Genomic DNA, 49,552 nt, shown 5'->3' on the forward strand with positions numbered 1-49,552 from the left:
TCGCCTTCGCCCTGGCCCTGCAGAACCTGATGTGGGGCGTCACCCAGCCGATTGCCGGCGCGCTGGCCGACAAATTCGGCCCCATCCGCATCATGCTGGTCGGCGTGGCGCTCTACGTGGCCGGCCTGGTCGTGATGGCGATGGCCACCAGCGGCACGGCGTTCGCCTCCGGGGCGGGGGTGATGATCGGCATTGCCCAGGCGGGCACCACCTACAGCGTGGTCTACGGCGTGATCGGCCGGGTGGCCAGCGCCGAGAAGCGCATCTGGGCGATGGGCATCGCGGCGGCGGCCGGCTCGTTCGGCCAGTTCCTGATGATTCCGATCGAACAGTCGCTGATTTCCTTCGTCGGCTGGCAAAACGCGCTGTTTACCATGGCCGTGATGGCCTGTTTCATGCTCCCGCTGGTGTTCGCGCTGCGCGAGCCGAAGGTGGCGGCGACCACGGGCGGGCATCACCAGACCATTGGCGAGGCCACGCGCGAGGCCTTCGGCAATCGCAACTTCCAGTTGCTGACGCTCGGCTATTTCGTGTGCGGCTTCCAGGTGGTGTTCATCGGCGTGCATCTGACGCCGTACCTGAAGGATCGTGGCTTCACCGATCCCAAGATCGCCACAGTGGCACTGGCGCTGATCGGCCTGTTCAACGTGTTCGGCACCTACACCGCCGGGGCGATGGGCCAGCGCATGCCCAAGCGCTACCTGCTCTCGTTCATCTACCTGGCGCGCTCGTTCGTGATTGCCGGCTATCTGCTGCTGCCGCTGACGGCGGCCAGCACGTGGGTGTTCGCGGCGCTGATGGGGCTGCTGTGGCTGTCCACCGTGCCGTTGACCAACGGCATCATCGCCCAGGTGTTCGGGGTGAAGTACCTGTCGATGCTGAGCGGGGTGGTGTTCTTCTCGCACCAGATCGGCAGCTTCCTGGGCGCGTGGCTGGGCGGGTTCCTGTTCGACCGGACCGGCAGCTACGACCTCGTGTGGTTCATCGCCATCGGGCTGGGGGTGGTGGCGGCGCTGGTCAACCTGCCGATCCGCGAGCAGGCGCTGACGCGCCCGCAGCCGATAGCGGTCTGAGCCATGGACGCCGCACGCCACCATCCCTGGCTCAAGGCCAAGCTGTTAAAGACGGTGGGCCTGCTGGCGCTGGCCGGTGTGCTGACGCTTGGCTTCCTGGCCTACCTGCGGCCGGCGTTCATGGTCGACCTCACCAATATGGTGCTGGCGTGGTGCGGGTAAGCGGCTAGCTTACTGCGCCTCGCCCTTGGTCTTTGCCTCGAGCACTTCCCAGCGCTCGAGCGCCTCCAGCAGTTCCATCTCGATCTCGTCGTGCCGGCTGGCCAACTGGGCCGCGCGGGCGGGGTCGTTCGCGTAGAGCGCGCCGTCCGCCAGCTGGCCGGCCAGCGTCTTCTGCTCCGCTTCCAGCGCGTTGATGCGCTCGGGCAGGCCATCCAGCTCGCGCTGTTCCTTATAGGAGAGCTTGACCGTGCGATTGGCGCCGCGCGCCTCGCGCGTGTTCTGCGTCTTCAGCGCCTCGGCGGGCTTCGCCTCGGCCGGCTTGGCGGCCTGGATGGCCCCGGCCCGGGCCGACTGCGCTTCCCAGTCCGAATACCCGCCGACCGACTCGCGCCACTGCCCCTCGCCCTCGGCGGCGATGGTCGAGGTGACCACGTTGTCCAGGAAGGCCCGGTCGTGGGAGACCAGGAACACCGTGCCGCTGTAGTCCTGGAGCAGTTCCTCCAGCAGTTCGAGCGTGTCGATGTCGAGGTCGTTGGTCGGCTCGTCCAGCACCAGCACATTGGCCGGCCGGGCGAACAGGCGCGCCAGCAGCAGCCGGTTGCGCTCGCCGCCCGAGAGCGACTTGACCGGCGACCGCGCGCGCTCCGGCGCGAACAGGAAATCGCCCAGGTAGCTCATCACGTGCTTGCGCTGGCCGTTGACCTCCACCCAGTCGCTGCCCGGACTGATGGTGTCCGCCAGCGACTTCTCCAGGTCCAGCGCCGTGCGCATCTGGTCGAAATACGCCACCTGAAGGTTGCTGCCGTTGCGCACCGTGCCGCTGTCCGGCGCCAGTTCGCCCAGGATCAGGCGCAGCAGCGTGGTCTTGCCCACGCCGTTCGGGCCGATCACGCCGACCTTGTCGCCACGCATGATGGTGCCGGTGAAGTCACGGACCACCGGCTTGTCGCCGTAGGACTTCGACACATTGGTCAGTTCGGCCACGATCTTGCCGGAGCGGTCCGCCTGCGACACTTCCAGCCTCACATTGCCCTGCACCTCGCGCCGCGCCGCGCGCTCGGTACGCATGGTCACCAGCCGCTGGATACGCGCCACACTGCGCGTGCGGCGCGCTTCCACGCCTTTGCGGATCCACACTTCCTCCTGCGCCAGCAGCTTGTCGAACTTGGCCTGCTCCACCGCCTCGGCGGCCAGCAGTTCGGCCTTGCGGGCCTGATAGGCCGCGAAGTTGCCCGGGAAGGACACCAGCCGGCCCCGGTCCAGTTCGACGATGCGGGTGGCCACGCGGTCCAGGAAGGCGCGATCGTGGGTAATCAGCAGCACGCTGCCCCGGAAGCCAATCAACAGGTCTTCGAGCCAGCGGATGGCGGTGACGTCGAGGTGGTTGGTCGGTTCGTCGAGCAACAGGATGTCCGGCTCGGCCACCAGCCCCTGCGCCAGCGCCACGCGCTTCTGCAGGCCGCCGGACAGCGAATCCACGCGCACGTGCGGGTCCAGGTCGAGGCGGGCCAGCGTAGTTTCCACGCGGGTGCGCAGCGTCCAGGCGTCGGCGGCGTCCAGTTCGGCCTGCACGCGATGCAACTCGGCCAGCGTGGCCTCGTCGTGATGGGTGTCGAGCTTGGCCAGCGCCGCCTCGTAGCGGGCCAGCAGGTCGTGGGCGGCGCCCATGCCCAGGCTCACTGCATCGAACACGGTCAGCCCGGGCGCGAATTGTGGCTCCTGCGCAACATATGCAGTGGTGACGCCGCTCTGGCGGGCAATCAGGCCGTCGTCCGGGGCGGACATGCCGGCCACGATCCGCAGCAGCGACGACTTGCCCGTGCCATTGCGGCCGATCAGGCCAACGCGTTCGCCGGCTTCCAGCGAGAAATCGGTGTGGTCGAGCAGTGCCACGTGCCCGAAGGCAAGTTGGGCATCGGAAATGGAGAACAGGGCCATGGTGGGGAGACTGGAAACAGGCCCGAATTGTAGTCGACCCCAGGGGCCGGGGCCGCACGGCCCAAAAAGAAGCGTCCCAAAAAGAAGGGCCCGTTAGCAAACGGGCCCAAGAGTCTCTCCTCGGTGCCCTGCTCGCAAGGCACGTTTGAAGAATATCGATTCGGGGGCCGGGCAATAAGTCGGACAACTCCTTAAGGGAAAGCCCCCGTCAACCGCGCGCGAGGCCAAGCGTTGCAGCCCGAGCACGACTACTAGCGCGGCGGTTGTGCGTCGGGCGCCTGCCGTGGAACAATCCGACACACTCAGCGCAATCGGATTAATCCGAAAAGAAGCACAACAAGGCGGTAACAACAAGGCAGTACAGAGCCGGACCCATCCGGCCAACGGGGTTTTCCGGGTTTTCTTTCCAGACAATTTTCGGACGGGTGTCATTCATGACCAATACGGGCCTGCCGCGCCGTGCCTCCTTCAGGAGCACGGCGCTTGTTGTATGTTTCCTCGCCACGCTGCTTGCCTTGCCGGCCCTGCCGGCGTGGGCGGCGTCACCCAACTCGGTGGTGTTGCGCATCCAGCAGACCGGGGCCATCCGCATCGCCCACCGCGAAAGCTCGGTGCCCTTCTCGTTCGTGGCGGACGGCAAACCCATGGGCTACGCCGTGGATCTCTGCCTGAAGGTGGCGGAGGCGCTGCGCACCCAGCTCAAGCTGCCGCAGCTGCGCGTGGAATGGGTGCCGGTGACGCCGGCCTCGCGCATCCCGGCCATCGTGGACGGCAAGGCTGACCTCGAATGCGGATCCACCACCAACAACCGCGAGCGCCGCGACCTCGTCGCCTTCACCATCCCGCACTACATCGCCGGCAGCCGCATGCTGGTGAAGGCCGATTCGGGCATCCGCAAGTGGGGCGACCTGCGCGGCAAGACCGTGGTGTCCACCACCGGCACCACACCGCTGGCCATGCTCCGCAAGATGGATGAGGCGGGCGCCATGGGCTGGAAGGTGGTGGAGGCCAAGGATCACGCCGAAGCCTTCGGCATGGTCGAGGCGGGCCGCGCCGACGCCTTCGTGATGGACGACGTGCTGCTGTTCGGCCTGCGCGCCAACGCCAAGAACCCGACCGCGCTGGCGGTAACGGGCGACCTGCTGACCATCGAGCCGTACGCGATCATGCTGTCCAAGCACGATGCCGAGTTCAAGAAGCTGGTGGACAAGGCCATGGTGACGTCGATCTACGACCAGGACACCCAGAAGCTGTATCGGAAGTGGTTCCTTAGCCCGATCCCGCCCAACGGCATCACGCTGGACATTCCGATGAGCTACCTGCTGCGCGATTCGTTCAAGTTCCCGAGCGACAAGGTGGCCGACTAAGGGCCTCCCTGCCAGCCCGGGCGGGGAGCCGCGTGGGGGCCGCGTTGGCGCCCCCGCCGCCCCCATCCATGCGAAGATGTCGGCCGTCCGCCCCTTCGCATCGACCATGACTGCCGCCGCCCCCCTCAAGCTGTCCGACCTCTCCCTTTCCACGACGGTGGCCGGGCTGATCGCCATGCTCACCGGCTACACCAGCTCGCTGGTGCTGATGATCCAGGCCGGGCAGGCGGCGCATCTGAGCGATGCCCAGATCGCCTCGTGGATCTGGGCGCTGTCCATCGGCATGGGGGTGACTACGCTGGGACTGTCGCTGATGACCCGGGTGCCGATCGTGGTGGCCTGGTCCACGCCCGGCGCGGCGCTGCTGATTGCCAGCCTGCCCGGCGTGCCCTACCCCGAGGCCATCGGCGCCTTCCTGCTCGCCGCGCTGCTGATGACGGCCGCCGGGCTGACCGGCTGGTTCGACAAGCTGATGCGCGCGCTGCCGGCGAGCATCGCCTCGGCCCTGCTGGCGGGCATCCTGTTCCGGATCAGCGTGGATGTCTTCGTGCAGGCGGAACACCAGACGGTGTTGCTGCTGACCATGTTCGGTACTTATCTAGTGGGACGCTGCCTGTGGCCGCGCTACGCGGTGCCGGGCGTGCTGCTGGTGGGCGTGGCGCTGGCGGGGGTGCTCGGGCAGCTCCATTTCGAACAAATCCGATTTGCGGTGACGCTGCCGGTGTGGACCACGCCGGCGTTCTCGTTGTCGGCCTTTATCAGCATCGGCGTACCGCTGTTCATCGTGGCGCTGGCCTCGCAGAACATTCCGGGGCTGGCCGTGTTGCGTGCGGATGGCTACCACGTGTCGGCCAGCCCGCTGATCACGGTGACAGGGGTGGCATCGGCCATCCTGGCGCCGTTCGGCTCGCATGGGATCAACCTGGCGGCGATCACGGCGGCCATCTGCACCGGCCCCGAGGCCGACGCCGACCCGCGCCGCCGCTACATGGCCGCCGTAGTCTGCGGCATCGGCTATCTGGTGGCAGGGATCATGGCGGCCAGCATCGCGGCGCTGTTCGCGGCCTTCCCGAAGGCGCTGGTGGTGGCCGTAGCGGCCTTCGCGCTGCTGGGTTCCATCGCCAATGGCCTGACCGTGGCCATGCAGGCGCCGGCGGAGCGCGAGTCGGCGCTGCTGACGTTCATGATCACGGCATCGGGCATGACGCTGGCCGGCGTGGGTTCCGCCTTCTGGGGCGTGGTGGGCGGCATGCTGGCGCTGGCCGTGCTGCGCCCGCGCCAGCGGGCGGCCTGAGCCAGCTTACATCAGCAGGAAGGCGACGTCCGCGGCAGCCATCTGCGTCACCGGCACGCCCTTGCGGCGCTGGAACAGCACGTGTTCCAGCACGCGGTCGCGGTGTTCGGCAAACCGGGGGGGCTCAAGGCGCAGCGCAGCCGTCGCGTAGTGCTCGGCCAGCAGCTTGTAGACCCGGTGGCGGACTTGCAGGATCTCGTTGTCGGCACGCAGCCGGGCGATCTCCGCGTTGTTGTCGTCTTCCAGCTGGCGCATGCCCACCACCACGCGCGCGTGCATGCCACGGTAGCGATCCACCTCGGCATGGGCCTTGTGGAGTTCGTCGCGGAGTGCACGCACTTCCTGCATCAGCTTGAGATGTTGCTGGACGCCCCGCTGGATGCGGTTCGCTTCTTCCAGCGCATGGTCCGCGGCAGCGATGGTGTTCTGCCAGACGCCTTCGGTGGCGTCATGCGGTGGCAAGGCGTCCGGCGCGCCTTCGATGTCGGCGAAATGCGGCTTCGGCCATGCCGTTGCGGTGTCAATATCCTGCTTCATACTGCTCCCCTTTACCCGTCAGCCAACACCCGCCACCGGCCTTGTTATGGTTGCCGGCATGGTCGGATTAACACCGCGACTGTCTGGACCGCCTCTTTTGCACTGCCCGGGCGACCCTTGCGTCATACGCATACGTCCATTCAAGCGTGCAATGTGCATTTGCACAACCACCGCGAGGGAGGGCACAGCACATTCTGCCTGGCGGCGCGGCGCATAATACCGCGCTATAGCGCCTCCGGCGCCGCTTTCCCGCCGGCCCTTGGCCTGCCCTTGACGTCAATCATCTGCCATGTCGAACGGATATCTATTGCTCGCGCTGGCCATCGTGGCCGAGGTCATCGCCACCAGCAGCCTCAAGGCGGCCGAGAACTTCACGCGCCTCTGGCCCAGCGTGCTGGTGGTCACCGGCTACGTGGCCGCGTTCTGGCTGCTGATGCAGGTCATGAAGACCGTGCCGGTGGGCGTGGCCTATGCCATCTGGTGCGGGGCGGGGATCGTGCTGGTGACACTGATCGCGTCGGTGCTGTACCGGCAGGTGCCGGACCTGGCGGCCTGGGTCGGCATCGGCTTGATCATTGCAGGGGTGGCGGTGATCCAGCTGTTCTCGAAGATGAGTCACTGAATCGCGCCGGGGTCAGGACTTCGGCGGCAGCGCGCGGAGCAGGCGGTTGACCTGCGCCAGCGTCTCGCATTCGTCGGCATTGCGCTTGCGGCGCTGGTCGATGATCTCCAGCAACGCCCGGATCTGGCCATTCTTGGCCTCGCACACCACTTTGTCGGACGCCGGACAGGCCACGTCGATCTCCCCCCGCAGGCTTTCCTGGACGATGTCGATCAGCGCGGTGCAACCAGACGTATCGGCCAGCGCCGGGTCCGGCGTGGCAGCCAGGGCGTGAATGGCGCCGAACATGGCCAGCGCCGGCAGCCAGCGGTGATACGACCTGACAGGGGGCATTTGCGAAAGAAGGCGAACCGGTTCTTTTAGGATTTCTACGACGCGCGAGAGGCGCGCAGGCGACATCATAGCCGGTTGCCGCGCCGCCATGACATCGAACGGTGCGCTGACCCTCGGAAGGGTCTGGGTGGGCGGGAATGCGCCGACCAAAACAAAAAGCCCGCGCGGCAAGCCGGCGGGCTTTCTAATCTGGTTGCGGGAGCAGGACTTGAACCTGCGACCTTCGGGTTATGAGCCCGACGAGCTGCCAACTGCTCCACCCCGCGGGCCGGACTATACGCGGATTGGCGGCGCATTGATACAGAAGAATGCAAAAAGCCCGCTTGCGCGGGCTCTGGACGTAGTGCTGAGGTGAACTTCTGAGAACGACTGCCGACTTGATGATGGTCCCGCCGACAGGAACCATAAAAATAGGGAGGCACCGCTTGAAATAAGCGAATCTGCGGTTGTGGATAATTCTGGTGCCACGTCCAGTGCCACGAAAAGCGAAGCGTGCTACTTCCGCCAGTCCGCGTCGATTACAACGAATGCGTTGTAAATTGGATTTACAACCCGAATGTTGTAATGGAGAGGCGTCAGTCGTCCATTTTGACCCAAGGCGAGGGTGATGCGATACTGTATATCCATACAGTATTTCCACATTAGATCATGGGCAATAACAAGCTTGCGGCCAAGTGCCATCCCCGGTCATCGGCGCCCTTGGCAGCGCCTAACCAAGCACACGGGATTCTAGGCCGCATCCAAGGCGACTACATCGCTTCTGGGCTAGCCACGCTGCCGGCCGCCACGGCGGACGCTCCGCCCCACCATGAGGTGGTGATAGACGCCGGCCCCGCCGGCAAGGTCCGACTCTTCATCGAAAAGAAGCGCGTCCGCCACCACCGGCATTCTCACTATTTCTGGTCCACCTATCGAGCCGAGCCGGTCAGGCTTGACGACCCGGCCTGACGTGGCCGTTGCGGTACCGAAAGTCGCCCCGGCTTTGCCGAAAGAAAAGTGGGTTGTTATGGGTTCAAATACTAAATTTCTTCGATCAGCGTGAAAAAAGTGTCGTGCCACCTGTAGGACCCGGACGGATACCGAACGGGGCGGCGACAGCGGGAGACTGTCCTGACCAAACCTCAGGAGACGATCATGGCACCGAACATCCACGTAGTACCCACCGAGCGCAATGGCTGGGCCGTAGAGGTCGAGGGCACGGACGGCGCGACATCGCACTACCCGAGCCAGGAAGAGGCTGTCGCCGCCGGCACCGAGAAGGCTAAGAACGACAAGGTGGAGCTGATCATCCACGGCCGGGACGGCCAGATCCGCGAGCGGAATTCCTTCGGCCATGACCCGCGCGACGTTAAGGGCTAAGGCCCATGCCGCGCGCTTCGGCGGCGGTCTGGCCCGGCGCTCTGCTGGCCAACGCCCCGCGCGTGGCGGCTCGATCCTGAGGGCTGCCGATCAGCAGGTGCGGCGTGTGGGTCCGCGCAAGGCTGGCCAAGCCACAAAGTAGCGTGGCTGGGTCCTCACCCCTCTTCCGGGGGGATATTCACTCGCCTCCCGGTTTCGTACGCTTCCCATCCCGGCGCTACCGCGAATGCGTCGGAAATTCCATTTCGGCCGGCCCGCCAATGAGCGGGCTTTTTTGCACCGACTTCTTTAACTATGAAACTTCTCCACGTGGTGCTCCCAGTTGCCGCCCTCGGCCTTCAGGGGTGCCAGAGCGTCAGCGACGTTGTTCCTGCTGGCAGCGGCAACTTCATGGTCGGCTCGCAGGTCCGCGGCGGCTTTTCGTCCTGGACGGAAGTGCGCGCACTCACGCTTACCCGCGCCAATGAATACTGCGCTGGCCAAGGCAAGGAAATGGAACAGGTCGATAGCAAGACCCGCGGCGCGCGTGGCTGGACACCGCAGGAGGCCGAACTCACGTTCCGCTGCGTCGAGAAAAAGAGCGGCTGATGCTGCAGTTCAGCATCTGACGATCCAATATCTTCTGGCCCTTTCGGGCGATTCGCGCGAGCGGCGGACGGACTATTCTCGATACGGCGGCGGGACGCTGCAAGGGGAAGACCATGAACGTCATCGAAGAGGTCGAGTGCATCTGCGGCACGACCGTGGAAATCTCGGAGTTCCACCTTGGACTGCGGGGCGAGACCGCCCCGACCAGGGCGCCCTGCCCGATGTGTGGTCGCACCCTCTATGAGGTGGACATCGACGGCATGGTGCTTGCCGAGGTCATACTCGAAGCGGACATTGATACGAACCGGAGACCCAAAAAATGAGCGTCCGGCAACTAGTCGATGATGCGGCTTTCATGATCGAGCACGGCAGGCACGACGGCGCCTTGGCTCTATTGTGCATTGCCATAGGGGCGTCCTCGCGGAAGGTGTTCCCCCCTGGTACAAAGTCGCAGATCAACAATGACGTGATGCGCGACAATGAGAAGTTCACGAGGTTCCTGCGCGGAAGGCTGGCGAAAGTGGGAAGCGATGATGACGGGACGATGGGCCAAGGTTCGCTCGGGACCTTAGGGGGAGAGAAGGATATTGCCGATGTCGTCTATCAAAACTACCGATGCTGTGTAGTACACGAAGGAGAGTTGCCCGCGTACGCTCGGATATCTCCACCTCGCGGCGATGGCACGCGGTCCATTTCGGTCAACACGGGCGGTGAACAGAACATAACGTTCGACATCGGCCTACTCATTGATGCGGTGGTTAATGCCCGTTGCAACGCCAGTGAATTCGGGATAACGCACTGGGACTTCGTGCCACTTCAAGGGACCGACGGAGAGGCATTCAGTGCCCAGCTCGCCAGAGACTTCGCTACGACCGAGGGCAGGGTCGATATCTTTCTCGCTGCCGCAAAGAGAATAACGCCAGCGACAATAAAGGCCGCAACGGATGACGAACTCAGCGGCCACTTCAGCCGACATTTTGGGTATCTCGGTGGAGCGCTTGCCAGCTACGGGCTCACCGATCTCAACGGAAATCTGCAGAAACGAGGCTTCGACATGCTCCGCGAGATAGCAAATTCGTTCGAACTCGTTGAGTTCCGCCCATAACCGCCCCTACTTCGGCCACGCCTCCACGGTCATCCGGTGCCGCGCTGCGCATTCGCCCAGCGCGCCCAGCAGATCGTTCATCACCCACTCTTGCCAGGCGTCATAGTCGGCCACCGCCGGCGCGTCCGGAACCATGCACGGCGCGGCGAGCGCGCTATCGAGCGGCGGCGGCTTGCTTGGCAGCGTCGATGGCGTCGGACATGAGGCGCACCCGGCCAGCGTCAGGGCGGCAATCAGTAGGCAGCTTCGGAGCATTCTTCAGGTCCTTCCGGATGGCGTCGAGCTTGGCGCCGAGGGTGGTCTGGATACCGGCGAACTCGTCGGCCTTGGCGCGGATGGTCGCGCCGGCCACGCGCAGGTCGCCGAGCGCCTGGTTGGCGCTGGCCAGATTCGCCTGAGCGCTGGCCGTCTTCATGCGGTCAATCTCGGCGTCCTTGCGCCAGCCGTTGGCGGCCCAGCCGGCGGCAAAGATCGCGGCGACCAATACAGCGACGCCGATCGCACGCCATTGGATATTGATAGGAGTTGGCATCAGACAACACCTCGCCTCAGCAGATGCCGCAACTCCAGCCGCCACACACCCCACAGCACAGCCAACGCGAACGCGGCGTTGAGTGCCACCTCGGGGTCGCTATGGCATGCCCAGGGCGACACCATATTGCCGAACGCAGCGAAATTGACGAGCAACAGAATCAGCGCGCCGCCCGTGCGGTTTGGCACCTTGTGCGTAAGCACAGCCCAGATTGAGCCCAGGAAAATGATGGCGTTCGCCACCAGGTTGATCGTCAGCATGTCAGCTCCCGAAGATGCGGGTCCGAGCGGCCTTCATCCACTCCGGGATCTGCTGCATCCCGTTGTTGACGATCGCCAGTCCGAACACCGCCGAGGCGGCCACCGCCAGCATGTGGGTATGGCTGCCCGGCACCAGGCCGAACCGCTCCACCGCCGCGCCACCAACAAGGCAGCCGATGCCCATGCTCCCTATGAAGGAGATACCCCGCTGCCACCAGTTCCCCGGAATGAACTTCAGCGCGATCGCCGAACCGAGCGCGGCCGCTCCGCCGATCTTCGCAACCACGATTGCTTCTTCATTCATTGTCAGGCCCCGTCGTCGAACCCGCCGTGCTGCAGGTATTGAGCCCTGAGGGCCTCGAATTTATGCTCATGTTGGCCATAGCCAGCGCCTGGCAGACTGGCCCAAATCCGACGGCATTTGATGATAGCGTTGGCTAGCCGGCCAGCCTCAATGTCCGCAATGGCCCCGCACTCGCGGATCTGCTGTACGGCTATGGCATCTTGCGCCGCTGCTCCGAAATCCCGCAGGTGAAGCTGTCGCTTATAGGGGTCATACCAGCGCGAGAGCAACTGATAGCGTCCAGCTGCCGTACTCCAGTCGCTGATGCGTGGAATGTAGACGCGCTGGCGCGGATGGTCCGCATAGTCATTGAAGAGGTTTCCGCCCACGATCACGTCATAGCCGTGGTCGTGCGTGGGCTGCCTCCCATTGTCGGTACCTTCACTGAAGGCGAGCATGTCAAGAAATCCGGACATGTTCTGGCCACAGGGCAGATCCGCTGGTCTTGTGAATGGCATCAAGTCCTCCAGAAATGAAAAAAGCCCGCACAAGGCGGGCTTCGAAAGTGAACTGCAAACTTCAGTCTGTCGGGCCTGGATGCAAGCCTCCGGCCCCGTCACTCTCTTTGGCAAAGAGGCGACGCAGCTCAGGGTAACCCTTGCGAACCAAGTATTGGCTTCCTGCGCGACTCATGTGGCCGCTATCCGCCCACAAGATCCTTTCGCCATCGACGGCTGTGCACTTCACGTTCCCGCACAGGATCCTGAAGGGGTCGAACACATCGACACCGCGAGACTTCAAATAGGGAAGCACCTTGGACCGATAACTTCCATCGATTTCCCTGGCCACCCATACGTTGGACTCGCATCGGTTCACTTCCGTGAACCTGACCACCCGAAGCGTGCAGGAACGCGGGTCGATACCAGACGGCGGCGCCAGGAACACGACCACCTTCTTGCCCAGCTTCTGGTAATACTCGACCGTTCTTGCAAAGGCTTCGTAGAAGCTTTCCGGCGTCTCCTTGTACTCGCCCTTAAAATTCGCTAATCCCTTGGCCCAATCCATGCCTTTGGCATATAGGGGCCAATTCGAAGGGAGTACGACGGTGTCTACCGATGGCGTCTCGGCGACGTAACGTGTCGCGAAACCAGTAATCTCCCTGCAGTATGCGGGGCCGTAGTCAATAAGCATCGGACAAAGGCCACGCCCAAACTGATAGTAGGAGCCGTCCCCGGACACATGCACATATTCCGCCATGAGTTCGGAGTACGCATTCGAAACGCTGTCCCCCGTCATTACAATGGTCGGCGGCGGCACTGGCAAAGAATCCGCGCCGCACCTATCCTCACTTGGAGAAAGGCCCGTCGCGTGCTGGCACGTGTGGATAAACGGATAGTCGAACTTGTTGGCACGATTCACGAGCGCTGCATGGCGGAACTCGAGCCCGTTCTGAGCAAACGTTACATATCCGAGAACCCCCACCAACCCAAGCCCTGCTATGAGCCCGTATTGCACCATGGCGGAATTCGTTCCGCGTCCGAACCGGACGGGCCGCTCGACGAGCCAATACGTCAGCCAGGCGAGCACGAAGCTCAATGCGACAGCGCCTGCTCGAACCCTCTCATTCGGTACCTGGGCATCAACTATGTGCGGAAACGAAAGAAGCGGCCAGTGCCAGAGGTAAAGGGGGTAGCTGATCAACCCCACAAAGACCATTACCCAATTGCCGATGACGTATCGGTTGATCCAAGTATCCGGGCCCGCCACGATCATCAAAACAGCGCCAAACACGGGCAACAACGCGAGCCATCCGGGGAAATGCTCGCTCTTCACGACCGACAGAGTGACACTCATCACGAGCAGCAATCCAACGACCGACATTGCATTCATGCAGAACGCTTTTGCGCGCGTCTGCCAGGTGCCCATCACACCCTCTCGTGCTCCAAAGAGACGCTCATCTACCCAAGTGCCGAGGGCTTTGCGCTTGAACGTATGCAAATACGCCAAGGCAGCACCGGCCAACAATTCCCAGACGCGTGTCTGGGGGAAGAAGAAAGTTGCCGTCGGTGTGCCAACCCCTCGCAAATTCAAGGAAAACGAGATGACAGCCAACAACACGACGAACACCAGCGCATTGAACCCGAGCCGCCATACCACCACGACCACTACGGGGTAGAAGATATAGAACTGCTCTTCGATCGCAAGCGACCAGAGATGCAGGAGCGGCTTCAGCGCGGAGGCGTTGTCGAAATACCCAGCCTCGCTCCAGATGGCGAAGTTCTGCACGAACCCTGCACCGGTTGCAATATGCTTCCCAAGTTGTTTGAACTCGTCCGGCAACAGCAAAAACCAGCCGGCAGCAAAGGTACAAACTAACACCACAATCAGAGCCGGGAAAATCCTTCTGACACGATGACTATAGAACCGGCTGAAACTGAACTCCCCCTTGCGTAGGCCTTCGAAAATGATCCCTGATATGAGAAATCCAGAGATCACAAAGAATACGTCCACGCCAACGAACCCCCCGGGCAGGTAGCCGGGAAATGCATGAAAAGCTACCACGCAAAGAATCGCGATGGCTCTGATACCGTCAATATCAGGACGATATGAAGCGGGCACCTTATTGCCCAAGGCGGAGTCGGATTTCATGGCGCGAATAATATCGCATTTGCCCCAACCCACTGTGCGCCGACGTCAGTCCCAACTAATTGCCTGCACTGCAGAAATCGTGGTTGCAGCGTTTATGTTCGCAACCATATCCGCATATCGTCGCTGCGCAGCGACGCGAAAGTCGACCCAGTCGGCATTCACTGCCTGGACCTCTGCCGCCGTGTGCTCGGCAAGAGCCCAGGCGGCGCCGTCTGAACACCAAATCAATGTCTTCCAGCGTTCAGCAGCGCCAATGGACGCACTCACCGCACTCTGCAAGTTGCGCTGATCTACGTCCAGGGACGGATAGTCGTGCGCAGCACCGAGAGCCGAGGAACGGAACCCCCGCATGATAAAAGCGCCGCAGGCCGCGCTCACCAGAGCAGCCCGCAATGCTTTGGCCTCCGTGAGGACTTGATCTTCACTCGGCTGAGCGACGACGTGAGGCTTTAGCGTTGACGGTACATCAAGTTTCGCCCCATCGGCAGCGGTGAATACATACACGCCACTCTCATCCCGGGTGACCACCACGTCATCGTCGAACGCCCACTGCGTTTGAGCCGCCGTATCAATAAATGTCTGCATTTCTTCATCTCCCTACCGGAGTTCGTACCAGTTTTGAATCGTCGCCGTGCCAACCGACACGGAATAGGTCGCGCCAGCAGGAACTACAAAATTTGCCGAGACCACCGTGCCAGATACCAGCTGGACACTGAAAGAGCAAAAGGCACCGTTCACAATCCCTGACATGGCTCCGTTGGCAGCCGTCGTCGTCGCGCTCGCGTACACCACGATCGGCTTGCCAGTCGAGTTGGTATAGGTTGTCCCGAACGCCCGGGACGCCTTGACGTCGGTAAACGACTGCCCAACGCCGAGGACTTGGCTTTGGTTCACGGCATGTCCGCTTGCTGCCGACGCCGCCACGCTGAAGGTCTTTGCACCATCACCATTTACAGCGGCTGCGGAGAGCTTGAGATTCGCCAGGATCGTCGCCGTCGTGCCGTCGTCAAGTACATCCTGCCCCGTACGGTCCGTGATGAATTGCCCCAACACAGCTGCCATGATGCTCGACTGGCGCCAGGCCTTGTTGAGCTGCGCGGACTGTGCAACGCCCGAGGAAAAGCCCGCCGTGCGCGCGCCCAGCGCCGCCCACGCGGACTGCGTTACAACGTTCGCACCGGCGCCCCCGCCGAACACGAGAAAGTCGTTTGCCATTGAAGGTCCTTACAGTGGTGTACCAAAGGCTCCGACATCGAAGCCTGCTACAAACTCGTTTTCGACGTCGAAGCCGAAAATCGGCGCGCCGTCGACAGAGGTCACGATAGTGAAATTGACGCCGACGCCTTCGGGCTTGAGCGGGATGATCCCGTTGGCAAGGAGCGCCAGAAACACGGCGGACGGGATGTTCCCCGCGACGCCGATGGTCATCGACATGTCCTGGTTGTCCTGAATGAAGACAAAGGTGTCACCGCCAAAGATCGCGTCCAGAATCGACTTGGACGAGCCCAAAGTGCCATCCCAGTGGTTGGCCCCGATCTTGGCCCTAATCACCAGGCGGTAGGTGTCATCGTCGAGCCGCGTCAGTCCCGTGTCGGGATCGAACGGTCCTTTCCAGTTGCCCTGGTCGAAGCCGAGACCGTCGATGTCGAACGAAAAATAGACGCCGGCCAGCGGCACGGGGACGTTGCGCGAGATGCCGACCCACATCCCGACGTCATCGAGCTGGGCGTCGACGGCAGCATCCAGGTCGAACTTGCCGGGCATGCTGCCCAGCAGGTTCTGCAGCTCGACCATTGGCTTGGCCAGCACCTCGACTACGGCCATGAAGTCCTGCTGCCGGTTGTGCTCGCTGGTGATCCGGTCGGTGTACTTGGCGATGTCCGCCATATCACACCACCGTCAGAGTCACGGCGGCCGGCGTGCACGCGGCGACCTGGTTGAAGGCCAGCGCTACGTCGGGCACGCCGGCGCCGCCCGGGCCAGTCAGCGCCAGCGCCGTCAGCTTGAACGCGGTACCGCCCCCCACGCCGTTGGCTGCCGTGATCGAGTCCGCCCACTCCACAGCGCCAGATTCGCCACCGCCGATGACCACCGCATTGATGTAGTCGGAGACGCCCTGCTTGATGGCATCGCCGACGGCCGATGTGTAGCCGGAGAGCGCCCTAATGGTCACCGCGACCGACACGTTGGCCGTCGACGGACGGTAGAACCGAATCGTGATCGGCCGGCCGTAGACATCGAGCACCACGATGGCAGTCGTGCCGTACGTGCCAGATCCAGGCGTCTTCTTGACGGCGATGGCCTGGGCAATCGCCGTGGCGTCGCCCCCCTCGACCACCAGCGAAATGGAATGGGCCGGAATTCCGTTGGCGTCGGTCGCGTTCGTGTCGTTCTCATACGCCGCCAGCCTCGTGACGCCCGCGATGTTCGACACCGCCCCGATGATGCCGTCTAGCACCGTCAGAGACGGCAACGCCGTCGAGACCGTTTGCCGCTGGCGCAGCGCCGCATCCTTCTCCACGGGCGCGCCTTCGGCTGCCGCGCTCGGGTTCGTCACCGACTGCCATCCAAGGATCGGCGTGCCAATCTGGTTGATCGTGCCGGCCGCCGCCGATACCGCCCCGAGCGTCTGGCATGTAGCCGTCACCGTGATCTGGCCGCCGGGCGGAATGGTGATCGAAGCCGGCAGCGCCCACTTGTTGCCGTTCGTGTCCTTGGCGATGCCGTTGTTGATCGGCCGTCCCGCCTGCCCGACGACAACGAGGTCGGCGCTCGAGAACGAAGCCACCTTCCTGGCAATGCCGTTGATCTTCACGTTGCTCGACAGCGCATCATCCTGCGCCGTGGCCGGGCTGAACGACCGGTAGATCGAGATCGCCACGGCGTTGGCGTCGTTGATCACCGAAGCGAAGACCGCGAGAAGCTGGCCATCCTGGCTGTCCGCCTCAAGATAGACATCGGGACCGTAAATTGCGCGGTACTGGTCCTGCAGGTATTCCAGCACTTCGGCGTATGTCGGCGCCGTTATGCCGCTGGCATCGATCGTCGGTGCGGTCGTGGTGATTGCCATTACAGAGTCGCCCCAAGGGTGGTGGTGCCGTAGATGGTGTTGATCGTCGCAGACACGGTCAGCGCCCGCTTCTCGGCATCGACCGATCTGGAATACGCCGTGATCTGCTGCACGCCTTGCGTGCCCAGGATCCGCTGCCGGATCGCCGCGTCGTAGGTGCCGTTGGTGTACTTGCCCAGGACCTCTGTGCTCCACGGCATCCCTTCCGCCTTGTCGAGGAACCATTCCCCGCGCAGCAGTCGCAGCCGCGTGAGCACGGCCTGGCCAACCGCCTCGGGCGTGTCCTTGTAGAAGTCGGCCTGCTGCCCACCGAAGACGTAGTCTCCAGTGGCGGATAGCTTTCGGTACCGCATGGGAATCCTCAGTTGACGTTGCCGCTATTACCGCTGCCCGGCTGCACGCCGTTGTGGGTGTGGGTGTCGTCCACGCGCTTTCCGTTCGCGGTGATCTGCCCGATGACGTTCAGCACCCCGTTGAACACAGCGGCGGCCCCGCTCACAGCGCTGCCTACTAGGCCGCCGACGAACGTCAGGAGCCCCGTGATCGTCACGGCCGCCGAGAAGGTGGACAGCGGTGCGACGACGTCGAATCCGCCAGGCGCGACGATGCGCACCTTCTGCAAGGCCGGGTTCATCTCGATATAGGTCGAGCCATCGTCAGACCTGAGCTGCGTGGCCGTGGTGCTGACGCCCGTCAGCGCCCGCGGCCTTGACCGGAAACCCAGAAGCACGAACCCGTCCGACAGGTCGTGCATCCGGATTTCGGCCTGCTCCTGCACCCCGCCGGACTGCCACCACCCATCGATGCAGCGTGACGCAAAAACGACGAGGCATTCGTCGTCTGGAGCAACGGGGAAGGTGAGACTACAATTCCCGGCAGATGGGAACTGCACCGGACAGTCCACCAAAACCGGCAGCGGCACCGAAACAATCGTGCCATCCTGCTGGCGCACCTTGACCTTGATGCCAGGTTGCACCTCGCAGGTCATGGCGATGGGGTTGAACGATTGGATGATTCCGGGCAGTGCTGTCCAGATCCCGGCGCGCATCCCATCCAACGCTTCCCGAAGGGCTATTTCGGGATCGCCTGCTCTCTCTCGTCTGTCCATGGGGTGTCACTATGAAGAAGCTGGTATTGATCGCCGCTGTGATTGCCCCGGCCCTGGCCACGGCAGAAGAGGCCTATGTCTATCCATTCGCCGGCATGCAGGTGGGGCAGACCGTCAACAACCCCTTCCCCACCATCCTCTACCTGAAGAAGAAGTGCGAGCTGCCGCTGGCCCATGCCAAGGACATGCGTGCCTACGCGGCCTACAGCGGCGTCTGGGACATCGGATGTTGGGGGAAGGACATCGACGGCAATGCGATCATCGTCGTGCCGAAGATGCAGACCAAGTCCATGTCGCTCAGTGTCTTGCCGCTGGCAGACGTCCAGGCGGACCGCAACACCATGACCATCAAGGCGCTGCCCACCTATGGGCGCTAGCCGAACCGCTTGATCACGTTGTCGGGTGGCACCGTGGCCTTGTCCTTGAAGTTATCTGGCAGCACTGTCACATCCGCCGCGAGGCAGATCACTTCCGTGTAGTACTCGTTCCCGCGGGTGTCGCCCGAGTGCTCGGCAACCATCACGTAGTAGAACCCATCGTCCTGAAGCTTCGCCTGCTGCTGGATCCGCTCGTTCTGGGCCTGCTGCCCGACATTCAGGCTGTACTCGTACCGCTGCACGCTGGCGTTGTCGATCTGGATCAGGCTGCCAATCTTCACGCTCGGGTTCAGCAGCATCTTGATCGTGATGCCGTTCTGGGTCTGCTCGGGCAGGCCGACCATGCCCGTTTCCGCAGTGATCACCGGGATGTCGCCCGGCATGTACGAAGTCTCGGGCACCAGAATGACCTTGCCATCCTGGATGCTCCATACCGCCTGCTGCGTACGCGCCGTCCAGCGCATGAAGTCACGGGCCATGCCAAACATCACTTTTCCACGCGGCAGCGGGTTCGTCGGCAGCTCGAGCGTATAGCCCTGCGTGACGCCGTACGGGTTCATGGCCGTGCAGGCGGCCGCCACGTGATCGCTCGCCGTGGACCCGGCAGCCAGCGTCGCGTTTACCACCGCGAAGTTGTAGGCCGAGTCGCCATCCGCGGCGGTGATGTCCAGGTACGTGTCGGTCTGGCTTTCCCGGCCGCGCCGCACCTGTTTGATGGTGCCGTCGAAGATGATGCCGAAATTTCCCTCATAGCCGCCCTGCACAACCAGCCGTGTGAATTCTTTCTCGATCCGCTGCTTGGTGGTTTCAGAGACGTTGTACACGCGCACGCGGACCGAGTTCGGCGTCTGCAGGTCACCGCGACTGATCTTGAACACGCATCGAAGTTCGGACAGCTCGGTCGCAGCGCCGCTGGATTGGCCGACCAGGATGGAGACCTTCCGGCCATATTGCTTGGTGCCCATCAGTCCGTCACCCAGAAAACATGCGAGCCAATGCCCAGGTCTTCAAACGTGGGCACGTCATCGGGATTAGCCGCGCCCTGTACCCACAGCCGCCCGCCGAAGTCGAGGTGACGATATTGCCCCAGCAAGTCCGCACCGGTGACCAGCGGAACGCCGCTCACGAGCGGCTGATTGGTCGCGTCGGCGATGTCCAGCACCCAGCCTGCGCCGCCTGCGTCGCGGTATTGCACCGTCATCCGATAGTCCACGCCGCTCAGCGTCACCGTGAACCGCTGTGGATCCGGCGTCAGGGGGATCTCATAGAAGGTCGCCATCACATGCTCGTCGGTGGCACGGAACCGCCCGGCGCCGGCGTGGCCGGCGTCGCGGCCTTGGTGCCGGTGTTCTGGGTCTCGGCCGTGGCCTTCGGGTCAGCCTGGTCTTCCTTGGGCGGCAGCCGGGTCGCCTGCGTCTGCACGATCCGGATCTGCTTCAGCGTGGCCGTAACGCTCAACGCCTCTCCGGTCTTCTGGTCCTTCACCACGCGCAGCGACTTGAACAGCATGTCGCGGTACATGCGCATCGACGTCACGACGTCGAAGGGTTGGCGCGTCTCCTGCAGCGCCAGCAGCTGCGAATACACCGTGCTGATGTAGTCCGCCGACGGCAGGCCACCCCCCGTGAAGATCGATTCCAGCGTGCCGATCAGCGCGGCCAGGTCGGCATTCGACCAGCCACATTGGATCGTTACCTCCGGCTGCAGCTTGAACGCGTGATCGTTGATCTGTGCGCCCTTCTCGACCGGGTGCTCAGTGATCTGCAGTTCGTCCTGGTGCGCTTCCTCAAACGTGCAGCCGATCTTCACCGGCCCAATGGTCTTCGGCACCAGGGTGATGATGTCGAGGAAACTCACGAGATTGCCCCCTGCATGTTGCGCACGATTTCGTCGTTCACATGGCGCTGCTCGCTGGCGACAGCCCGGCCGGCGGCCGTCGGGTCCGACACGCCGTACAGGTTGATGTTGGTCTGCTGTTGCAGGTCGACGGCTGCCGAACCACGGCGTGCGGCCTCAAGGTCTGCTTGCGCCGGCCGCTCGTAGTAGCGCGACACGATCTCGCCTGCCTGTTGGGCATTCTGCGCGGCGCGCAGCAGTTGACCGGCGCGCTGTTCGGCACCCTGCGTCAGCTCGTGATTCACGAACTGCAGTTGTTCCATCAGGGATGAATCGCGGATGTCCTTGCCGGCCCATGCCTTGAAGTTCGCCTGACGGTCCGGGTGCCATTGCGCGACGCCATAGGCACTCCCGTTGTCGCCGACGGCACGGTGGTTCAGGTCCCTGCCGCTCTCGCGCTGCAGGTTGGCCACGATGCCGACCGCCTGGTCATGGTTCCAGCCCATGCGTTGGAAGAATGACACCGCGTCGATGGGGCCGTTGACGCCGCCACCAGCAGCAAGCGCCGCCCCGCCCCGTCCGGCTGCGCCACGCCGGCGCGCCAGCTCAGCATCTTCGCCGTTGTTCAGGCCGCCGCTGTGGAAGAGCAACGCGGCGGCGCCGCCGATCCGCGCTGCCCACGGCAGGAAGCGAGCCAGCCAGCCAGCGCCGGCGCCAGCAGCAGCGCCTGCACCGGCGGCACCCCCAGCAGCAGAAGCGCCGCCGGCCGCCGCAGCAGCATTGGCCGCGCCCAGCGCGCGCACCGCCGCGACCATCTTCCAGATGCCGCTGACGATCTTGAACCCGCCCAGCGCGCCGAACGCGCCAACCAACAGCATGATCTTTGTCGACCAGCCGTCCGTGGCCTTGTCCAGCTCGATGAACTGGTCGACCAGCCACGACAGGGGCGGGCCGAGCGCAGTGGCTGCGGCCAAGATCGCGGCGGCAATGTCTGCGGCACGATCAGCGATCTCGTCCGAATGGTCTTCGAACCACTTCTGGAAGCGATCGAGCTGCGGCCCCACCTTGCGCAGCAGCGCGCCCTCCACCTTGATGCCAAAGTTCTCGAACGTGGTGCCCAAGCCTCGCAGAGCGACCATGAACTGGTGCGCGTCCTCGGCCGCCTTGTCCAGACCGTTTTTCCTGGACATCTCCCGGTACTGCTGCATGAACTTGGCGAAGTCGCCGTCACGCATCGCCAGCAGCAGGTTCTCGTCAATACCGAGAACGTTGCCGTACTGGCTGGCCAGGTACGTCGGACGCTTGGCCAGCTCGGCGCCGAGGTCGGACAGGATGTCGACCGTGTCGCGCAGCTCGCCGTTCGCGTTGCGCGTCTGCACGCCCAGCGTGGCCAGATAGCCCTCGCCGGCCGGGTTGTTGCGCAGGAACTTGGCCAGGCTTTCCACCGCACCGAAGGCCGTCTCGGTCGAGATGCCCAGATTCCGCGCAGCGAAGTCAAAAGCCTTCAGGCTGGTGGCCGCCGCGCCAGTGCGCTTCGAGACGAAGTACAGGTTCTCCAGCTTCGACGCCAGCGCCGAGACGCCCACGCTGACGGCCAGGGCCGATGCGGAGATGGTCGTCACCAGCTGCTTGACGCCCTTCGTGGCCTGCTCGACGCCGTCGTTGAACCTCTTCAGGCCCTTCTCGTCCACCTTGAAGCCCAGGGCGACAAGAAACTCACGGATGACGGTGCTTTGGGCCATTGCTCTGCTGTTCCAAGATGCGGCGCGCGGCCGCCTGGTTGTCGGCCCGGACGGCCAGCGCGTCGTTCATCAGCGCGATGTCTTCAAGCCCCAGCGTGCCGTCGATCAGGGACTCGTACTTGCACCAGCCCTCGGCGACCGGTGCCAGCAGCCAGTCCTCGCCGTCTGGCAGGTGCTTCAGCCAGCCTGTGCCGCCGATTCCGGGCTGCTCGCTTGGCTGGTAAGCAGCCCTTGAATAAAAGGGCCGAGGTTGGCCACTATGACCTGCACCACCAGCGGCAGGATCACAGCCATGTCCATGTCCTGGAACATCAGCTCCTTCTGCCCGGGGGAAACCACGAACGCCCAGCCGGTGGGCTGCTGCCGCTGCACGGCGGTCAGGCAGTTGTCCATGACATAGTCGGCGTCGGCATCGTTCATGGCCGCCAGCGCGTCGGCAAACGGCTGCAGGGCCTGGCCGAAGCCGTCCAGGTCTTTGGTCAGCGCGCCCATCGCACCAGCCGCGCCGCCGCTCGTCTTCGCCAGCTTCATGAAGACCGGGATCAGCGGCGGGATGATCGGCGCAATGCGGCGCGACACGTGGAACTGCTGCTTGGCGGTCAGACGCCCGATCGAGTAGGCGTTGCCGCCGAGTTGGATTTCACGGCCCATGGTCAGTATGTCCCCAGCATGCCTTCGATTCGGCCAGCGTCGAATACCCACTCGACGGTGCCGCCCTCGGTGGCATAGGTCAGGTCCGGCACCTTCTTGAACGCACAGAAGATGCCGGCGATGGCATCTCCGGAGACCGACTGGGTCACGGTGATGACGTTCTTGCCCCACAGCCGACTGTCGAGCTTCTGGGCGTTGTACAGCGCCATGAGCGTGCGGTTGATGGGCGCCGTCTTCAGATAGCGTGCGGTGATCTGGCCAGAGCTGTCGGCGCGCAGGCTGTGCTGCACGCTGCCGTCCGAGCCCACCGTCATGGTGTTCTTGTCGTTGGCCATGGCCACGGTGATGCCCTCTTCAGCCGTCGCCTCGCCATAGCCGAGCGAGAACGACCCGCCGGGCCCGGTGATGGACGCCTGGACATCGAGAAACGAATAGGTGCCGCCTTGCATGGTTTCTTTCCCCTATCAGCGGTTCACGTTGACCAGGATGTCAACGCTGTGGATGGCGCCGGCTTCTTTCGCCGCGACCTGGAACGCCACCGATTTGCGCGCTTCGCGGTCAGCCTGCGACTGAAGCGCGATCGGCGGCGCATAGACGTAGTAGCCCTTGGCCAGCGTGTCGCCCTGCTGCAGCGCACCGAATCCGTCCGAGTTCCAGACGCCCGGGGCCAGATAGCCGTTATTGACTGCGGCCACACAGGCTTCCTCGATCTTGTTGGCGATCAGCGCGTTGCCCGCGTCAGTCTGCGGGACCTTCGTCTTGCTCTGGTACAGCAGGTTGTACACATCGGTCTGGATGCGGTTCTGGAACCAGATCGAGTTGTAGATGGAGTCGATGAAGATGCCGCTGGGCGTCACGCCGTACTGCACGATTGCCGTGTCGTTGTCGTACTCCACGAACACGTTGCCCCGCTTGTCCTGCAACACGTTGGCCTGGCTGCTCGACAGGGTCTCCGGCACGATGCCCGGCTCCTGCTTGTACATCAGGGTGATCGTCGTGTTGTTGCCGTTGAAATTGGTGGTCAGCAAGCGGCCGAACAGCGACGCCGCGGCGTACGGGCTGTTGCTCGAGTACTGCGCGAACGAGTACTTGTAGCCCTTGGCCTTGAACCGGGACAGCAGGTCCGTCGTCGCGGTACCGTCCAGCGCCTGCGGTTCCTGCGTGGTGGCGCCGTAGATATGGCGCTGATCCGCCTCAATCAGGTCTGCCACGGCGACGTGCTGGTCGTTCGTCAGCGACGTGTCAGCGAACTGGATACCTAGGAACTTGTTTGCGAAACGGTCCAGGAAGAGGTTCACGCACGCCTCCGGGGCTTCGGCCAAGATGCCGTCGACCGGTACCGAGGCCAGGCCGCTGGTCATGCCCAGCATGGCCGAGATGTCGGTGCCCGAGCCAGTCGGCGTGGCATAGCTGACCTTCGAACTGGTGCCCGTGGTCGGCGAGGCGATCACGAACTGCGTGCCGTTCCAGACGCAAGTGGCGCCGGCCAGTGCGGTCTGGATGATCGTGGCCACACCGTTCAGGTTGGTCACGCCAGAGAAGTCCATCGCCGACACGGTCTTCACGGTCGCGTCAACCGTGACCTTGAACGAGCCGGCCGTGACCGCCTTCCAGACCGTGATGTCCTTCTGGGCGACGGACAGCGCTGCGCCGCGCAGCGAGCCGGCCGTAGCGGTCTTCGCCCAGCGGCCGATATTGAGCTGCGACGGCTGGGGCGTCTGCTGGAAGTACAGCAGCGCGGCCAGGTATTCCGGCGCCGTGTTGCCAAATTCGCTGCCCACGGCGTCGATGGTGCCGTACGAGCGCATGCGTTCGTTGGTGTCGATCACCGGCGAAGCGCCCAGGATCACCTCATTGTTGAGGTTGGCGCCCTGGGCCGCCAGCGGCGACATGTTGATGGAGACGTTGATCAGCCGCGATACCGGCAGTCCGTTGGACATGGTCATTCCTCTACTGGTGAATGTTCGTCGTCGCGGCCACCGGCGGCACCGAGTCGGTGGTGCTCTGCACTTCGGCGGACAACAGGTTGAGGACCGGATAGGTCCGGGTGATCTTACGGCGCAGCACCAGCGTCAGGTCATAGCGCCGGTTCCACTGCTGATTGATGAGTGCGGGCGCGGGCTGGATGTCGCTCGCGCTGACGAACTTCATCCCGTTCAGCGCCAGCTGCTCGCTGTTCTGCGGAATGGACATGCTGTCGGCCAGGCGCTGGGCGTATCCCTTCGCCGCCGGGCCGTAGAACGAGCACATCAGATCGATCTGCTGATGCCGGGTGTAGGTGTCGCTACCGTCGCCGGCCGGGTCATGCCGGATGGCCGGGCCTGAGTCGTTCGTCTGCACGCTGACGCCCATGGCGCACCAGTTCTCGGTCGGCTCTGGCTGCTTCGGGACGGTCGGCTGCCAGCGCGGCCGCACCATCTCCCCGGGCAAGCCTGTCACCCCTGCGACCAGTTCCTGCAACAGGTTGTCGAGGTCCTCGTCGTCTGGCGGCACCGGCGCCGTCGGCGCAAGGTAGCCGCCGGTGGCGCTGGTGTTTGCCATGGATTACCCCGAAAGTGGTTTCAGGTCGCAGACGGCGGCCACGAAGCCGCGCCCGAAGTGGCTGTAGTCATTGACGCTGACCACGGTATAGGTCCGCCCCTGCCAGACCACCTCGTCGGCGTCCTGCCCTGGGCTGCCGTCCTTCAGCCGAAGCGGCGTATGCAGCGTGATCGACCCAGTGATCAGGCTGCCGTCCGAGCCGCGCTGCAGGATGTCGCCCTTGTCGCTGGTGACCACGGCGGCAAACGGCGTAGCCGTGGGCAAATTCTGGGCGCGGCCGTGCCCGTCGACAGTCTGCGCCATCCGGTTGCACACCAGGCCGGTGTCCATGAAATCCGGATCGAGCAGCACGTCGACGACGTCGAGTTGTGCCATAGGCTATTTTCGTTTGCGGATCACATAGGTGACCGCGTTGCGTAGCTGACCGGTGTCGATCAGCGGCTTGGCCAGTTCAGTGCTGGGCTGTTGGCCAGCGGCGCGCGCCGCCAGCTCCTCTTTCGCCCCCTGCCTGCCGCGCCGCGCGCGCTTGCGCAGCGTCGCCTCGCTCAGCGCCGGACCGATACCACTGTTGATGCGGCCCCGTACGGACGACTGCGCGACCTGGCCGGCCATTGCCATGCGCCGCTGCGCGCCATCGATGTCGCCGTCGAGCGCGGCTTCCACTCCCTTCTGCAACTGCGGCAGGGTCTTCGGCTGCGCGGCGGCCACGCCCGGCACCAGGAAGGGGCGCGCAGGTAGGTTGATCTCCGGCGCCCCGTTCTCCTGGATGTATCCAATTTCCGCGTTGCTGAGCGGCGCGCCCTCGTCCTTGCGCCCTGCGGTGCTGTCGGGAATGCCCACCAGCACCTGTTTGTCGACCAGGCCATTGATCGACTGCAGGACGTCTTTGAGCCGGTCCGTCTTGATGAAGCCCATGGGGAGATCTCCCGATGGGCCAGCGCGGCTACAGCTGCATGCCGCCTGCGCCCATCATTCTGGCGAGAGTGAGGTACCGGACGCCGTAGGTCGTCAGGTTCCACATACCGGCGTCGTCCATGGTCGCCGCGCCCGTGTCATAACTGGCGCTGACCTTGTCGACTGCCTTGGAAGAGAGGGGGCCGGTGACCTGTCCCGGCGTGCCCCCGACGGCGGCGGTGGCTTCGTCGCGCGCGGCCAGCACGAGGTGGTGCGCGGTACAAAGCTCGATGCCCTGGTCCGTCAGGACGCCCCAGCGGCACGGATTGACGAGCGACACCGAGACCGTCAGCCAGAACTGAACTGTCGCGTCCGGATACTTCGTCTCGTCGTCGAACTCGGGAAAGTCCTGTCGGAACTGTTCAGGTGTCATAGGTCGTTGGCTGATGCCCCTCGCGAGGCATCATACCCCCTTACTTCTTGCTGGACTGCTTGGCCGCAGCGTCCGCCGCCTTTTCGCGGTCGGCGATGGCCACCTCGCGGGTGTCCAGCGCTTCGGCGCGGGCGTTCAAGTCGGCTTCGCGCTGCTCGGCTGCCTTCTCGCGGTCGGCAACCGTGCCGGCGCGCAGTTCGAGAACGCCCTGCAGCTCCTTCAATTCCTTGGCCTTCCCTTCCAGGAACTGGCCTGCGGAATCCAGGGCTGCCCGCTGCTCGGCCAGGTCACCGGCCTCCCCACCCGCCGCCGGCTCCTCGCCGATATGGGCCTTCACGAACCAGTGCTCGGCCACAGCCGGTGCCACGGTGTGGTTGCCCACGGCGAACTCGTGCTTCTCGCCCTCGTGCTGGAGCACGAAGGCCTTGCGAACGTAGATCTTCGGCATGTCGCGCTCCTCAGATGCCGTCGCGGTAGCCGATCAGCTCGGGGTACACCACCTCGACCACGCCCAACCGGCCGAAGTAGGTGGTGAGCTGACGGATATCGCGGTATTCCAGCGGCGTGCGCTGAAGCGGCACCAGCGGGAACCGGACCTTGTCCTGCTCCTTGGTGTACGCCATCATGCGGTCCGCGTTCGCAACCCCGCGCTGGAACAGCCACTTCAGCGGTTGGATGTTCAGCGGCCGGCCGTTGATGGAGTTCGAGATCGTGTTCTGCTTCACGTACTCGAGGATGCTGATGTTGCCCGCATCACTGACCTTGCGGCTGACCAGCAGACCGAACTTGGCCGGCGGCAGGCGCAGCTCGGACGGGCATACCGCATAGGCGGAGGCCGCCCACACGCTCGTCAGAAGCTCATTGACGTCCGCGACGATCTGGTCCGGCGTGGCCGTCGTCCAGGTTCCGGTGGCGGCGTTCGACACGTTGGTGACCGTCGCCGCATTCACCAAGCCGGTGACTCCCAGCACGGTATCGCCGATGTACACCTGCTCGTCGACGTCCATGTTGTGCTTGAGCTGCATGCCGGTGAACTTTTGCTGGTCCACCGGGCGCCCCAGCTTCTGAGCGGATTCCAGTTCGGGGATGGTCCAGCCGATCTGCATGCCCCACAGCGTCAGCGGGCTGGCCGTCTTGCCGATGTCCAGCGCAATGCCGGCGATGGCCGAAGCGTCCTTACCGATCCACGACTTGCCGTTCGGGGAAGCGCCGCCCGCAGCGGCGAAGCTGGAGTTCGTGAACGACGACGTCTCGTCGGCAATGGACACGTCCTCGCGCAGGTCGATATCGCGCGACCAGGTCACCGAGGCCAGTGGGCCGTGCAGCGTCTGGTCCAAGCGCTCCAGCTCGCCGATCAGGAAGGCGCCCGTGCTGTCGATCGTGCGGCTGTCGAAGGTCAGCATGCTGTCGCGCGTGCGGGCGCGAATGATCGCCGGGGCGTTGACCATGGCGATGGCAGCCGCCGCGGCCATGCGCGGGAGGATGATTTTGCTCATTCTGGGAAACCCCTTAGATGTTGTAGGCGATCTCGACGTTGCCGTTGGCATCGCCGGCGTTCATAAACGTGGCGCCAACAACCGCGATGGTGTTGGTGCTGTCCGCAGCCGCCTCGATGCCGCCGATAGGCTTGCCAGCGGCAGCTGCGGCAACCCGCACATACACCTGGCCACCAATGGCCGGCGTGCCGGCGTTGTTCTTGATGGTCATGTAGCCCCGGCGCATGACGTCCGCGACGCCGGTGGTCGGAGGCGTTGCCGTGCCGAGCGGCTCCGAGCCGGCGCCGCCGGTGGTCGGGTACGGACGGACCAGCAGGCCATACACAGCCGTGGCGGCGTCACCGCCGGCGATCGGCACGAACTTGCCGGCAGCGATCTTGCCGAACAGCCCGTAGCCCGGGAACGGCAGCGCCGAGTTCAGGATCTGCGACTCAACGGTCGCCTGCGACTGGCGCGAGATATCCCCGGGGATGCCCGAGGCCATGCGATACAGGATTGCGTTGCCCATGTGGCACTCCCTTAGTTGGCGGACCGGTCGGCCCAGTACTTGCGGTTGGCTGCGTTGATGTCGGCGGCTGTGCGGGGCTTGCCGAAATCCTTGGTCTTCGCGACGCCGTCGTGCGTGCGCCCGTTGTTCTGCGCCTTGATCAGCTCGCTGGCGCCCATGAACGCGGCGTTGATCAGCGCGGCGGGCAGCTTCTCGAAGTCAGCGGTCAGGCCGCCCAGGAACGGCGCGATAGCGGCCTTGCCGACATCCGTCCGGTACGCGACGTCGAGCGCCTTGCGCTGGCACTTGCAGAGCGACGCGGCGCGGTCCTTGGTAGTGATCTTGGCGTCGAAGGTCGGCAGCTTGATGCCGGGGGCCAGGATCTCGGCCCGCGAGGGGATGCTGGCCGCCGAGTCGCCGGTGTACAGGACGACGTCGGCCTGGCTGAGCGTGCCAGCGGTGTTGGGGTCAGTCAGGTCGCCGTCGTCTCCCGTCTTCTTCTTGTCCGGGTCGTCCTCGTCCTCGTCGTCGGTCTTTTCCTTGTCCGAGTCCTTGGCCTTGCCCTTGCCCAGCGCGGCGATGGCGGCGTCCTGAGCGTCCATGCGTTTCAGGATCTTGGTCAGCAGTTGGGACGTGGCGTCGCCGGTCTTGCTGCCCTTTTCGCCCTTCTCGTCATCCCCGTCGTCGGGCTCCTCGTCCATGGCCTCGGCTTCCTTGGCCAATTCCTCGGCGCCCTCGGCGTCCTTTGCCATGAACGCCGCGCGGATGCGGTCGGCGAACGTACGCTTGCCTTTGGGCTTGCTGTCTTTGGTCTTCATGTCTTCGGGTTCCTTATCGCCAATGGCGCAGCGCGGGCCGCAACGGCCGCGCTCAACCAGGGCTACGTGGTTGACAACGATGTTCCGCTGTTCCCCGCGGCCGGGTGATACCTGGATGTAGTCAGCTTCGTAGCCGAGGCTGACTTCCTCGATGTGCTCGTCCTGCACGGCCTTGATGGCGTCCGGATGCTTGATCAGCAGGTCGGCAACCAGCAGGTCATCGGCCAGGCCAGTGCCGCGGCGCGGGTTGAGCATCACGCCCTGCGTCAGGGCTGCGTAGTTGGAGGGCTGCACGAAGTCGTCCGGGTGATCGAGCGTCGCGTCCTTGCCCATGCAACTGGCCATCGTCTCTGCCCGGAACACCTCTTCCGGTGTGCGGCTGATGCGGATCAGGCCGTCAGGCCCAGGCTCGACGGGTACCTCGCCCGGGCCGTACAGCATCTCGCCGGTGCGCGCCACGGGCACTTCCTCGCACAGCAGGAAGCCCTCGGGCGTCAGCGAGCGCTTGGGGCCCAGCTTCTGTACGGTGTAGAAGCGCATATCAATCCTCGGGGATCACAGGTTCCGGGTAGCAGCGGCAGTTCGGGAACTGGCCGGCGTGGCCTTTCATCCCGTCCAACCTGGGCGGGTCATCCCAAGCGACGAACTTGCCTTCCATTTCACGATGCGACTCGCGCACGTCGCCGTCGCCGGACGTCCGCCAGAAGTACCCAGGCGAGCCGACATGCAGCGCGCGCGCCTCGGTCAGGGTCGACGCGGTGCGCGCGACCTCGGTCCGGGCGATCAGGTCGGCGCGGCTCTTGGCCACGTCGCCCGATGCCTGAATCGCCTTGGAGATCTCCGACGCCCTGGTGCTGTCCTCGATGCCCTCGATGGTCAGCTTGTGCACACGCTTGGCCGCATCCAGCGGGATGGACTTGATCAGCGTCACCTGCTCGCCCATGAGGGCCTGCATGGTGGCGCCGGTCGGCGCCGTGCGGATCTCCTGCCGCAGCGCGCGGGACAGCTCGGCCGAGTACTGCATCCAGGCCTTTTCGTCCCGCCGGTTCACTTCGGTCAGCATCTCGGCCGCGGCGCGCTCGGCCCACGGCGTCAGCGCCTCGGCGTACCGCTGCAGCAGCTGCTCAATCGTCGGCAGGACGCCGGGATCGCCAGGTGGAAAGCCATTGACCAACACGCCCACCTGCTGCGCGACCTGTCGCAGCTGCGTCCGATACACCCTTTCCGGTCCGCTTGTCCTTACCGGATTGCGGCGGCGCTTCCGGTCCGTTGTTCGGGTCATCAACATCAGGGATTTCCATTTCCGGCGCCGGGGGCGGCTCGTTCTCCGCGTCCTCGATCGCATCGTCCGTGATGCTGGTGAACACCCCGGTGCTGTGGCTCGACTGGCGCAGCTCCTTCATGGCCGTGGGCTTGTCGACCAGGTCTGCGTCGTAGGCCTGCGTCACCGCCTCGGTCACCGTCTTGGCGTTCTGCGCCTTCTCGGTGTCGGACAGCTGCCACAGCGACGTGAACCCGTAGGCGAAGCCTTCCGGCGGCGGCTTGCCCAGTTCCGACCGGATCACCACGTCATACAGCCGCGTGACGGGCGCGCGCAGCTTCCGTTCCTGCTGCTGCTTCGTGTTGTCGTAGTAGGTCCGCAGGTCCGATTCGCCGGTGCTGTTCAGCCCGGCCGGCGACTGGCCGAACAGGCGCACCAGTGGGATGCCCAGGGCGCCAGACAACTGTTGGCCGAACTGCATCAGGACGCTGTCCAGCCCGGTGAACTGGTAGGTATCCGTTTGCAGCTCGTCTGCCGCGTCGATTAGGGTCAGCCCCTCATTCGACTGGTACCGGCGGATGAAGTCGACGTTCTTCACCAGCGCTTCCATCGCCGGGCCGCCCATGGCGATGATCTCCCGCAGCTTGTCGACCTTGTACGTGCGCAGATGGGCCTTGTAGACCAGCTGAGCGGCGCCAATGGTGGTGCTGTCGAACGCCACAAGCCGGTCAATCAGGCGCTCGATGACCGACTGCCCCCAAAGGTTCTCGGCAATCTTTTGCCAGTACGGCAGGTCCACGCCGTCGATGCGCAGCACCCGGCTGTAGTGGATCCGCTGGCGCTTCAGCGCCATGCTCTCCGCCACCACATCGTAGTAGCGCGGCTGGCCCATGTCCGGGCCCATCTCGGTGACCAGGTCCTCGAGCGACGGCTGCACCAGCCAGCGGTCCAGCACGTACAGGCCCTTGAACTGGTCTTTGCCGATGCTGTCCAGCCGCAATGGCGTGCGTGGGTCCTGCCCATCGATCAGCATCACCGCCAGCGCGCCGCCGTAGAGCCGCGCCCACTTGATCGTGTCGTTCAGGCGGTCCCAGAGGCCCATCCGCTCGAAAGCGGCGTTCAGCTTGTTCTGGTCGGATGGATCCAGTTCCGCATCGATCTCGGTGCCGGCGCGCGTCATGTCGTCGGCCACAACGTCGACGGCCTGGCCAACGATCCAGCTCGACCGGTACATAGCCTCCAGCTGCACGCGGTTGCGCGAGATGAAGTCGAAGCCGTAGCTGAACTGCGACGCCTGGTTGTTGGTGCCCAGGCCCAGGCGGGCCTCGAAGTTCTGGAAGCTGTCGCCGGTCATCCAGCGCTTGGCACTGGCGGACGCAGCCACCTCGGCCCGATGCGCACGGATCTGCGCTTTGCGTTGGTTACGGTTCATTGCTGTCCGAGTTTGGTCCAGATGTCCAGCGACCGGCCGCCGGCCAGCATGTCATTGATCGCATCCACCATCGGATCGATCTGGTCATCGTGTGCGTGCGTGTCGTCAGGCGTGAAGGCGTCGCATTCCTGCGTGAAATCGCTCACCCACTCGGCCGTCTCGGGAATCATCACCAGGCCGGCGTCGATGTAGCTGACCACGTCCATGACGCGGACCAGCTTGTCGCGGTGCCGCTCGATGCCCTCGACGGGGATGGTCCCCGACGCCTGGATGTCCTGAATCAGCCCGGTGCCGCTGGCCTTGTCCTCGACGCGCATCTTCACAAGCGCCGCGCCGAAGTGGAAGTCGTACGGCAGGTGCTTGTTCCAGAAGTCGATGGCCTTCTGCCGCAGCTCAGGCGCCGGCCACTTGCCCCGGATCTGGTCCAGCAGGTAGATGCGGCCGTTCTTCCCGTGCCCCCAGCACTGCAGGACGCTGTAATCGTTCCGCTCGGCGGTCTTCTGTGCCGTGTCGGCATAGATGACGCGCTTGTGCAGCTCGGGCGCCACCGTGTACCGCCCGAAGTTGGCGCTGCGGATGATGCCGCCGCCCAACGGGCTGGGGCGCTGCATGTACTGCCCACTGAACACATACCGGTCAGCCTTCTCGCTGGCCAGCAGGTCGTCGAGCGGTTCCTTGTAGGGCCAGTAGCTGAACCGGCCGTCCTCGTCCTTCTCACCCAGCTCGACCAGCGCGCGCACACGCTCGGGCAGCTGTTCGACGTACTCATCGGTGATCAGCGCCGGGATCTCGATGAATTCCCAGTCGCCCGGCACCTTGCCGGCCTTGATGAAGCCTGTCGGGTCTTCCTCGGCCAGCCGCTGCATGATCACGATGATCGGCGTGTCCGGGTTGGCCTTCCGGCTCTTCACCGTGGACAGCAGCTTGCGGTTCGCCTTGTCGCGATTCGGCTTGCTGTACGCGTCCTCGACCTTCAGCGGGTCGTCGATGATGATGGCGCCCTGCCACCCATCGGTCATGTGCCCGGCGCGGAAGCCGGTGATCTGGCCGCCCAGCGACACCGCGTACACACCACCGGCCTTCTTACCGTCGGCGATGACGTTCCAGCGCTTCTTCGATTTCGCGTCGGGCGCGATCGACAGCGGCCACAGCGCCTGGAACTCGTCCGACTGGACAATCTCGCGCGCCGTCTCGCTGTTCAGCAGCGCCAGATCATCCGAGTAGGAGATGTGCAGGAACCGCGCGCGCGGGTTCACGGCCAGGCCCCGGGCGATCAGGTTGATCGCCACCAGCTCGGTTTTCGACGAGCCCGGCGGGACGTTGATGACGACGTTCTTCAGCTCGCCATCGATGACACGCTGCACCGTGTCCGCGATCAGCACGTGGTGCCAGTTGACGCGGAACTTGATGCCCTGCCGGTGCTTGAAGAAGTACCGGCTGAAAAACAGGTGATCGCGCTCGCACTTCGCCTTCAGAACGGCGCGCTCGACGGACGGGTCAATACTCGTCTTCGAGTTTCGCGACAGCGGCTGCGACCTGTTTTTCATCGACGACGGTGGTTCGTTGCTCGACCGGCCCGCCGTCCTTGCCTGTCAGCTCAATGCCTGTGGCCGGCTCTTTCCATCCCGCCCGCACCTTCATCCAGAAGATGGCGGCGGCCACTGCGCCCTTGCCGGTCCCGGTTGCGTGCTTGAACAGTGACTGGGCGACTAGGGCGTTCGTCTTGTCGGCCGCGTTGTCCAACTCGGCGCGGAAGTGGACACGCAGCGTCTTGGCCGTCATCGCCTTGCCCGTTTGTGGATTCACGATGCAGCTGGCGATGTACTCGTGGGGTGCACCGAACCCGGCCAGCGAGCTAACCAGCCTGCGGTCCTCCTCAGTCGGCTCGAAAGGTTTGCGTCCCGCCATGGGTATCACTCGTCAGGTTCGGGGAACAGATCGTCCGCCAGCACCACGTCACCGGACGCCGCCACGGCGCGCTTCCAATCGCCCTTCACGAACACCAGTACGTTCTGGTGCACCTTGCCCAGCTTCCGGCTGGCCGCGAACTGCTTGCCCGCGCGGATTGGGGCACTGCCCAGCGCGGTCAGCAGGATGGCTTCGTTATACAACCGCATGCCGGCATCGATGAACGCGTCGATGGTGTCCGACACGAAGTTCCAGTACGGGCCGGTGCCGCGCTTCTCGCGCACGTCGCCGACCACGAAGCAGGCGAATCGGTCACGCTTCAGCAGGCTGACGGCGCCGACGATCACCTCGCGGTAGGCCTCCATGAAGGCCGGATAGTCCATCGTGGACAGGTCCGCTGGATCGTCCGAATACCGTTCCAAGTCCGCATACGGCGGGCACGAGAAAAGGAAGTCGGCCTCGACATCGGGCAGCCGCCGCGCGATCTGCCGGCTGTCGCCCACGTGCCAGGCTGGCGCGGGATCTTCGGTCTGCACCAAGTGCAGCTGGCCACGGTTGGCCTCGACCTGCTCAGCGCGCAGCTCCATGCCCACATACGGGCGCCCGAGGCGCGCCGCTACAACGCCGCGCACGCTGCCACCGGCGAACGGATCAAGCACCAGGCCGCCCGGCGGGCAGAACCACCGATAGGCCAGCTCGCACAGCACTGGGTCGAAGATGCTGGTGCGGTGCTGCGGCGTGGCGCCCTGCTCAGCCTTCTGGTGGTCGGACGCCGACGCATAGGCCGGCGCTTCGCGGCCCAGCTCGGACTGGATGCCCAGGCCCAGCCATGCGGCCTTGCGTTCCTGCCACGCCCCGTCGCGCGCGTTGAGCGTGCTGAAGGGCGGCACCATGAACTGCTCGGCCAGCGTCCGGCGCTGCGCGCTAGGCGCCGGGCCGGGTGGGTCCAGCAGGTCGCCCAACTCGTCAGGCGTGAAGCCGATCACAGTCAGGTCGAACTCGGCGTCGCGCAGGTCCACCAGCTCGGCGGCCAACAGGTCGACATCCCAGCCGGCGTTCTCGGCCAGCTTGTTGTCCGCGAGGATGTATGCGCGGCGCTCGTCCGCAGACAGGTGCGACAGGTCGACCGTGGGCACTTGGCCCGGGACCGGGCAGTTGGCGATGGTCTCGCCGGCTGCCCACATCTGCGTGGCCGCTTCCAGCCGGCCATGGCCTGCCAGCAGCCCGTCACCAGCGGTCAGCGCTGGATTGGTCCAGCCGAATCTGCGCAGCGACGCCTTGATCTGCTCTACCTGGGGGGCGCTGTGCGTCCGTGCATTGCGCTCATGGCGGACCAGCTCGTCGGCCGCGCGGTAGCGGAGTGTGAGCTGATCGGACTTTTTCATACGCGGTAAAAATGCACGGGCGGGGAATGAAAAATGCCCGGAACGGGTAGCCGGGCAAAGCCACCTGGGAGGGTGGTAGGAGACAAACGGGACGGCAGCGAATCGGGGCCAGAAATGCAAAAAGCCCGCTTGCGCGGGCTCTGGACGTAATTCGCAGGTGTATCGAATGAGGGGCATTTTTGTGCATGAAATGCACAATGTCAAGAAAAACCCGAAATCCGCCTACGCTTCGGCCTGCTCTTCGAGGGCAACCATCCCCGCCGCCATGAGCCTGCCATCGATGGCCAGCCAGGCTACAGACTCGACGCCAGGTGCCGCCATCAGGCCCTTCTTCCGTTCGCCTTCGATCCACAGCTTCAGCTTGGCGTTCTGCGCGCTGACCGTGTTGCGGTGCGCGCCGCAGTCCTCGGCGATCTGCTGCAGGTCGACACGGACGCCGAAGATCTTCTCCAGGATGGACCGCCGCACCCGGTAGTGCGAGAACGAGCCAGCCAGTTGCTGCATCGCGCGCTCGGTCAGCCATACGATGGCCGCGTTCCATTCCGGGTTCGGGCGCCGGGCGGCGCAGCATGGCCGGCCGCAGTCGCAGATGACGTCGCGCGGCGCACAGCGCGCGGTGAGCACCGCCTGGTGCAGCTCGGGCAGCATGCTGAGTTCGAGACGGACCATGCCTGCCTGCGCCGCACCGTCGACGCCAACCAATCCCTTCCCCGAGCCGATGGCCGGCGTCATGGCCTTATTCATGGCCGATGCCTGGTACTGCTGGCCCGAGTAGTTGAACGCGAACACCAGCGCCGCGTGCGAGCTGTCGAAAAGGCGTTCTTCCATCGTGTTTTCCCCGGTCACATTCATTCCTTCACGCCGCCTGTAGCGGCAACTGTTCCACGCTGACCTGCACGCATGGTGACGTGCTGTAGCGCTTGCTGATGCGGTATTCCACTGCCTGGGCATCGTCGAGCCAGACAATGCCGTTCATGCCGTCCTTCACGGCCTTGAGCACGTTGTCGGCGTCCGGCTTCTTGGTGGCTGCCACGAGACCCGCTGCGGCGTCGCGCTGGCGCTTCTTGGACCAGCTGGCCGGGATCTGCAGGTTGATGTCCAGCCACAGCTCGACCGGGCCCTCTATGGGCGGCAGCCCCGCCATGGCCTGTGTGGCGAAGAGCTTCACCAGGTTCTCGTAGGTGGCGGTCTTCTCGGGCGTATAGGTCCGGACGAAGCTGCCCTGCCGCGCGAACTTGGGCCGGCCCTTGGCCACCGGCTGGCCCGGGATGGCGAATGCCACCCGGCGCAGCGACCGCGATTTGTCGAAAAGCGAATTCGTCGTCATGCCAACACCTGCCCCGGCGCCACGCCGTACATGAGCCGGTACACGCGCTCGAACTCGCCCGGGTTCATCCGCTCGGCTTTGCTGACCTCGCGCTCCATGAGCCGCTGGTCTCCCGACACGGCGATGACGCGCAGCCGGAACCAGATCGCGTGCTCGTCCGGGTCGCGCTGGACGCCCAGCTCTTCCGCCTTGGCCTTAACGCCTTCCGCCGTGGCATCCCAGTCGGACGCGGGCGGCGTGTCACCCATGGCCTCGTCGAGGAACATCTCCAGGAACCCAGGGTTCACCGGCGACGTGTCCCTGTCGGCATCCCTTCGCGCGCACGCGAGGGCATGAGCCCGGAGCAACGTCGGCACGCCGATGCAACGATCCGCAATCCGGAGCAACGCCTCGTGCGCGCGCGAGGACAGCCGCAACGCCCTGCCCTTCTCGGCCTCGAGCTGCACCAGCAGGTCGCCCATCGCGTCAGCGGAAAGCGGCGGCGGCGCGGAGTTATCCACAGCCCCCACGCCGTCTGTAGCACCTTCGCCGCCGTTTACGCTTTTAAATTCTCCCTCTCCCTGTCCCTCTCCCTGTCCCTGTCCCTGTCTCTCTCTTAGCCGTGACTGACCGGGTATGTCCTCGTGACTGTCACGCACCTGTCCGCGTGACAGGTCGTGACCGGTTGTGACTTGTCCGTGTGCCACCTCTGCCACAAGGCGCCGCAGTTCTACGGTAGTGGTGTTCCATGGCAAGGACTGTCCTGCGCCGCGTAGCACCTCAAACATCCGTGCACGCTCTTCGCGCTCGCGCCGCTTCCGATCGTTCTCGTGCTCGGCCTTCTCGCGGCGCTCGACCTTGGCGGCCCAGCTCTCCAGGGCCTTCTCGCAGACGGTCGGGTTGTACAGCCTGCCGTCGCTGCACTTGACCCAGCCGCGCATGACCTCGTCGCGCACCTTCGTCCACTTCGCCGGGTCGCACATGGCCAGGTCGGCCAGCACGTCGTCATCGTCTTCGAGAGAACCGGCCGGCACGTCGTGCCAAGCAGCCGTCCAGAGGTTGATCTGATAGAACGCCAGCGCTGGGTTGCGCTTCGCCTTCAGCCACGACTTCGATCGCCTCAGGCGGTTGATCTCCAGCGGCATGAATGGAAAATCCCGCAGGTCGCAGTCCGGCGGTGTGAGTGGTGCAGGCATGTCCGTCATCCCAACATCCCCCAAAGAAGCGAGCCGACCACCGATGCGAACATCCATGCGGCAACGCCGAGGGTAATGATCTCGTCCATCACGCCACCTCCAGCCCCTTCCGGGCCAACGTGCGCAGCGCCTGGTATTCGTCGCGGGGCAGGCAAACCATGCTGTCGTCGCCGGGGGCGACAACGTCCAGCTCGAGCACCTCGAACAGCGTGCAGAACTCGGCGAAGCTCAGGCGGTGCCCGCTGTTGTTCAGGAAGCGCGAGAAGTTCGTCGCTTCGACGCCGATGCGTTCGGCCACCTTCTTCTGCGTGAGCGGAGCAACGCGGTTCAAGACCATCGATTCCAAGCTAGGCATGCGATGCTCCAATGTGCTCGATCGATTCCATAGGATTGACCCCAACGAAACAACACAGCCGGGCGCCACGGCGGCCGGCCAGAATGAAATGGGAAACGGGTGCTACTTCCTGATGCCGGGCGGCATGGCGGCGAGATCGGCGCGGGCGCAGGCCCGGGCGCGGAACAACAGAAAGCGACTGCGCGCGACGCAGCATGGTCATACCCCCGGTCGGGCCGCGATGGGCCCGTTTAACAATGCGCGGACACGCCGCGCCGACTTCAAGATCCACCAGAACTCCGCACAAAAGCCCAGTCGACTTTGTCGTTCAGTTGTTCGCAGGTCACCGCGCCTTCAGTGATGCGCTCAATCGCCGGGCAATGTTCGGCCGGCACCTGCCGCCCTTCATCAGTCCATTGATGGACGGCGCCTTTGGTGACGCCGAGAAGCTTGGCCAAGGCCGCGTAGCCCCCTACCAAATCAGCCGCACGCTTAACTGGGTGATCGCTCATGATGGAAAATCAGTCCGAAATTGCGAGTAAGTATAGAGTATCTAGACATAAGGGTAAAGAAATCGTAGACCTCTCGTGTTTAGATTCTCTGTACTATCGCGCGATGGAAATGAAGTCCTGGATCCGTCTCGCTCGCAAGAAGGCTGGCCTCACGCAGGAGCAGCTGGCGGAAAAACTCGGCCTCACAAAAGGCAACATCTCGGCTTGGGAGAACGGCCGGCACGAGGCGAGCTTCGCCCAGCTCGCAGCGATTGCTCAGCTCAGCGGCCTGCCAATCGGCCACGATGCGTCGCCAGCCGTGGCGAATGCCGGCAGCATGATGGACTGGCAAAAGGAAGACGCTGCACGGCTGAGCGCTCTCTTCGCCCAGCACCGCGGGCGCCTGAGCGTGGACGAATTCAGCCGCCGATTTGAGATCGGGCCAAAGATCGCGCAGTACTTGTCTGGTCAGACCCCGCTGACAATGGAGGCGGCCGTGGGCTTCGCGCGCGGGCTCGGAGTCGAATTGGACTCCATCAGTCCACGCCTGGATGCAGAGCGCCGGCGGCCGCCCACCGATTCCAATGAAATCGTCCGCCTTCAGCCGGGCGCTGAAGACGGCAACACGCCCGCAGATCGCCTTCAGTTGGTGATGGCGGAGCAGCATCTGGATGTCAATTCCCTGGCGAAGCTACTATCTGTCGAATCGGCCGTCGTGCGTTCATGGCTCGAACCAGGTGCACCGAAGCTCCAACTGCACCACGCGGTGAAGCTCCAGGACGCCTATGGATACAGCCCTGCGTGGCTCATCAATAAGTCCGGCAACCCAAAGCTCAACAACACCATCGAGCCAGAGCTGGACGAGCCCTCGCTGCCGTTCGACACGATCCAAATCCCTGATAACGCTTTCAGGAAAATCCCGGTTAGAGGCATGGCGCAGTTAGGCGACAACGGTCACTTCGTCGACGTCGAATACCCCGTAGGGCATGGCGACGGCTACGTTTTCTTTCCAACCAAAGATCCGGACGCATACGCACTCCGGTGCAACGGCGAGTCCATGCGGCCACGCGTGAAGCACAATGAATTTGTGGTGGTCGAGCCCAATACGCAGATCCAGAACGGCGACGAGGTTCTTGTGAAGTCGCAGGACGGCCGTGTGATGGTTAAGGAACTGGCTTATGTCCGCGATGGCATCGTCCACCTTTCGTCGGTGAACGAACGCCACGGCATGCTCAGGATTCCGCAGGACCAGATCGAGCGAATGCATTTTGTCGGCGGCATCGTAAAACGATCGGCTTGGCGACCTGATTGAACCCACAAAGGGGCCAAAGAGTGTTCCGGATGACTCAACGCTTCGCCACAGCCAAGTCGATGACGATGGTGTGTGGCGCCTTGTTCGCGAGCATTCTGTCCATCGATGCTTCCGCGGAGATGGGTGGTCCGCGACTTACGTACTCCCATATATCGAACGCATGCGTGGTATTCACACGACCAGGCCTGCCTACAACCAAAGCCGCCGATGGCAGACCCGTACTAGTGTTCTTTCGAACTTGTGATGCCAATGCACCAGCAGGTCAACCTCAGAGCGCATATGGAGATTTCCTATCCGAAATACAGGAAGTAAAGCTGGACTGTGCGCGCCAGCAATACAGCATTCAGAGTAGCTTCGAGTTTGACCGGCAGTTTTGGATGGGAACGAAACGGCCCAGAAATTTGAGTCCTGCCCCCCAACCCTTTCCGGAAGGGCACGACAGAGAGCTAGGTGCGCTCTTTCGAAGTGCATGTGACCCAATCAGACGAAATGCGCCGACCATGTAGCCAGTACCAATTGCCCGCCGACCCGGCGGGCTTTTTGTTGCCTATTTCCCGCGCTTCGTCGCCGCGACCACCCTCTGGTCCAGGCCCACGCGATAGAGCGTAGCGCCGACCTGCGTGAGCAGCGCCCTCTCCTTTCCTTGGATTGCCGGATCGCACAGCAGCATCGCCAGCCCGGCGATCACGTCGTCAATCTCCAACTCCACATCGTCGTCGAGCGCCATCTGCTCGAACGCTCGGATTACGTCATCCGGTCCCATTTGTCGTTTCTCCGCTACTAGGTGCGGGCGAGTTTAGCGTACGCATCTGGTCGGCAGGTATAGAAGACATGGACTATGTATAGATTCACTTGACTTCGTAAGTCTAGCCTATCTATACTTTCTCCACGCCGCTGACGTTCACAGCGGTTCGCTGGAGACAGACGATGCCAAATGCCATACCCCTTGCTGCCGCGTACCAGCATGCGCACGACGCGCAGCAGCGCGCCGCCGGCGGCCAGGTAGTTTCCATTCGCACCCTGGTGCGCGAGACGCTGACCCGGATCCACGGCCGCGACCATTTCGAGTTCCGCGGCACCGCTGAGGATTCGGTCTACGAGGCTGCGCTCGACCGCAAAAACTCCCTCGACATCTACCGCTCGCCGGCCATCGCCTACCGCTACTGGGAAGGCGACGAGTACGTGGTGATGGTCCGTTGCTTCGGCCTGGACTGAGCCCGGCCATGAATCGCGACTTCTTCCTGATCGCACTGCTGATCTGCACGGCGCCGCCGCTGGTGGTGCTGGCCGCAACCCTCTTCAGCCGGGGATGGCAATGAAGCGCCGTCCGACCACCCGCCGCGCCATCGCCGAGCTGCTGGCCCTCTGGGTCGGCACCACGCTTGCCATGGCGGCCTTGTTTGCCGTCTACAACCTGGCCAACGCCGAGCCGAGCCGAGCCGAGCCAGCCTGCATCCACCACGTCCCGGAGCGCCACGTGAATCCCGAAATCACCTGGGAGGCCTGGTTGCGCGCGCAGCGCGCCGCTGGCTTCCGCCCCACCGGCCGTTGGCTCGCCAGCGGTGAACCCGAATTGATCCGCATCCACTGAGGCCACCCCCATGAACATCGTCACCATCCGTGCCAGTTCGCTGGCCGAACTCTTCGACTGCCCGGCGCGCTGGGAAGCGAAGCACATCCTGGGCATGCGCATGCCCTCGGGTGCGGCCGCGCATCTGGGCACCGCCCTCCACGCCAGCACCGGGCTGTTCGACCAGGCCACGCTCGACGGCTCGCCCATCACCGCCGACGACGCCGCAGGCGCGCTCGTCGACACGATCCGCGACAAGAACGCCGAGGTCGACTGGGACGAGACCAATCCGGCGGATGCCGAACGCATCGGCCTGGCGCTGCACGCTCGCTACTGCGTCGACATCGCCCCGCGCCAGCACTACATCGGCGTCGAGATTGCCTGCGATCGTCTGGAGATCCCCGAGCTGGGCCTCGCGCTGACTGGCACCACGGACCGCGTGCGCACCACGACTGACGGCGCAGGCATCAGCGACTTGAAGACCGGCGGGCGAGCGGTGGGCGCCGATGGTGTCGCAGTCACCGCCGGCCACGGCCCCCAACTGGGCGTGTACGAGTTGCTGGCCGAGCACGCCTTGGGCATCCCCATCAGCGCGCCGGCGCAGATCGTCGGCCTGAACACCGGCAAGACAGCCGCAGCACAGCGCGTTGGCGTGGGCGAGATCGTCTCCCCGCGCGCGGCGCTGCTGGGCACCGAAGAACAGCCAGGCCTCCTGCAGCACGCTTCCCGCCTCATCCATTCCGGTGCCTTCTACGGCAACGGCAAGTCGGTGCTGTGCTCGCCGAAGTACTGCACGCGCCACGCCACCTGCCCCTACAAGTCCTGACCACAAATTTCGAAATTTCGAAACTTCGAGAGATCCACTATGTCTGCAACCGCCACCCTTGAACAAATGCGCGCGCCCGCCGTGCGCGAAGCCGCCCCTGCACCCGTCGTCACGATGGGCTTCGGCAGCCTGCAGTCCTTCGAACTGATGCAGCGCGCCGCCAACCTGCTCGCATCGTCCACCCTCGTGCCTGCGGCGTACCGCAAGGTGATCGAGAAGCTGGACAAGTACGGCAACGTGAAGGAATCGCGCGAGAACCCGAACGCGCTGGCCAACGCCGTCGTCGCGCTGAACATGGCGCAGCGCATGGGCGCCGATCCGCTGATGGTGATGCAGAACCTGTACATCGTCGAAGGTCGGCCTTCCTGGTCGTCGCAGTGGATCATCGCCGCTATCAACGGCAGCGGTCGATTCTCACCGCTGCGCTTCGACATCAAGGTGCTGGGCAAGAAGAATGTCGAGCGCACTGAAACGGTCTGGGAAGGCGGCAATCGCACCAGCGTCACGAAGAAGGTCGACATCCTCGACAAGGTCTGCATCGCCTGGGCCATCGAGAAGGAAACCGGCGAGCGCCTGGAATCGCCGGCTGTGTCGATCGAGATGGCCGTGAAGGAAGGCTGGTACACGAAGAACGGCAGCAAGTGGCAGACCATGGACGAGGTCATGTTGCGGTACCGCACGGCCAGCTTCTTCGGCAAGCTCTACGCCCCCGAGCTGCTAATGGGCCTGCAGACCGTCGAGGAAGCGCAGGACATCATCGATCTGAACCCGGACGGCTCGTACTCAGTCGCCAGCGCCTCGGTCAACGAACTGCGCGGCGCGGCACGCACCGCCGCGGCCCAGCCCGCCGAGGTAGTCGAGCACCCCGAGGAGCCGACGGGGGCGACGGACGACAACCAGTCGCCCGACGATGCAGGCGACGAGGACGGCGGCCAGCAAGCCGACCTGATTCCGGCTGACGAAGGCAGCCAGCAACAAGGCGACAGCGCACCGCTCAGCTTCAAAGGCGTGAATCGCGAGCTGCTGCAGGCGCAGACCGTCGAAGACCTCGACTTCGCCCGCAGCCAAATCAAGCAAGTGGCAGGCGAAGCGGAACAGGCCACGCTGCACCAGGTCGCCTCGCGCCGCATGCGCGAGTTGACCCAGCCCTCCGAGGACGCCGCGCCGGCCCAGCAGACCGCCCGCCGCCAGCGCGCACCCATCAACGCCGACTGAAATACCTGTGAGAGAGGACTGCCCGCGCGGACGGCTGTAGCGCGGGAGGAAGAACAGCGCCGCGCCGCCGAATGCTGAGGCGCGGCCCGAATGCAGACACGCACACCAGGACACCGAAATGAGCCAATCGCCCGAATTCAAAGCCACGATGAACATGACCGCCAACACTCTCGGTAAGGACCTGCTGTCCGCCCTGGTGCTGGAAATGAAGATGATGCCCGACACGTGGGTGAAGCTGTCCGAGAAGAAGCAGAACGACATCATCGACCGCCTGCGCAGCCGCGTGGACGCGTCCGTGAAGATGGCCGTGCACCTGATCGCCGCGAACGGCCGCACCGTGGTCCAGGGCGATCTGGACAAGATCACCATCAAGGACGGCGCTCAGGCGCTGATCAAGATCGGGAAGTCGGTTGCCGCGCTGCACGAACTGGCCGAGGCCCAGGGCCAGGCCGTGCTGCTCGTGTTGAGCGGCGGCGAAGGCCAGTACACCGGCGGCATGGACGAGGTGCGCGGCGAGTCCGACCAACGCGCGTTCGAGATGGGCCGCGAGTACACCGACGGCGATGGTGATGGCATGCCGGACGCCGGCGCGCCAGCGGATGACGGCGTTGTCGACGTCGACGCCAAGACCGTCGCTATCGAGCATCAACCACTGCAGGAAGAGCTGGATGCCGCCTATCGGGCAGGCCGCGAAGCAGCTGCAGAAGGCAAGCCCGAGAGCGATTGCCCGGTGATGGCCGGCGCCCTGTGCATCGAGTGGGTGAAGGGCTGGAAGGACTGGCACGACGAGCATCCGGAAGAGGATCCGATCTACGCCAATGTCGAGGCCTTCGTCATTGCGAAGCAGCGCGTATCCATCACCCAGATCCAGCGCCACTTCACAATCGGCTACAACCGCGCGGCCCGCCTGGTCGAGCGCCTGGAAGCCAAGGGCATCATCAGCGCGGCTGACGCGGACGGCCAGCGCAAGGTCCTGAAGAGCACCGAAGACCAGGAAGGGTAAGCAGCCATGAAGATCACCGCCATCCACGCCCGCAACTTCCTCGGCCTTCGGGCAGCCGACATCATCCCCTCCACGCCGGTGTCGCTGATCTGCGGCCCGAACGGCGCAGGCAAGTCCAGCCTGCAGGAAGCCGTGCGCATGGCCCTGACCGGCGAGAGCGTACGCGTGGGCCTGAAGAAGGAATACGGCCAGCTGCTACACGATGGCACCGAGTCGGGTTCGATCGTGGTGTCAGCCGGCCCCCAAGCGAACAGCATCGCCCTGCCCTCAGGCAAGCTGACCGCGGGGCTGCAGGCTGACCCGCGCCTGCCGTACGTGCTGGATGCGCAGCGCTTCGCCCGCCTCGAGGTCAAAGAGCGTCGCGCGTTCCTTTTCGACCTGATGGGCCTCAAGCTCGGTACCGACCTGGTCCGCGAGCGCCTGGTGGCGCGCGGCTGCCACCCCAAGAAGATCGAGGCGGTGTTGCCGCTGGTGCGCGCCGGATTCGACGCCGCGGCGAAGGAAGCCCAGACCAAGGCCACGGCGGCCAAGGGCGCATGGCGCGCCGTCACTGGCGAGACTTACGGCTCCGTGAAGGCCGGCGACTGGAAGGCCGCGGTGCCGGCCGGCGCGCTCGCTCCCGAAGACGTGAACGCTACGATCTCCGAGCTGCAGGCCGACATCGCCGAGGCGTCGACCGAGGCCGGCGGCATGCAGCGCCAGCTGGGCGAGATGGACGCCGCCGCGCGCCAGCGCGTCGCCCGCGACACGAAGATCCGCGAGCTGGCCGACAAGGCAGCCGGCCTGGCCAAGGCCCAGGAATCCGTCGACCGCGCGCAAGCCGAGCGCGACGATTTCTTGCCCAAGGTGGAAGCCTTGCGTGCGGCGGCCGGCGGCAAGGTGGCCGGCATGCCCTGCACCTGTCCCGAATGCGGTGTGTTGCTGCAGTACCTGGCCGGCCAGCTGGCCCTGCGCGAGCAAACGCAGGCTGATCCGGAAGCCGCCGGCCGGCTGCCCGAGTACGAGCGCAGCCTGACCGTACTGGAAAACGCGCTGAAGAGCCGCACCGCTGAGCGCGATGCCGCAAAGGCCGCCGCCACGCAACTCGACCTGCTGCGTAAGGACGCCGCGGCCGATGCCGGCGACGAGGATGCCGAGCTGCGGAAGACAGTCGAGGCTCAGCTGGCAAACCTGCAGGCAGCCATTGCCGCGACCGGCAAGGAGCTGGAAGACGTGCGCGCAGGCCAGCGCGCCGTCGCGCAAGCCGCTGAGCAGACCACGCAGGCCGCGCAGCACCACGCCGACGTGGTGGCATGGGATGCCCTGGCGGACGCCCTCGGCCCGGGCGGGATCCCGGCGGAGCTGCTGGCCGAGGCGCGGGGCCCGATCAACGAACGGCTGGCAGCCATGGCCAACCTGTCGGAATGGGCACGCGCCGGCATCGAGGCGGACATGGCCATCACCGCCGATGGCCGGCCATATGCGCTGCTGTCCGAGTCCGAGAAATGGCGGATCGACGCGATGATCGCCGAAGCCATCACGCACCTGACGGGCCTGCGCCTGCTGGTGCTGGACCGGGCAGACGTGCTAATCGGTGCCGAGCGTGATCGGCTGTTCTGGTGGCTCGACGACCTGGCCGCCGACGGCGCGATCGACACCGCGCTGGTGTTCATGAGCCTGAAGGCGCCGCCCGCCGGCCTGCCGGACGCCATCACGCCGTTCTGGATCGAAGACCACGAGGTCGGCACGGTACGGGAGGCAGCATGAACACCCAACAGCAACGCCGGATCATCCGGCTGCCGGAAGTCTGCGAGCGCGTAGGCCTGGGCAAGACGGCCATCTACGGCCGCATCAAGGACCACACGTTCCCTTCCCCGATCAAGCTCGGCCGCGCCAGCGGCTGGGTCGAGGAAGAGGTGCAGCAGTGGGTCGACCAGCAGATCGAGGCATCGCGCGGGAAGCACTGATGTCCACCACATCCGCGTTGGGCATCAGCATCGTCACCGTGATCGCCTACATCGCCGCGAGCGTGTGGGCGGCGCGCCGCCAAGCGAACTGGATGGCCGAGATGGAAGAAGAATTCAAGAACAGGAAGAAACGATGACCATGAACCTTGATGCGCTCGAGCGGGCCGCCATGGCCGGCACGATGAAATGGCGTGATGCCCATGCGCTCGTATCATTGGCGCGCCAGCTGCTGTGCCTGCGCGCCGTCGCGCGTGATTTCTATAACACCACCGTCGCCAATCCTGAGTTGCGCCTGTCCGCAAGCAACAAGAAGGTCCGCGACGAGGCTATGCGTGCGGGAGAACGCCTGCGTGAGAGCCTCGAAGCCACGGCGCCGAGCGCCGCGCCCCAGAGCGAGCATGCGGACAATACGCCGCTAATCACCGCAAATCCTGCGGTGATTGCCTTGGGCACGCTGCCCTACCCGACCGAGCCGACCGACGCGCTGCTCGAAGTGCTGGGCCTGATGCTCTACACCACCACGCCTATCGCGCATGCCCTGCGCGCGGCCGGCACCGACATCCCGAAGCGCTGCGAGGAAGAGCAGGCGTACGTGCTGCACTGGCTGATCCAACTGGCGCTGCAGCACGGCGTGGAGTGGCGCGCGCGCGCGCGGAGGAGCATCGAAGAACTGCAGGCAGCGACACGTAGAGCTGATTTCGGCGGCGCGCCCGGCGCTGGAGCAGGGGATACGCTGTGAGTCGGCGCGGATACGACGTGTCGAAGCCAGCACAGGGGACAAGTTGGCTACGACTGATGACGTTCGTTCACACGCTCGCAGTGATCAAGAATCCCTCTAGCGCTCTCATCAAGAATTTTCCCATGGTTCGACCAAGCATCGCATTGGGTGACGAAATCGGATTCCAGCGCGTGCTGAGCCCGCCCCTGGTTTGCAATCACTGTTCTCCGCATCTGTTCGATGTGCATCCGAATACCAGCACAAATTACGCCGGAAACGAAATGGACGTCTTGCTCTTCCAGCCGACGCGCCGCTTCGGAAATCGCCAACATGGAACTGAGATCGAACGAGAAGCCATTCACCGATGGGACCCGAGAAAACGTTCTGACGTCGCCATGCAGGTTCTCGCACAGAAGTCGGAATTCGAGGGTCAGAGCCCGGAGCCTGCGGGCGAGCCCAAATCGCTGCTGATCCCGCTCCCAGAGCGCTGTGACAGCTTGATTGTCCTGCTGTCGCCAAGGAACGTAGATAGCAATGGCGATGCCGGCGACCGAACCGATAGCTTGAAACCAAGCAGCGACCCCGTCCTTGTCCGGCCACACTGCGTGGCACGCCAGCGTGAGAAGTGTAAGAGCCAAGAGTCCGAACCCGAACTCCACGTACAGCCACAGCCGCTTCAACATCGTGAACCCCTCCATTTTTTGGGAGGCATCCTAGCATGAGCGTCGTCCACGTCGTCTCCATGTCCGGCGGCAAGGACAGCACCGCGACCGCGATTCTCGCGATTGAGCAGCATGGCCGTGCAGCGTGTCGCTTCGTGATGGCTGACACCGACAACGAGCACGAGATCACCTACGAGTACGTGGACTATCTCGCGGAAGCCCTAGGCGTGACCATCCATCGAGTCCGACGGGACTTTTCTGGAGAATGGTGGACACGCCGGGACTATGTGCGCGATGTATGGCCGACAAAAGGCGTCCCCGATGCTACTGTCGCTCGCGCACTCGGAGTTTTCGATCGCGGTCCCACCGGGATTGCTTTTCTTGATCTCTGCATCATCAAAGCCCGCTTCCCCAGCCGCATGGCTCAGTTCTGCACGCACGAGCTGAAGGTAATACCCATCACCGAACACCTCATGTCCATCATCGAGGAAACGGGAAGCATGGTGTGGTCGTGGCAAGGCGTCCGTATCGAAGAGAGCCAGTCCCGACGCACGCGATTCCAAGGCACCGGCGCGTGCGTCGTTGACTTTGATGAGGTCGGTGCTGGCCTGTTCAACTATCGCCCGATTCTGCGTTGGACATGGGAAGACGTGTTCGAGGCCCACCGACTGTACGGCATCAAGCCTAACCCCCTCTACCTCCGTGGCCGCAAGCGGGTCGGCTGTGTATGCATCAACTCCAGCAAGGAAGAAATCAACGCCTGGGCGAAGCAAGACAAGGCTCACATCGAACGGATCGCGGAATGGGAGGACATCGTCTCCGACGTGAGCAAACGCGCCAACGCGACATTCTTCCCGGCACCCGGCGACAACGAGACTGCTCGTGAACGCGGCAACGTTTGGCAGAAGGTGGAATGGGCGCGCACCACACGCGGCGGCCGGCAATTCAGCCTTCTGGATCAACTCGACGAGCCCACTGCGTGCTCGTCATCGTATGGACTGTGCGAATGACCGGGGCCACCGCCACCTCAGGCCATCAGCTCGATGATGGGCACCACCCTACTGCCCGCCGAGACAGGCGAGACGTTCATGCTCTCGGCTACACCGGTATGGGTGCGGCCGGTGGCAATGGCGCTGACGGTGGCGCAGCCGGAGGCCGCGTAATGTCAGCTCTCAACCTCATGCCAGCCGGCGAAGCTGTCGTTCATGTTGTTCTCGTAGGTCCATTTCGTCCCGCACGTCGAGCAGATGAACGACGTCTTGATGACGGGTGCCTTCCCGAACGGGCGGATTTTCTCACTGCCGGTTTCAACAAGGGCGTCGTGCCCCCGTTCCCCGCGGCTGTCGGGGAGGATCGAAAAGCAAGCATCGCACTTCGCCATGGCCGTCTCCCAAGAATGGTGACGTTAGGTGGCACCAATGAAGTTGCCGGT

At 64.2% G+C, this 49,552-nt stretch carries 65 protein-coding genes and 1 tRNA gene (1 of these 66 only partly in view); 21 read left to right on the forward strand and 45 right to left on the reverse strand.

The window, feature by feature from the left end; all coding sequences use genetic code 11:
• On the forward strand, positions 1-1,073 hold the 3' portion of the coding sequence (locus AC1DFU_RS25345) for an MFS transporter (RefSeq protein WP_092290257.1). Its footprint begins 139 nt before the window's first position; the window shows 1,073 of its 1,212 coding nt (coding positions 140-1,212); its start codon lies off the left edge, out of view; it ends in the stop codon at positions 1,071-1,073.
• A 3-nt stretch (positions 1,074-1,076) separates the two neighbouring features.
• The gene (locus AC1DFU_RS25350) at positions 1,077-1,235 is read left to right on the forward strand and encodes a hypothetical protein (protein ID WP_441590557.1); all 159 of its coding nucleotides are present in this window, start codon (positions 1,077-1,079) and stop codon (positions 1,233-1,235) included.
• Positions 1,236-1,244: 9 nt separating this feature from the next.
• Here the strand turns inward: AC1DFU_RS25350 and AC1DFU_RS25355 are convergent, their stop codons facing one another.
• Positions 1,245-3,173, reverse strand: a complete 1,929-nt coding sequence (locus tag AC1DFU_RS25355) for an ATP-binding cassette domain-containing protein (protein WP_092290259.1) — start codon at positions 3,171-3,173, stop codon at positions 1,245-1,247.
• Positions 3,174-3,607: 434 nt separating this feature from the next.
• Here AC1DFU_RS25355 and AC1DFU_RS25360 point away from each other — a divergent pair, with 434 nt between their 5' ends.
• Positions 3,608-4,540 carry an amino acid ABC transporter substrate-binding protein gene (locus tag AC1DFU_RS25360; RefSeq protein WP_092290261.1) on the forward strand — a complete coding sequence of 311 codons (933 nt, stop codon included), beginning with the start codon at positions 3,608-3,610 and terminating at the stop codon, positions 4,538-4,540.
• A 106-nt stretch (positions 4,541-4,646) separates the two neighbouring features.
• Positions 4,647-5,834, forward strand: coding sequence for a benzoate/H(+) symporter BenE family transporter (locus AC1DFU_RS25365; RefSeq protein WP_441590558.1), 1,188 nt, complete (start codon positions 4,647-4,649; stop codon positions 5,832-5,834).
• A gap of 6 nt (positions 5,835-5,840) precedes the next feature.
• On the opposite strand, the gene AC1DFU_RS25370 is transcribed toward AC1DFU_RS25365, so the two are convergent.
• On the reverse strand, positions 5,841-6,371 hold the full coding sequence (locus AC1DFU_RS25370) for a hypothetical protein (protein WP_092290263.1): 531 nt from the start codon (positions 6,369-6,371) through the stop codon (positions 5,841-5,843).
• A 289-nt stretch (positions 6,372-6,660) separates the two neighbouring features.
• On the opposite strand from AC1DFU_RS25370, the gene AC1DFU_RS25375 reads away from it, so the two are divergent.
• The gene (locus AC1DFU_RS25375; protein WP_092290265.1) at positions 6,661-6,993 is read left to right on the forward strand and encodes a DMT family transporter; all 333 of its coding nucleotides are present in this window, start codon (positions 6,661-6,663) and stop codon (positions 6,991-6,993) included.
• A gap of 12 nt (positions 6,994-7,005) precedes the next feature.
• Here the strand turns inward: AC1DFU_RS25375 and AC1DFU_RS25380 are convergent, their stop codons facing one another.
• A complete protein-coding gene (locus AC1DFU_RS25380) occupies positions 7,006-7,326 on the reverse strand; it encodes a hypothetical protein (RefSeq protein ID WP_092290271.1) in 321 nt (106 codons plus the stop codon).
• A 190-nt stretch (positions 7,327-7,516) separates the two neighbouring features.
• Positions 7,517-7,592, reverse strand: a tRNA-Met gene (locus AC1DFU_RS25385).
• An 868-nt stretch (positions 7,593-8,460) separates the two neighbouring features.
• Between AC1DFU_RS25385 and AC1DFU_RS25390 the strand changes: the two genes are divergently transcribed.
• The 4 genes from AC1DFU_RS25390 (at position 8,461) to AC1DFU_RS25405 (ending at position 10,378) form a co-directional block, all read left to right on the forward strand.
• A complete protein-coding gene (locus tag AC1DFU_RS25390; protein WP_477159762.1) occupies positions 8,461-8,685 on the forward strand; it encodes a DUF2188 domain-containing protein in 225 nt (74 codons plus the stop codon).
• A 294-nt stretch (positions 8,686-8,979) separates the two neighbouring features.
• Entirely contained in the window at positions 8,980-9,273 is a 294-nt protein-coding gene (locus tag AC1DFU_RS25395; RefSeq protein WP_477159761.1) for a hypothetical protein, read from the forward strand.
• Positions 9,274-9,386: 113 nt separating this feature from the next.
• A complete protein-coding gene (locus tag AC1DFU_RS25400) occupies positions 9,387-9,596 on the forward strand; it encodes a hypothetical protein (RefSeq protein ID WP_477159760.1) in 210 nt (69 codons plus the stop codon).
• Positions 9,593-10,378: a hypothetical protein gene (locus AC1DFU_RS25405; protein WP_477159759.1), complete on the forward strand. Its 786-nt coding sequence runs from the start codon at positions 9,593-9,595 to the stop codon at positions 10,376-10,378. Before AC1DFU_RS25400 ends, AC1DFU_RS25405 begins: the two co-directional genes overlap by 4 nt.
• 6 nt (positions 10,379-10,384) lie before the next feature.
• On the opposite strand, the gene AC1DFU_RS25410 is transcribed toward AC1DFU_RS25405, so the two are convergent.
• The 12 genes from AC1DFU_RS25410 to AC1DFU_RS25465 form a co-directional block, all read right to left on the reverse strand.
• Positions 10,385-10,513: a hypothetical protein gene (locus tag AC1DFU_RS25410; RefSeq protein ID WP_477159758.1), complete on the reverse strand. Its 129-nt coding sequence runs from the start codon at positions 10,511-10,513 to the stop codon at positions 10,385-10,387.
• 19 nt (positions 10,514-10,532) lie between these two features.
• Positions 10,533-10,910, reverse strand: a complete 378-nt coding sequence (locus tag AC1DFU_RS25415; protein WP_477159757.1) for a hypothetical protein — start codon at positions 10,908-10,910, stop codon at positions 10,533-10,535.
• Positions 10,910-11,170 (reverse strand): hypothetical protein, encoded by a 261-nt coding sequence (locus tag AC1DFU_RS25420; protein WP_477159756.1) that lies wholly within the window; start codon positions 11,168-11,170, stop codon positions 10,910-10,912. The genes AC1DFU_RS25415 and AC1DFU_RS25420 overlap by 1 nt, the downstream gene beginning before the upstream one ends.
• Position 11,171: 1 nt before the next feature.
• Entirely contained in the window at positions 11,172-11,474 is a 303-nt protein-coding gene (locus AC1DFU_RS25425; RefSeq protein ID WP_477159755.1) for a hypothetical protein, read from the reverse strand.
• Between the two features lie 2 nt (positions 11,475-11,476).
• Positions 11,477-11,971, reverse strand: coding sequence for a glycoside hydrolase family 24 protein (locus AC1DFU_RS25430; protein WP_477159754.1), 495 nt, complete (start codon positions 11,969-11,971; stop codon positions 11,477-11,479).
• 61 nt (positions 11,972-12,032) lie between these two features.
• On the reverse strand, positions 12,033-14,102 hold the full coding sequence (locus AC1DFU_RS25435; protein ID WP_477159753.1) for an acyltransferase family protein: 2,070 nt from the start codon (positions 14,100-14,102) through the stop codon (positions 12,033-12,035).
• Positions 14,103-14,147: 45 nt separating this feature from the next.
• A complete protein-coding gene (locus tag AC1DFU_RS25440; protein ID WP_477159752.1) occupies positions 14,148-14,687 on the reverse strand; it encodes a DUF4376 domain-containing protein in 540 nt (179 codons plus the stop codon).
• Between the two features lie 12 nt (positions 14,688-14,699).
• A complete protein-coding gene (locus tag AC1DFU_RS25445) occupies positions 14,700-15,317 on the reverse strand; it encodes a hypothetical protein (RefSeq protein ID WP_477159751.1) in 618 nt (205 codons plus the stop codon).
• Between the two features lie 9 nt (positions 15,318-15,326).
• Positions 15,327-15,989, reverse strand: a complete 663-nt coding sequence (locus AC1DFU_RS25450; protein WP_477159750.1) for a DUF2612 domain-containing protein — start codon at positions 15,987-15,989, stop codon at positions 15,327-15,329.
• Between the two features lies 1 nt (position 15,990).
• Entirely contained in the window at positions 15,991-17,172 is a 1,182-nt protein-coding gene (locus AC1DFU_RS25455) for a baseplate J/gp47 family protein (RefSeq protein ID WP_477159749.1), read from the reverse strand.
• Positions 17,172-17,525, reverse strand: coding sequence for a contractile injection system sheath initiator (locus AC1DFU_RS25460; RefSeq protein WP_477159748.1), 354 nt, complete (start codon positions 17,523-17,525; stop codon positions 17,172-17,174). The genes AC1DFU_RS25455 and AC1DFU_RS25460 overlap by 1 nt, the downstream gene beginning before the upstream one ends.
• Positions 17,526-17,533: 8 nt before the next feature.
• Positions 17,534-18,280 carry a Gp138 family membrane-puncturing spike protein gene (locus AC1DFU_RS25465; RefSeq protein ID WP_477159747.1) on the reverse strand — a complete coding sequence of 249 codons (747 nt, stop codon included), beginning with the start codon at positions 18,278-18,280 and terminating at the stop codon, positions 17,534-17,536.
• Positions 18,281-18,291: 11 nt separating this feature from the next.
• On the opposite strand from AC1DFU_RS25465, the gene AC1DFU_RS25470 reads away from it, so the two are divergent.
• A complete protein-coding gene (locus AC1DFU_RS25470; RefSeq protein ID WP_477159746.1) occupies positions 18,292-18,657 on the forward strand; it encodes a hypothetical protein in 366 nt (121 codons plus the stop codon).
• Here AC1DFU_RS25470 and AC1DFU_RS25475 read toward each other — a convergent pair.
• From AC1DFU_RS25475 to AC1DFU_RS25600, 26 genes are all read right to left on the reverse strand, one after another.
• Positions 18,654-19,622 (reverse strand): phage protein, encoded by a 969-nt coding sequence (locus AC1DFU_RS25475; protein ID WP_477159745.1) that lies wholly within the window; start codon positions 19,620-19,622, stop codon positions 18,654-18,656. The two genes, AC1DFU_RS25470 and AC1DFU_RS25475, sit on opposite strands and share 4 nt — an antisense overlap.
• A complete protein-coding gene (locus AC1DFU_RS25480) occupies positions 19,622-19,936 on the reverse strand; it encodes a phage baseplate plug family protein (RefSeq protein ID WP_477159744.1) in 315 nt (104 codons plus the stop codon). Before AC1DFU_RS25480 ends, AC1DFU_RS25475 begins: the two co-directional genes overlap by 1 nt.
• The gene (locus AC1DFU_RS25485) at positions 19,936-20,514 is read right to left on the reverse strand and encodes a phage baseplate protein (protein WP_410748590.1); all 579 of its coding nucleotides are present in this window, start codon (positions 20,512-20,514) and stop codon (positions 19,936-19,938) included. Before AC1DFU_RS25485 ends, AC1DFU_RS25480 begins: the two co-directional genes overlap by 1 nt.
• A complete protein-coding gene (locus tag AC1DFU_RS25490; RefSeq protein WP_477159743.1) occupies positions 20,511-22,235 on the reverse strand; it encodes a phage tail tip lysozyme in 1,725 nt (574 codons plus the stop codon). Before AC1DFU_RS25490 ends, AC1DFU_RS25485 begins: the two co-directional genes overlap by 4 nt.
• Positions 22,210-22,434: a DUF6889 family protein gene (locus tag AC1DFU_RS25495; RefSeq protein ID WP_477159883.1), complete on the reverse strand. Its 225-nt coding sequence runs from the start codon at positions 22,432-22,434 to the stop codon at positions 22,210-22,212. Before AC1DFU_RS25495 ends, AC1DFU_RS25490 begins: the two co-directional genes overlap by 26 nt.
• Positions 22,413-22,886 carry a phage tail assembly chaperone gene (locus AC1DFU_RS25500; protein WP_477112893.1) on the reverse strand — a complete coding sequence of 158 codons (474 nt, stop codon included), beginning with the start codon at positions 22,884-22,886 and terminating at the stop codon, positions 22,413-22,415. The genes AC1DFU_RS25495 and AC1DFU_RS25500 overlap by 22 nt, the downstream gene beginning before the upstream one ends.
• A 2-nt stretch (positions 22,887-22,888) precedes the next feature.
• Positions 22,889-23,335 carry a tail tube family protein gene (locus tag AC1DFU_RS25505; protein ID WP_454763344.1) on the reverse strand — a complete coding sequence of 149 codons (447 nt, stop codon included), beginning with the start codon at positions 23,333-23,335 and terminating at the stop codon, positions 22,889-22,891.
• A 15-nt stretch (positions 23,336-23,350) separates the two neighbouring features.
• Positions 23,351-24,826 (reverse strand): DUF3383 domain-containing protein, encoded by a 1,476-nt coding sequence (locus tag AC1DFU_RS25510; RefSeq protein WP_454763343.1) that lies wholly within the window; start codon positions 24,824-24,826, stop codon positions 23,351-23,353.
• A gap of 10 nt (positions 24,827-24,836) precedes the next feature.
• The gene (locus tag AC1DFU_RS25515) at positions 24,837-25,427 is read right to left on the reverse strand and encodes a phage neck terminator protein (protein WP_477112892.1); all 591 of its coding nucleotides are present in this window, start codon (positions 25,425-25,427) and stop codon (positions 24,837-24,839) included.
• A gap of 3 nt (positions 25,428-25,430) precedes the next feature.
• Complete coding sequence (locus AC1DFU_RS25520; protein WP_454763341.1) at positions 25,431-25,802, reverse strand: hypothetical protein; 372 nt, start codon at positions 25,800-25,802, stop codon at positions 25,431-25,433.
• 3 nt (positions 25,803-25,805) lie between these two features.
• Positions 25,806-26,342: a hypothetical protein gene (locus tag AC1DFU_RS25525; RefSeq protein WP_454763340.1), complete on the reverse strand. Its 537-nt coding sequence runs from the start codon at positions 26,340-26,342 to the stop codon at positions 25,806-25,808.
• Between the two features lie 28 nt (positions 26,343-26,370).
• Positions 26,371-26,754 carry a DUF4054 domain-containing protein gene (locus AC1DFU_RS25530; protein WP_477159742.1) on the reverse strand — a complete coding sequence of 128 codons (384 nt, stop codon included), beginning with the start codon at positions 26,752-26,754 and terminating at the stop codon, positions 26,371-26,373.
• A gap of 40 nt (positions 26,755-26,794) precedes the next feature.
• A complete protein-coding gene (locus AC1DFU_RS25535; RefSeq protein ID WP_477159741.1) occupies positions 26,795-27,202 on the reverse strand; it encodes an STY1053 family phage-associated protein in 408 nt (135 codons plus the stop codon).
• Between the two features lie 10 nt (positions 27,203-27,212).
• On the reverse strand, positions 27,213-28,250 hold the full coding sequence (locus AC1DFU_RS25540) for a DUF2184 domain-containing protein (RefSeq protein ID WP_477112888.1): 1,038 nt from the start codon (positions 28,248-28,250) through the stop codon (positions 27,213-27,215).
• A gap of 13 nt (positions 28,251-28,263) precedes the next feature.
• Positions 28,264-28,758 (reverse strand): structural cement protein Gp24, encoded by a 495-nt coding sequence (locus AC1DFU_RS25545; protein ID WP_477106447.1) that lies wholly within the window; start codon positions 28,756-28,758, stop codon positions 28,264-28,266.
• Positions 28,759-28,769: 11 nt separating this feature from the next.
• A complete protein-coding gene (locus AC1DFU_RS25550) occupies positions 28,770-30,095 on the reverse strand; it encodes a DUF2213 domain-containing protein (protein WP_477159740.1) in 1,326 nt (441 codons plus the stop codon).
• A 1-nt stretch (position 30,096) separates the two neighbouring features.
• Positions 30,097-30,729: a phage head morphogenesis protein gene (locus AC1DFU_RS25555; RefSeq protein ID WP_477159767.1), complete on the reverse strand. Its 633-nt coding sequence runs from the start codon at positions 30,727-30,729 to the stop codon at positions 30,097-30,099.
• The gene (locus tag AC1DFU_RS25560; protein ID WP_477159739.1) at positions 30,680-32,248 is read right to left on the reverse strand and encodes a DUF1073 domain-containing protein; all 1,569 of its coding nucleotides are present in this window, start codon (positions 32,246-32,248) and stop codon (positions 30,680-30,682) included. Before AC1DFU_RS25560 ends, AC1DFU_RS25555 begins: the two co-directional genes overlap by 50 nt.
• Positions 32,245-33,795 carry a phage terminase large subunit gene (gene terL, locus AC1DFU_RS25565; RefSeq protein ID WP_477159738.1) on the reverse strand — a complete coding sequence of 517 codons (1,551 nt, stop codon included), beginning with the start codon at positions 33,793-33,795 and terminating at the stop codon, positions 32,245-32,247. The genes AC1DFU_RS25560 and terL overlap by 4 nt, the downstream gene beginning before the upstream one ends.
• Positions 33,746-34,156 carry a hypothetical protein gene (locus AC1DFU_RS25570; RefSeq protein WP_477159737.1) on the reverse strand — a complete coding sequence of 137 codons (411 nt, stop codon included), beginning with the start codon at positions 34,154-34,156 and terminating at the stop codon, positions 33,746-33,748. The genes terL and AC1DFU_RS25570 overlap by 50 nt, the downstream gene beginning before the upstream one ends.
• Before the next feature lie 5 nt (positions 34,157-34,161).
• Positions 34,162-35,541, reverse strand: coding sequence for a DNA methyltransferase (locus AC1DFU_RS25575; RefSeq protein ID WP_477159736.1), 1,380 nt, complete (start codon positions 35,539-35,541; stop codon positions 34,162-34,164).
• A 222-nt stretch (positions 35,542-35,763) separates the two neighbouring features.
• The gene (locus AC1DFU_RS25580; RefSeq protein WP_454763331.1) at positions 35,764-36,369 is read right to left on the reverse strand and encodes a DNA-binding protein; all 606 of its coding nucleotides are present in this window, start codon (positions 36,367-36,369) and stop codon (positions 35,764-35,766) included.
• A gap of 28 nt (positions 36,370-36,397) precedes the next feature.
• A complete protein-coding gene (locus AC1DFU_RS25585) occupies positions 36,398-36,868 on the reverse strand; it encodes a RusA family crossover junction endodeoxyribonuclease (RefSeq protein WP_477159735.1) in 471 nt (156 codons plus the stop codon).
• Positions 36,865-38,100: a DUF1376 domain-containing protein gene (locus tag AC1DFU_RS25590; protein WP_477159734.1), complete on the reverse strand. Its 1,236-nt coding sequence runs from the start codon at positions 38,098-38,100 to the stop codon at positions 36,865-36,867. Before AC1DFU_RS25590 ends, AC1DFU_RS25585 begins: the two co-directional genes overlap by 4 nt.
• A gap of 31 nt (positions 38,101-38,131) precedes the next feature.
• On the reverse strand, positions 38,132-38,398 hold the full coding sequence (locus AC1DFU_RS25595; RefSeq protein WP_313817872.1) for a CII family transcriptional regulator: 267 nt from the start codon (positions 38,396-38,398) through the stop codon (positions 38,132-38,134).
• 260 nt (positions 38,399-38,658) lie between these two features.
• Positions 38,659-38,889, reverse strand: a complete 231-nt coding sequence (locus AC1DFU_RS25600) for a helix-turn-helix domain-containing protein (RefSeq protein ID WP_313817869.1) — start codon at positions 38,887-38,889, stop codon at positions 38,659-38,661.
• A gap of 109 nt (positions 38,890-38,998) precedes the next feature.
• Between AC1DFU_RS25600 and AC1DFU_RS25605 the strand changes: the two genes are divergently transcribed.
• A complete protein-coding gene (locus AC1DFU_RS25605) occupies positions 38,999-40,180 on the forward strand; it encodes a helix-turn-helix domain-containing protein (RefSeq protein WP_477159733.1) in 1,182 nt (393 codons plus the stop codon).
• A 547-nt stretch (positions 40,181-40,727) separates the two neighbouring features.
• Here the strand turns inward: AC1DFU_RS25605 and AC1DFU_RS25610 are convergent.
• A complete protein-coding gene (locus tag AC1DFU_RS25610; RefSeq protein WP_454763326.1) occupies positions 40,728-40,943 on the reverse strand; it encodes a hypothetical protein in 216 nt (71 codons plus the stop codon).
• 164 nt (positions 40,944-41,107) lie between these two features.
• Between AC1DFU_RS25610 and AC1DFU_RS25615 the strand changes: the two genes are divergently transcribed.
• The 9 genes from AC1DFU_RS25615 to AC1DFU_RS25655 all read left to right on the forward strand — a co-directional run bounded on the left by AC1DFU_RS25615 (position 41,108) and on the right by AC1DFU_RS25655 (position 47,479).
• Positions 41,108-41,395: a hypothetical protein gene (locus AC1DFU_RS25615; protein WP_477159732.1), complete on the forward strand. Its 288-nt coding sequence runs from the start codon at positions 41,108-41,110 to the stop codon at positions 41,393-41,395.
• A gap of 100 nt (positions 41,396-41,495) precedes the next feature.
• A complete protein-coding gene (locus tag AC1DFU_RS25620) occupies positions 41,496-41,771 on the forward strand; it encodes a hypothetical protein (RefSeq protein ID WP_477159731.1) in 276 nt (91 codons plus the stop codon).
• Positions 41,772-41,781: 10 nt separating this feature from the next.
• Complete coding sequence (locus AC1DFU_RS25625; RefSeq protein ID WP_477159730.1) at positions 41,782-42,576, forward strand: PD-(D/E)XK nuclease family protein; 795 nt, start codon at positions 41,782-41,784, stop codon at positions 42,574-42,576.
• 39 nt (positions 42,577-42,615) lie between these two features.
• Positions 42,616-43,791, forward strand: a complete 1,176-nt coding sequence (locus AC1DFU_RS25630; protein ID WP_477159729.1) for a hypothetical protein — start codon at positions 42,616-42,618, stop codon at positions 43,789-43,791.
• Between the two features lie 118 nt (positions 43,792-43,909).
• Positions 43,910-44,794: a DNA translocase FtsK gene (locus tag AC1DFU_RS25635; RefSeq protein ID WP_477159728.1), complete on the forward strand. Its 885-nt coding sequence runs from the start codon at positions 43,910-43,912 to the stop codon at positions 44,792-44,794.
• A 6-nt stretch (positions 44,795-44,800) separates the two neighbouring features.
• Positions 44,801-46,540 carry an AAA family ATPase gene (locus AC1DFU_RS25640; protein WP_477159727.1) on the forward strand — a complete coding sequence of 580 codons (1,740 nt, stop codon included), beginning with the start codon at positions 44,801-44,803 and terminating at the stop codon, positions 46,538-46,540.
• A complete protein-coding gene (locus AC1DFU_RS25645; protein WP_477159726.1) occupies positions 46,537-46,740 on the forward strand; it encodes a helix-turn-helix transcriptional regulator in 204 nt (67 codons plus the stop codon). Before AC1DFU_RS25640 ends, AC1DFU_RS25645 begins: the two co-directional genes overlap by 4 nt.
• On the forward strand, positions 46,740-46,877 hold the full coding sequence (locus tag AC1DFU_RS25650; RefSeq protein WP_477159725.1) for a hypothetical protein: 138 nt from the start codon (positions 46,740-46,742) through the stop codon (positions 46,875-46,877). The genes AC1DFU_RS25645 and AC1DFU_RS25650 overlap by 1 nt, the downstream gene beginning before the upstream one ends.
• Entirely contained in the window at positions 46,874-47,479 is a 606-nt protein-coding gene (locus tag AC1DFU_RS25655) for a hypothetical protein (protein ID WP_477159724.1), read from the forward strand. Before AC1DFU_RS25650 ends, AC1DFU_RS25655 begins: the two co-directional genes overlap by 4 nt.
• Positions 47,480-47,526: 47 nt before the next feature.
• On the opposite strand, the gene AC1DFU_RS25660 is transcribed toward AC1DFU_RS25655, so the two are convergent.
• The gene (locus AC1DFU_RS25660; RefSeq protein WP_477159723.1) at positions 47,527-48,141 is read right to left on the reverse strand and encodes a hypothetical protein; all 615 of its coding nucleotides are present in this window, start codon (positions 48,139-48,141) and stop codon (positions 47,527-47,529) included.
• Positions 48,142-48,176: 35 nt separating this feature from the next.
• On the opposite strand from AC1DFU_RS25660, the gene AC1DFU_RS25665 reads away from it, so the two are divergent.
• Positions 48,177-49,130: a phosphoadenosine phosphosulfate reductase domain-containing protein gene (locus AC1DFU_RS25665; RefSeq protein WP_477159722.1), complete on the forward strand. Its 954-nt coding sequence runs from the start codon at positions 48,177-48,179 to the stop codon at positions 49,128-49,130.
• Positions 49,131-49,285: 155 nt separating this feature from the next.
• On the opposite strand, the gene AC1DFU_RS25670 is transcribed toward AC1DFU_RS25665, so the two are convergent.
• Positions 49,286-49,501 (reverse strand): hypothetical protein, encoded by a 216-nt coding sequence (locus AC1DFU_RS25670; protein ID WP_477159721.1) that lies wholly within the window; start codon positions 49,499-49,501, stop codon positions 49,286-49,288.
• Positions 49,502-49,552: the final 51 nt, after the last annotated feature.

Source organism: Cupriavidus sp. 10L45 (genome assembly GCF_056395225.1).

Bases quoted from the DNA above. Each gene is read 5' to 3' on its own strand.
- AC1DFU_RS25350 (WP_441590557.1), top strand. From the start codon at position 1,077: ATGGACGCCGCACGCCACCATCCCTGGCTCAAGGCCAAGCTGTTAAAG.
- AC1DFU_RS25355 (WP_092290259.1), bottom strand. From the start codon at position 3,173: ATGGCCCTGTTCTCCATTTCCGATGCCCAACTTGCCTTCGGGCACGTG.
- AC1DFU_RS25360 (WP_092290261.1), top strand. From the start codon at position 3,608: ATGACCAATACGGGCCTGCCGCGCCGTGCCTCCTTCAGGAGCACGGCG.
- AC1DFU_RS25365 (WP_441590558.1), top strand. From the start codon at position 4,647: ATGACTGCCGCCGCCCCCCTCAAGCTGTCCGACCTCTCCCTTTCCACG.
- AC1DFU_RS25370 (WP_092290263.1), bottom strand. From the start codon at position 6,371: ATGAAGCAGGATATTGACACCGCAACGGCATGGCCGAAGCCGCATTTC.
- AC1DFU_RS25375 (WP_092290265.1), top strand. From the start codon at position 6,661: ATGTCGAACGGATATCTATTGCTCGCGCTGGCCATCGTGGCCGAGGTC.
- AC1DFU_RS25380 (WP_092290271.1), bottom strand. From the start codon at position 7,326: ATGCCCCCTGTCAGGTCGTATCACCGCTGGCTGCCGGCGCTGGCCATG.
- AC1DFU_RS25390 (WP_477159762.1), top strand. From the start codon at position 8,461: ATGGCACCGAACATCCACGTAGTACCCACCGAGCGCAATGGCTGGGCC.
- AC1DFU_RS25395 (WP_477159761.1), top strand. From the start codon at position 8,980: ATGAAACTTCTCCACGTGGTGCTCCCAGTTGCCGCCCTCGGCCTTCAG.
- AC1DFU_RS25400 (WP_477159760.1), top strand. From the start codon at position 9,387: ATGAACGTCATCGAAGAGGTCGAGTGCATCTGCGGCACGACCGTGGAA.
- AC1DFU_RS25405 (WP_477159759.1), top strand. From the start codon at position 9,593: ATGAGCGTCCGGCAACTAGTCGATGATGCGGCTTTCATGATCGAGCAC.
- AC1DFU_RS25410 (WP_477159758.1), bottom strand. From the start codon at position 10,513: ATGGTTCCGGACGCGCCGGCGGTGGCCGACTATGACGCCTGGCAAGAG.
- AC1DFU_RS25415 (WP_477159757.1), bottom strand. From the start codon at position 10,910: ATGCCAACTCCTATCAATATCCAATGGCGTGCGATCGGCGTCGCTGTA.
- AC1DFU_RS25420 (WP_477159756.1), bottom strand. From the start codon at position 11,170: ATGCTGACGATCAACCTGGTGGCGAACGCCATCATTTTCCTGGGCTCA.
- AC1DFU_RS25425 (WP_477159755.1), bottom strand. From the start codon at position 11,474: ATGAATGAAGAAGCAATCGTGGTTGCGAAGATCGGCGGAGCGGCCGCG.
- AC1DFU_RS25430 (WP_477159754.1), bottom strand. From the start codon at position 11,971: ATGCCATTCACAAGACCAGCGGATCTGCCCTGTGGCCAGAACATGTCC.
- AC1DFU_RS25435 (WP_477159753.1), bottom strand. From the start codon at position 14,102: ATGAAATCCGACTCCGCCTTGGGCAATAAGGTGCCCGCTTCATATCGT.
- AC1DFU_RS25440 (WP_477159752.1), bottom strand. From the start codon at position 14,687: ATGCAGACATTTATTGATACGGCGGCTCAAACGCAGTGGGCGTTCGAC.
- AC1DFU_RS25445 (WP_477159751.1), bottom strand. From the start codon at position 15,317: ATGGCAAACGACTTTCTCGTGTTCGGCGGGGGCGCCGGTGCGAACGTT.
- AC1DFU_RS25450 (WP_477159750.1), bottom strand. From the start codon at position 15,989: ATGGCGGACATCGCCAAGTACACCGACCGGATCACCAGCGAGCACAAC.
- AC1DFU_RS25455 (WP_477159749.1), bottom strand. From the start codon at position 17,172: ATGGCAATCACCACGACCGCACCGACGATCGATGCCAGCGGCATAACG.
- AC1DFU_RS25460 (WP_477159748.1), bottom strand. From the start codon at position 17,525: ATGCGGTACCGAAAGCTATCCGCCACTGGAGACTACGTCTTCGGTGGG.
- AC1DFU_RS25465 (WP_477159747.1), bottom strand. From the start codon at position 18,280: ATGGACAGACGAGAGAGAGCAGGCGATCCCGAAATAGCCCTTCGGGAA.
- AC1DFU_RS25470 (WP_477159746.1), top strand. From the start codon at position 18,292: ATGAAGAAGCTGGTATTGATCGCCGCTGTGATTGCCCCGGCCCTGGCC.
- AC1DFU_RS25475 (WP_477159745.1), bottom strand. From the start codon at position 19,622: ATGGGCACCAAGCAATATGGCCGGAAGGTCTCCATCCTGGTCGGCCAA.
- AC1DFU_RS25480 (WP_477159744.1), bottom strand. From the start codon at position 19,936: ATGGCGACCTTCTATGAGATCCCCCTGACGCCGGATCCACAGCGGTTC.
- AC1DFU_RS25490 (WP_477159743.1), bottom strand. From the start codon at position 22,235: ATGGCCCAAAGCACCGTCATCCGTGAGTTTCTTGTCGCCCTGGGCTTC.
- AC1DFU_RS25500 (WP_477112893.1), bottom strand. From the start codon at position 22,886: ATGGGCCGTGAAATCCAACTCGGCGGCAACGCCTACTCGATCGGGCGT.
- AC1DFU_RS25505 (WP_454763344.1), bottom strand. From the start codon at position 23,335: ATGCAAGGCGGCACCTATTCGTTTCTCGATGTCCAGGCGTCCATCACC.
- AC1DFU_RS25510 (WP_454763343.1), bottom strand. From the start codon at position 24,826: ATGTCCAACGGACTGCCGGTATCGCGGCTGATCAACGTCTCCATCAAC.
- AC1DFU_RS25515 (WP_477112892.1), bottom strand. From the start codon at position 25,427: ATGGCAAACACCAGCGCCACCGGCGGCTACCTTGCGCCGACGGCGCCG.
- AC1DFU_RS25520 (WP_454763341.1), bottom strand. From the start codon at position 25,802: ATGGCACAACTCGACGTCGTCGACGTGCTGCTCGATCCGGATTTCATG.
- AC1DFU_RS25525 (WP_454763340.1), bottom strand. From the start codon at position 26,342: ATGGGCTTCATCAAGACGGACCGGCTCAAAGACGTCCTGCAGTCGATC.
- AC1DFU_RS25530 (WP_477159742.1), bottom strand. From the start codon at position 26,754: ATGACACCTGAACAGTTCCGACAGGACTTTCCCGAGTTCGACGACGAG.
- AC1DFU_RS25535 (WP_477159741.1), bottom strand. From the start codon at position 27,202: ATGCCGAAGATCTACGTTCGCAAGGCCTTCGTGCTCCAGCACGAGGGC.
- AC1DFU_RS25540 (WP_477112888.1), bottom strand. From the start codon at position 28,250: ATGAGCAAAATCATCCTCCCGCGCATGGCCGCGGCGGCTGCCATCGCC.
- AC1DFU_RS25545 (WP_477106447.1), bottom strand. From the start codon at position 28,758: ATGGGCAACGCAATCCTGTATCGCATGGCCTCGGGCATCCCCGGGGAT.
- AC1DFU_RS25550 (WP_477159740.1), bottom strand. From the start codon at position 30,095: ATGCGCTTCTACACCGTACAGAAGCTGGGCCCCAAGCGCTCGCTGACG.
- AC1DFU_RS25560 (WP_477159739.1), bottom strand. From the start codon at position 32,248: ATGAACCGTAACCAACGCAAAGCGCAGATCCGTGCGCATCGGGCCGAG.
- terL (WP_477159738.1), bottom strand. From the start codon at position 33,795: ATGAAAAACAGGTCGCAGCCGCTGTCGCGAAACTCGAAGACGAGTATT.
- AC1DFU_RS25570 (WP_477159737.1), bottom strand. From the start codon at position 34,156: ATGGCGGGACGCAAACCTTTCGAGCCGACTGAGGAGGACCGCAGGCTG.
- AC1DFU_RS25575 (WP_477159736.1), bottom strand. From the start codon at position 35,541: ATGAAAAAGTCCGATCAGCTCACACTCCGCTACCGCGCGGCCGACGAG.
- AC1DFU_RS25580 (WP_454763331.1), bottom strand. From the start codon at position 36,369: ATGGAAGAACGCCTTTTCGACAGCTCGCACGCGGCGCTGGTGTTCGCG.
- AC1DFU_RS25585 (WP_477159735.1), bottom strand. From the start codon at position 36,868: ATGACGACGAATTCGCTTTTCGACAAATCGCGGTCGCTGCGCCGGGTG.
- AC1DFU_RS25590 (WP_477159734.1), bottom strand. From the start codon at position 38,100: ATGGATGTTCGCATCGGTGGTCGGCTCGCTTCTTTGGGGGATGTTGGG.
- AC1DFU_RS25595 (WP_313817872.1), bottom strand. From the start codon at position 38,398: ATGCCTAGCTTGGAATCGATGGTCTTGAACCGCGTTGCTCCGCTCACG.
- AC1DFU_RS25600 (WP_313817869.1), bottom strand. From the start codon at position 38,889: ATGAGCGATCACCCAGTTAAGCGTGCGGCTGATTTGGTAGGGGGCTAC.
- AC1DFU_RS25605 (WP_477159733.1), top strand. From the start codon at position 38,999: ATGAAGTCCTGGATCCGTCTCGCTCGCAAGAAGGCTGGCCTCACGCAG.
- AC1DFU_RS25610 (WP_454763326.1), bottom strand. From the start codon at position 40,943: ATGGGACCGGATGACGTAATCCGAGCGTTCGAGCAGATGGCGCTCGAC.
- AC1DFU_RS25615 (WP_477159732.1), top strand. From the start codon at position 41,108: ATGCCAAATGCCATACCCCTTGCTGCCGCGTACCAGCATGCGCACGAC.
- AC1DFU_RS25620 (WP_477159731.1), top strand. From the start codon at position 41,496: ATGAAGCGCCGTCCGACCACCCGCCGCGCCATCGCCGAGCTGCTGGCC.
- AC1DFU_RS25625 (WP_477159730.1), top strand. From the start codon at position 41,782: ATGAACATCGTCACCATCCGTGCCAGTTCGCTGGCCGAACTCTTCGAC.
- AC1DFU_RS25630 (WP_477159729.1), top strand. From the start codon at position 42,616: ATGTCTGCAACCGCCACCCTTGAACAAATGCGCGCGCCCGCCGTGCGC.
- AC1DFU_RS25635 (WP_477159728.1), top strand. From the start codon at position 43,910: ATGAGCCAATCGCCCGAATTCAAAGCCACGATGAACATGACCGCCAAC.
- AC1DFU_RS25640 (WP_477159727.1), top strand. From the start codon at position 44,801: ATGAAGATCACCGCCATCCACGCCCGCAACTTCCTCGGCCTTCGGGCA.
- AC1DFU_RS25645 (WP_477159726.1), top strand. From the start codon at position 46,537: ATGAACACCCAACAGCAACGCCGGATCATCCGGCTGCCGGAAGTCTGC.
- AC1DFU_RS25650 (WP_477159725.1), top strand. From the start codon at position 46,740: ATGTCCACCACATCCGCGTTGGGCATCAGCATCGTCACCGTGATCGCC.
- AC1DFU_RS25655 (WP_477159724.1), top strand. From the start codon at position 46,874: ATGACCATGAACCTTGATGCGCTCGAGCGGGCCGCCATGGCCGGCACG.
- AC1DFU_RS25660 (WP_477159723.1), bottom strand. From the start codon at position 48,141: ATGTTGAAGCGGCTGTGGCTGTACGTGGAGTTCGGGTTCGGACTCTTG.
- AC1DFU_RS25665 (WP_477159722.1), top strand. From the start codon at position 48,177: ATGAGCGTCGTCCACGTCGTCTCCATGTCCGGCGGCAAGGACAGCACC.
- AC1DFU_RS25670 (WP_477159721.1), bottom strand. From the start codon at position 49,501: ATGGCGAAGTGCGATGCTTGCTTTTCGATCCTCCCCGACAGCCGCGGG.